57 protein-coding genes (2 of these 57 running past the window's edge) are annotated in these 57,671 nt (G+C 35.3%); 30 read left to right on the top strand and 27 right to left on the bottom strand.

The annotated features are described in order from the left end of the window. Both HH304_RS00845 and HH304_RS00840 read left to right on the top strand, forming a co-directional pair. A protein-coding gene (locus HH304_RS00845; RefSeq protein WP_169677549.1) for an ROK family protein crosses the window boundary here: on the top strand, positions 1–243 show its end. The gene continues 714 nt to the left of window position 1, outside the view; 243 of the gene's 957 nt are visible here — the last part of the coding sequence; its start codon lies off the left edge, out of view; it ends in the stop codon at positions 241–243. A 56-nt stretch (positions 244–299) separates the two neighbouring features. Next, on the top strand, positions 300–1,283 hold the full coding sequence (locus HH304_RS00840) for a M23 family metallopeptidase (RefSeq protein WP_169677548.1): 984 nt from the start codon (positions 300–302) through the stop codon (positions 1,281–1,283). 50 nt (positions 1,284–1,333) lie between these two features. Here HH304_RS00840 and HH304_RS00835 read toward each other — a convergent pair whose 3' ends face one another. After that, positions 1,334–1,837, bottom strand: a complete 504-nt coding sequence (locus HH304_RS00835; RefSeq protein ID WP_169677547.1) for a Fur family transcriptional regulator — start codon at positions 1,835–1,837, stop codon at positions 1,334–1,336. Between the two features lie 127 nt (positions 1,838–1,964). Here HH304_RS00835 and yidD point away from each other — a divergent pair, with 127 nt between their 5' ends. Next, positions 1,965–2,207, top strand: a complete 243-nt coding sequence (gene yidD / locus HH304_RS00830; protein WP_169677546.1) for a membrane protein insertion efficiency factor YidD — start codon at positions 1,965–1,967, stop codon at positions 2,205–2,207. On the opposite strand, the gene HH304_RS00825 is transcribed toward yidD, so the two are convergent. The 5 genes from HH304_RS00825 to HH304_RS00805 form a co-directional block, all read right to left on the bottom strand. After that, on the bottom strand, positions 2,208–2,648 hold the full coding sequence (locus tag HH304_RS00825) for a sterol desaturase family protein (RefSeq protein ID WP_271711454.1): 441 nt from the start codon (positions 2,646–2,648) through the stop codon (positions 2,208–2,210). A gap of 44 nt (positions 2,649–2,692) precedes the next feature. Further along, on the bottom strand, positions 2,693–3,529 hold the full coding sequence (locus tag HH304_RS00820; RefSeq protein ID WP_169677545.1) for a phytoene/squalene synthase family protein: 837 nt from the start codon (positions 3,527–3,529) through the stop codon (positions 2,693–2,695). A 5-nt stretch (positions 3,530–3,534) separates the two neighbouring features. Next, complete coding sequence (locus tag HH304_RS00815; protein ID WP_169677544.1) at positions 3,535–5,025, bottom strand: phytoene desaturase family protein; 1,491 nt, start codon at positions 5,023–5,025, stop codon at positions 3,535–3,537. Between the two features lie 45 nt (positions 5,026–5,070). Then, positions 5,071–5,580, bottom strand: a complete 510-nt coding sequence (locus HH304_RS00810) for an RNA polymerase sigma factor (RefSeq protein ID WP_169677543.1) — start codon at positions 5,578–5,580, stop codon at positions 5,071–5,073. 171 nt (positions 5,581–5,751) lie between these two features. After that, positions 5,752–6,633, bottom strand: coding sequence for a MerR family transcriptional regulator (locus HH304_RS00805; RefSeq protein ID WP_271711453.1), 882 nt, complete (start codon positions 6,631–6,633; stop codon positions 5,752–5,754). A 126-nt stretch (positions 6,634–6,759) separates the two neighbouring features. Between HH304_RS00805 and HH304_RS00800 the strand changes: the two genes are divergently transcribed. The 4 genes from HH304_RS00800 to HH304_RS00785 all read left to right on the top strand — a co-directional run bounded on the left by HH304_RS00800 (position 6,760) and on the right by HH304_RS00785 (position 12,735). Next, positions 6,760–7,068 carry a DUF4286 family protein gene (locus HH304_RS00800; protein ID WP_169677542.1) on the top strand — a complete coding sequence of 103 codons (309 nt, stop codon included), beginning with the start codon at positions 6,760–6,762 and terminating at the stop codon, positions 7,066–7,068. A 1-nt stretch (position 7,069) separates the two neighbouring features. Beyond that, positions 7,070–7,957, top strand: coding sequence for a hypothetical protein (locus HH304_RS00795; protein ID WP_169677541.1), 888 nt, complete (start codon positions 7,070–7,072; stop codon positions 7,955–7,957). 867 nt (positions 7,958–8,824) lie between these two features. After that, on the top strand, positions 8,825–12,166 hold the full coding sequence (ileS, locus tag HH304_RS00790; RefSeq protein ID WP_169677540.1) for an isoleucine--tRNA ligase: 3,342 nt from the start codon (positions 8,825–8,827) through the stop codon (positions 12,164–12,166). After that, complete coding sequence (locus tag HH304_RS00785; RefSeq protein ID WP_169677539.1) at positions 12,163–12,735, top strand: lipoprotein signal peptidase; 573 nt, start codon at positions 12,163–12,165, stop codon at positions 12,733–12,735. The genes ileS and HH304_RS00785 overlap by 4 nt, the downstream gene beginning before the upstream one ends. Positions 12,736–13,500: 765 nt before the next feature. Here the strand turns inward: HH304_RS00785 and HH304_RS00780 are convergent. Beyond that, complete coding sequence (locus HH304_RS00780) at positions 13,501–14,508, bottom strand: hypothetical protein (RefSeq protein WP_169677538.1); 1,008 nt, start codon at positions 14,506–14,508, stop codon at positions 13,501–13,503. An 18-nt stretch (positions 14,509–14,526) separates the two neighbouring features. Next, the gene (locus HH304_RS00775; protein ID WP_169677537.1) at positions 14,527–15,162 is read right to left on the bottom strand and encodes a hypothetical protein; all 636 of its coding nucleotides are present in this window, start codon (positions 15,160–15,162) and stop codon (positions 14,527–14,529) included. A gap of 176 nt (positions 15,163–15,338) precedes the next feature. On the opposite strand from HH304_RS00775, the gene HH304_RS00770 reads away from it, so the two are divergent. From HH304_RS00770 to hemB, 3 genes are all read left to right on the top strand, one after another. After that, positions 15,339–16,004, top strand: coding sequence for a transglutaminase-like domain-containing protein (locus HH304_RS00770; RefSeq protein ID WP_169677536.1), 666 nt, complete (start codon positions 15,339–15,341; stop codon positions 16,002–16,004). A 172-nt stretch (positions 16,005–16,176) separates the two neighbouring features. Next, the gene (gene rocD, locus HH304_RS00765; RefSeq protein ID WP_169677535.1) at positions 16,177–17,469 is read left to right on the top strand and encodes an ornithine--oxo-acid transaminase; all 1,293 of its coding nucleotides are present in this window, start codon (positions 16,177–16,179) and stop codon (positions 17,467–17,469) included. An 86-nt stretch (positions 17,470–17,555) separates the two neighbouring features. Further along, on the top strand, positions 17,556–18,530 hold the full coding sequence (hemB, locus tag HH304_RS00760; RefSeq protein ID WP_169677534.1) for a porphobilinogen synthase: 975 nt from the start codon (positions 17,556–17,558) through the stop codon (positions 18,528–18,530). Here hemB and HH304_RS00755 read toward each other — a convergent pair. The 3 genes from HH304_RS00755 to rimO are packed head-to-tail and all read right to left on the bottom strand — an operon-like array spanning position 18,520 to position 21,988. Beyond that, positions 18,520–19,098: a 5-formyltetrahydrofolate cyclo-ligase gene (locus HH304_RS00755; RefSeq protein WP_169677533.1), complete on the bottom strand. Its 579-nt coding sequence runs from the start codon at positions 19,096–19,098 to the stop codon at positions 18,520–18,522. The genes hemB and HH304_RS00755 overlap by 11 nt on opposite strands. Beyond that, positions 19,091–20,665 (bottom strand): bacillithiol biosynthesis cysteine-adding enzyme BshC, encoded by a 1,575-nt coding sequence (gene bshC / locus HH304_RS00750; RefSeq protein WP_169677532.1) that lies wholly within the window; start codon positions 20,663–20,665, stop codon positions 19,091–19,093. Before bshC ends, HH304_RS00755 begins: the two co-directional genes overlap by 8 nt. Positions 20,666–20,677: 12 nt before the next feature. Next, on the bottom strand, positions 20,678–21,988 hold the full coding sequence (gene rimO, locus HH304_RS00745; RefSeq protein ID WP_169677531.1) for a 30S ribosomal protein S12 methylthiotransferase RimO: 1,311 nt from the start codon (positions 21,986–21,988) through the stop codon (positions 20,678–20,680). 121 nt (positions 21,989–22,109) lie between these two features. Between rimO and HH304_RS00740 the strand changes: the two genes are divergently transcribed. Beyond that, a complete protein-coding gene (locus HH304_RS00740; protein ID WP_169677530.1) occupies positions 22,110–22,589 on the top strand; it encodes a DUF6452 family protein in 480 nt (159 codons plus the stop codon). Then, complete coding sequence (locus tag HH304_RS00735; RefSeq protein ID WP_169677529.1) at positions 22,537–23,262, top strand: DUF6048 family protein; 726 nt, start codon at positions 22,537–22,539, stop codon at positions 23,260–23,262. The genes HH304_RS00740 and HH304_RS00735 overlap by 53 nt, the downstream gene beginning before the upstream one ends. A gap of 197 nt (positions 23,263–23,459) precedes the next feature. Here HH304_RS00735 and HH304_RS00730 read toward each other — a convergent pair whose 3' ends face one another. Then, positions 23,460–24,977 carry a M28 family peptidase gene (locus tag HH304_RS00730; protein WP_169677528.1) on the bottom strand — a complete coding sequence of 506 codons (1,518 nt, stop codon included), beginning with the start codon at positions 24,975–24,977 and terminating at the stop codon, positions 23,460–23,462. A gap of 192 nt (positions 24,978–25,169) precedes the next feature. On the opposite strand from HH304_RS00730, the gene gcvP reads away from it, so the two are divergent. After that, positions 25,170–28,073 (top strand): aminomethyl-transferring glycine dehydrogenase, encoded by a 2,904-nt coding sequence (gene gcvP, locus HH304_RS00725; protein WP_169677527.1) that lies wholly within the window; start codon positions 25,170–25,172, stop codon positions 28,071–28,073. A 103-nt stretch (positions 28,074–28,176) separates the two neighbouring features. On the opposite strand, the gene HH304_RS00720 is transcribed toward gcvP, so the two are convergent. The 3 genes from HH304_RS00720 to HH304_RS00710 form a co-directional block, all read right to left on the bottom strand. After that, on the bottom strand, positions 28,177–28,728 hold the full coding sequence (locus tag HH304_RS00720; RefSeq protein ID WP_169677526.1) for a hypothetical protein: 552 nt from the start codon (positions 28,726–28,728) through the stop codon (positions 28,177–28,179). 169 nt (positions 28,729–28,897) lie between these two features. Further along, entirely contained in the window at positions 28,898–29,785 is an 888-nt protein-coding gene (gene lipA / locus HH304_RS00715; protein ID WP_169677525.1) for a lipoyl synthase, read from the bottom strand. 44 nt (positions 29,786–29,829) lie between these two features. Next, a complete protein-coding gene (locus tag HH304_RS00710) occupies positions 29,830–30,564 on the bottom strand; it encodes a hypothetical protein (protein WP_271711452.1) in 735 nt (244 codons plus the stop codon). A gap of 58 nt (positions 30,565–30,622) precedes the next feature. Between HH304_RS00710 and HH304_RS00705 the strand changes: the two genes are divergently transcribed. Beyond that, on the top strand, positions 30,623–31,030 hold the full coding sequence (locus HH304_RS00705; protein WP_169677524.1) for an OsmC family protein: 408 nt from the start codon (positions 30,623–30,625) through the stop codon (positions 31,028–31,030). On the opposite strand, the gene ytxJ is transcribed toward HH304_RS00705, so the two are convergent. The 3 genes from ytxJ to HH304_RS00690 form a co-directional block, all read right to left on the bottom strand. Beyond that, a complete protein-coding gene (gene ytxJ, locus HH304_RS00700; protein ID WP_169677523.1) occupies positions 31,027–31,377 on the bottom strand; it encodes a bacillithiol system redox-active protein YtxJ in 351 nt (116 codons plus the stop codon). The two genes, HH304_RS00705 and ytxJ, sit on opposite strands and share 4 nt — an antisense overlap. Next, on the bottom strand, positions 31,313–33,109 hold the full coding sequence (locus HH304_RS00695) for a hypothetical protein (RefSeq protein WP_169677522.1): 1,797 nt from the start codon (positions 33,107–33,109) through the stop codon (positions 31,313–31,315). The genes ytxJ and HH304_RS00695 overlap by 65 nt, the downstream gene beginning before the upstream one ends. Before the next feature lie 192 nt (positions 33,110–33,301). Then, positions 33,302–35,275, bottom strand: coding sequence for an alpha-ketoacid dehydrogenase subunit alpha/beta (locus HH304_RS00690; RefSeq protein ID WP_169677521.1), 1,974 nt, complete (start codon positions 35,273–35,275; stop codon positions 33,302–33,304). Between the two features lie 135 nt (positions 35,276–35,410). On the opposite strand from HH304_RS00690, the gene HH304_RS00685 reads away from it, so the two are divergent. The 7 genes from HH304_RS00685 to ftsY all read left to right on the top strand — a co-directional run bounded on the left by HH304_RS00685 (position 35,411) and on the right by ftsY (position 39,623). Beyond that, on the top strand, positions 35,411–36,652 hold the full coding sequence (locus HH304_RS00685; RefSeq protein ID WP_169677520.1) for a M16 family metallopeptidase: 1,242 nt from the start codon (positions 35,411–35,413) through the stop codon (positions 36,650–36,652). Beyond that, positions 36,649–37,125, top strand: coding sequence for a 2-C-methyl-D-erythritol 2,4-cyclodiphosphate synthase (gene ispF, locus HH304_RS00680; RefSeq protein WP_169677519.1), 477 nt, complete (start codon positions 36,649–36,651; stop codon positions 37,123–37,125). Before HH304_RS00685 ends, ispF begins: the two co-directional genes overlap by 4 nt. A 6-nt stretch (positions 37,126–37,131) precedes the next feature. After that, on the top strand, positions 37,132–37,812 hold the full coding sequence (mnmD, locus tag HH304_RS00675) for a tRNA (5-methylaminomethyl-2-thiouridine)(34)-methyltransferase MnmD (protein WP_169677518.1): 681 nt from the start codon (positions 37,132–37,134) through the stop codon (positions 37,810–37,812). A 113-nt stretch (positions 37,813–37,925) separates the two neighbouring features. Further along, the gene (gene rpmB / locus HH304_RS00670) at positions 37,926–38,165 is read left to right on the top strand and encodes a 50S ribosomal protein L28 (protein WP_169677517.1); all 240 of its coding nucleotides are present in this window, start codon (positions 37,926–37,928) and stop codon (positions 38,163–38,165) included. 27 nt (positions 38,166–38,192) lie between these two features. Then, positions 38,193–38,375: a 50S ribosomal protein L33 gene (rpmG, locus tag HH304_RS00665; protein WP_169677516.1), complete on the top strand. Its 183-nt coding sequence runs from the start codon at positions 38,193–38,195 to the stop codon at positions 38,373–38,375. A 2-nt stretch (positions 38,376–38,377) separates the two neighbouring features. Then, positions 38,378–38,533 carry a DUF4295 domain-containing protein gene (locus HH304_RS00660; protein ID WP_169677515.1) on the top strand — a complete coding sequence of 52 codons (156 nt, stop codon included), beginning with the start codon at positions 38,378–38,380 and terminating at the stop codon, positions 38,531–38,533. Positions 38,534–38,657: 124 nt separating this feature from the next. Beyond that, positions 38,658–39,623 carry a signal recognition particle-docking protein FtsY gene (ftsY, locus tag HH304_RS00655; RefSeq protein WP_169677514.1) on the top strand — a complete coding sequence of 322 codons (966 nt, stop codon included), beginning with the start codon at positions 38,658–38,660 and terminating at the stop codon, positions 39,621–39,623. Here ftsY and HH304_RS00650 read toward each other — a convergent pair whose 3' ends face one another. After that, complete coding sequence (locus tag HH304_RS00650; RefSeq protein WP_169677513.1) at positions 39,624–39,941, bottom strand: DUF721 domain-containing protein; 318 nt, start codon at positions 39,939–39,941, stop codon at positions 39,624–39,626. It lies immediately after the preceding gene. A 34-nt stretch (positions 39,942–39,975) separates the two neighbouring features. Beyond that, the gene (gene recF / locus HH304_RS00645; RefSeq protein WP_169677512.1) at positions 39,976–41,085 is read right to left on the bottom strand and encodes a DNA replication/repair protein RecF; all 1,110 of its coding nucleotides are present in this window, start codon (positions 41,083–41,085) and stop codon (positions 39,976–39,978) included. 115 nt (positions 41,086–41,200) lie between these two features. On the opposite strand from recF, the gene pdhA reads away from it, so the two are divergent. The 4 genes from pdhA to HH304_RS00625 all read left to right on the top strand — a co-directional run bounded on the left by pdhA (position 41,201) and on the right by HH304_RS00625 (position 44,896). Next, on the top strand, positions 41,201–42,235 hold the full coding sequence (pdhA, locus tag HH304_RS00640) for a pyruvate dehydrogenase (acetyl-transferring) E1 component subunit alpha (RefSeq protein WP_169677511.1): 1,035 nt from the start codon (positions 41,201–41,203) through the stop codon (positions 42,233–42,235). Between the two features lie 70 nt (positions 42,236–42,305). Continuing rightward, a complete protein-coding gene (locus HH304_RS00635) occupies positions 42,306–43,010 on the top strand; it encodes a tetratricopeptide repeat protein (RefSeq protein WP_169677510.1) in 705 nt (234 codons plus the stop codon). A 72-nt stretch (positions 43,011–43,082) separates the two neighbouring features. Next, the gene (gene ribH, locus HH304_RS00630) at positions 43,083–43,571 is read left to right on the top strand and encodes a 6,7-dimethyl-8-ribityllumazine synthase (RefSeq protein ID WP_169677509.1); all 489 of its coding nucleotides are present in this window, start codon (positions 43,083–43,085) and stop codon (positions 43,569–43,571) included. Next, positions 43,571–44,896, top strand: coding sequence for an aspartate kinase (locus HH304_RS00625; RefSeq protein WP_169677508.1), 1,326 nt, complete (start codon positions 43,571–43,573; stop codon positions 44,894–44,896). Before ribH ends, HH304_RS00625 begins: the two co-directional genes overlap by 1 nt. Before the next feature lie 76 nt (positions 44,897–44,972). Here the strand turns inward: HH304_RS00625 and HH304_RS00620 are convergent, their stop codons facing one another. The 3 genes from HH304_RS00620 to HH304_RS00610 form a co-directional block, all read right to left on the bottom strand. Next, entirely contained in the window at positions 44,973–46,391 is a 1,419-nt protein-coding gene (locus HH304_RS00620) for a sodium:proton antiporter (RefSeq protein ID WP_169677879.1), read from the bottom strand. 355 nt (positions 46,392–46,746) lie between these two features. Continuing rightward, positions 46,747–47,973 carry a Glu/Leu/Phe/Val dehydrogenase dimerization domain-containing protein gene (locus HH304_RS00615; protein ID WP_169677507.1) on the bottom strand — a complete coding sequence of 409 codons (1,227 nt, stop codon included), beginning with the start codon at positions 47,971–47,973 and terminating at the stop codon, positions 46,747–46,749. Between the two features lie 63 nt (positions 47,974–48,036). Then, positions 48,037–49,119 carry an anhydro-N-acetylmuramic acid kinase gene (locus HH304_RS00610; RefSeq protein WP_169677506.1) on the bottom strand — a complete coding sequence of 361 codons (1,083 nt, stop codon included), beginning with the start codon at positions 49,117–49,119 and terminating at the stop codon, positions 48,037–48,039. 143 nt (positions 49,120–49,262) lie between these two features. Between HH304_RS00610 and HH304_RS00605 the strand changes: the two genes are divergently transcribed. The 4 genes from HH304_RS00605 to HH304_RS00590 all read left to right on the top strand — a co-directional run bounded on the left by HH304_RS00605 (position 49,263) and on the right by HH304_RS00590 (position 52,705). Further along, positions 49,263–50,549, top strand: coding sequence for a hypothetical protein (locus tag HH304_RS00605; protein WP_169677505.1), 1,287 nt, complete (start codon positions 49,263–49,265; stop codon positions 50,547–50,549). A 12-nt stretch (positions 50,550–50,561) separates the two neighbouring features. Continuing rightward, the gene (locus HH304_RS00600) at positions 50,562–51,863 is read left to right on the top strand and encodes a tetratricopeptide repeat protein (RefSeq protein ID WP_169677504.1); all 1,302 of its coding nucleotides are present in this window, start codon (positions 50,562–50,564) and stop codon (positions 51,861–51,863) included. 85 nt (positions 51,864–51,948) lie between these two features. Next, the gene (gene lptC, locus HH304_RS00595) at positions 51,949–52,503 is read left to right on the top strand and encodes an LPS export ABC transporter periplasmic protein LptC (protein WP_169677503.1); all 555 of its coding nucleotides are present in this window, start codon (positions 51,949–51,951) and stop codon (positions 52,501–52,503) included. Then, complete coding sequence (locus HH304_RS00590; protein ID WP_169677502.1) at positions 52,496–52,705, top strand: hypothetical protein; 210 nt, start codon at positions 52,496–52,498, stop codon at positions 52,703–52,705. Before lptC ends, HH304_RS00590 begins: the two co-directional genes overlap by 8 nt. Here HH304_RS00590 and HH304_RS00585 read toward each other — a convergent pair. The 4 genes from HH304_RS00585 to HH304_RS00570 form a co-directional block, all read right to left on the bottom strand. Next, on the bottom strand, positions 52,702–53,358 hold the full coding sequence (locus HH304_RS00585) for a phosphatidylserine decarboxylase family protein (protein WP_169677501.1): 657 nt from the start codon (positions 53,356–53,358) through the stop codon (positions 52,702–52,704). The two genes, HH304_RS00590 and HH304_RS00585, sit on opposite strands and share 4 nt — an antisense overlap. Positions 53,359–53,456: 98 nt before the next feature. After that, entirely contained in the window at positions 53,457–54,731 is a 1,275-nt protein-coding gene (locus HH304_RS00580; RefSeq protein WP_169677500.1) for a Glu/Leu/Phe/Val family dehydrogenase, read from the bottom strand. An 82-nt stretch (positions 54,732–54,813) separates the two neighbouring features. Beyond that, positions 54,814–55,644 carry a phosphatidate cytidylyltransferase gene (locus tag HH304_RS00575; protein WP_169677499.1) on the bottom strand — a complete coding sequence of 277 codons (831 nt, stop codon included), beginning with the start codon at positions 55,642–55,644 and terminating at the stop codon, positions 54,814–54,816. Between the two features lie 87 nt (positions 55,645–55,731). Further along, the gene (locus tag HH304_RS00570; RefSeq protein ID WP_169677498.1) at positions 55,732–56,694 is read right to left on the bottom strand and encodes a CPBP family intramembrane glutamic endopeptidase; all 963 of its coding nucleotides are present in this window, start codon (positions 56,692–56,694) and stop codon (positions 55,732–55,734) included. 35 nt (positions 56,695–56,729) lie between these two features. On the opposite strand from HH304_RS00570, the gene dusB reads away from it, so the two are divergent. Continuing rightward, on the top strand, positions 56,730–57,671 hold the 5' portion of the coding sequence (dusB, locus tag HH304_RS00565; protein ID WP_169677497.1) for a tRNA dihydrouridine synthase DusB. 54 nt of this gene lie beyond the right edge of the window; only the first 942 of its 996 coding nucleotides appear in the window; its start codon is at positions 56,730–56,732; the stop codon falls past the right edge of the window.

Below are 57,671 nucleotides of genomic sequence, written 5' to 3'. Positions count from 1 at the left end.
ACCGGGTTTATTTTAGGTCGTTCATTAGCTGATTTTGTTGCATTTTCTGAGCCTGAGGTTATTTATTTAGCTGGAGGCCTGGTAAGTAGTGGTGAGTTATTATTTGAGCCAACCAGAAGAAGTTTTGAAGAACATTTGATGAATTCATACAAAGGAAAAGTCAAGATTATGCCTAGCGGATTGATGGATATGAACGCCGCAATTTTAGGTGCTGCAGCCTTGATTTGGAATGAATACGAATAATTGCTATATTACGTGCTTTTAACGGGAAATTTAATTTTTTCAACTGCAGCCAACAAATGAAAAAAATTAAGTATTACTATGATCCTGAAACTTGTAGGTATGAACAAGTAAGGGTCAGCAAAGCCGATGTAGTATATAATGCACTAGGTTTTTTGATACTTTCACTGATATCCGGAGCAATAATTTTTGCCGGTTATAGTGCGATTTTTGATTCTCCTGAGGAGATTATATTAAAAGAAAGAGTGGCCGAGCTCGAAGGTCATTATGATTTTTATCAACTTAAGTTAGATACTCTTGATAAAATCATTTCATCACTTGAGAGAAATGATGACGAGATCTATCGTACCATAATGGGGGTTGATCCAATTCCAGAAGATTTTCGTTCTGCCGGTATTGGAGGTTCCGACAGGTATTTTAAACTAAAAAAGGATGGCCTCCAGTACTCTGATGTCTATGTGAGTTTATCTAAACGCATAGATAAGATAAAGAGAAGAGCGATGGTTCAGGAAGCTTCTCATGACGAATTGTTAAAAAGTGCGCTTGATGCTGAAGAAAAGCTTCGAAGCATGCCTGCAATTCAGCCTGTAGATAAGGAAAATTATTATTTTGTTTCTGGATATGGAACAAGAATAGACCCGCACTACGGAACTCGTAGAAACCATGATGGTATTGACCTGGCAGCACCTATAGGAACCCCTGTTTATGCAACAGGTGATGGCAAGGTGGTAAAGGTTAAAACAAATGCATGGGGATATGGTAAAGAGATAATTATCGACCATGGTTTTGGGTATAAAACAAGATATGCTCACTTGAATAAATTCCTTGTAAAGGAAGGACAGAAAGTTACCAGAGGACAACAGATTGCCGAAGTGGGTAATACAGGTAAATCAACAGGGCCTCATCTTCATTATGAAGTACTAAAAGGGGTAAGTGAAGCATCGCAAAACCCTATTCACTATTTTCTTCAGGATATAACCCCTGAAGAGTACGCTGATATTTTAAAGCAAGGTGAAGTGGTTAATAAAACAATGGGATTATAATCCACGGTAATATAAATGAGAAAGCCGGTAAATTATTTTACCGGCTTTTTTTATTGTTGTTCTTCAATCTGTCTTTTCGGTTTCTTTTCAGGTTCTGCATCTTTAGCAGAGTTTAGGTGACCATAGAAATAGAGGGTATGGCTAGTCACCGTAAAATCAAAAGTGTCTTCAACTAATTTTTGAATAGCTTGAATTCTTGGGTCACAAAACTCAAATATCTGATTGGTTTTAGTACAAATTACATGATCATGCTGTCTGTATGCATGTGATTTCTCATATAATGACAGGTTTTTGCCAAACTGATGTTTTGTAACAAGATTACACTCAAGTAGAAGGTCCAATGTGTTGTAAACAGTAGCTCTACTAACCCTGTAATTTTTGTTTTTCATGTTGATATACAATGATTCAACATCAAAATGTCCTTCATTACTATATATTTCTTCCAGAATTGCGAAGCGTTCCGGTGTTTTTCGAAGTTTTTTTTCTTCAAGAAACTCAGTAAAGATGGATTTTATTTCTTCGTGTTTTTCTGGTGAAAGTTTACTTTGTCCCATATCATAATTATATAAACAAGCTATAAGCCTGAACTAATATCAAAAATTGATATTTTTATTAATTTATACAAGTCTTGCGCTCAATTGATGTAACGTTTTTAATAGATTAAGGGTTTAACCTTTACAGATGAGGTTTATTAACATATTATTTTCAAAACTTTTTATTGGTTTGACATACATATATAAGGGTATGATCTCTCCTTTTATACCTGGTGCCTGCCGGTATAGTCCAAGTTGTAGTACTTATATGATTAAGGCTGTTCAGACACATGGTCCTTGGAAAGGTGTTTGGCTAGGGTTAAAACGAATTTCCAGATGCCATCCTTGGGGAGGAAGCGGACATGATCCCGTCCCTCCTAAAGAAAATTAATTATTTTTTTACTGAAGGATCAAATTTCTTTGGGGCATACAAGAACCCAAATGCTTCGCAATTTTCTTTAGTTCTCTTTTCATGGTGTAGATAATGAGCATGGATCATTCTCTTTAAATATTTTCCCTTTGCTTTATACCTGAATTTAATTCTTTGGTGTACGAGGATATCATGAAAAAGAACATAGAATATGCCATAGCCTGTAATTCCTATTGCAAAATAAATCAATATGTGATACTCAGGAAATTCAGCACCTATCATGAACAACACGATGGCAGGAATACTAAAAACTACAGCAAAAAGATCATTTCTTTCTAAGGTGTGGTTATGGTAAGAGTGATGTGATTTATGCCAGGTCCATAAGAATCCATGCATTACATATTTATGAGTAAACCAGGCTACTCCTTCCATGAAAAGAAAGGTTCCTATAACAATAGCCATTTTAAAAATTATGTCCCACATATTAAATTGAATATTCAGGCAATTTAAATAACTCTAAGTTGATATTTAAAATATGTACTTCCTAATAATACAAGTTTCGTGAAATTTGGAATTCTAACCCTGTTTTCCAGGATCAAGTGTGGAGGACATTTTTTAATTTTATTGAATAATTTTCTGTAATATAAATAGGCAAGGTAAACCCCCGCTCTTGCTCCATCCGGAAGGTTTAAAATTCCAGTTAACGCATGGTCAAAGTCTTTTTCAATATCTTTTTCAATTTTCCATTTTTCATTTTTTGTAAATTGATTAAAATCTACCTCTGGAAAATATACCCTTCCCCTGTCTTCATAATCAGATTTTAAATCTCTTAAGAAATTAACCTTTTGGAAAGCAGATCCAAGACTCATTGCACTTGGTTTTAACTCGTTATATTGTTTATCATTTCCTTCGCAAAACACTCTTAAGCACATTAACCCTACAACTTCAGCAGAGCCATAAATATATTCATCATATGAGTCAATATTATGATTTGATGAATATATGTCCATTCTCATACTTTTTATAAAAGCTTTTATTAGGGCTTGCTCGATATTATAACTATTAACCACTAGTTGAAAACTATGCAGTACAGGATTCATACTAAACTTCTCCTCTATTGCTTTATAAGTCTCTTCTTCAAACTGAAGCAAAGTTTTTTCTTTATCAAGATGATGAAAGGTATCAACAATTTCATCTGCATACCTTACATAACCATAAATCCCGAAAATTGGATCATGAAACCGTTTGCTAAGTGTTTTAATGCCAAGGGTAAATGAGGTGCTGTAAAGTTCCGTTATTCTTTTGCTACACTCAAACGCAGATTTGTTGAAAAGTTCAATCATAATGTTTATGCTAGTTGGGTTGACAGGTTTTTGGTTATTTCTCCGGCTACAATTTCTCCTGATATCAAGCTCGGAGGAACTCCTGGGCCTGGTACAGTTAGCTGTCCAGTATACATTAAGTTATTTAATTTACCGTTTTTAATTTTAGGTTTCAAGATTGCTGTTTGATCAAGCGTATTGGCAAGACCATAAGCATTTCCCTTAAAGGCATGATAGTCAGCCATGAAGTTTTTAGCCCCGTAACTCCTTTTATATATCACGTGATCTTTAATGTTTTCACCACAATGCTTTTCCAGCCTTTGCATTACCAGATCATAATATTTGTCAGTTATTTTATCATCTTCCAATAAACCTGGAGCCATAGGGATTAGAATGAATATGTTTTCTTTTCCTTCTGGTGCTACTGATGGGTCTGTTTTAGAAGGCACACATGTGTAAAATAAAGGATCTTCAGGCCACTTTACATCCCCATAGATTGCATCTGTATGTTTATCAAAATCTGCATCAAAAAATAGATTGTGATGCTTTAATCCTGAAACTTTTTTATCTACTCCTAAATAAAATAATAAACAGCTAGGTGCAAGCTTTCTATTATCCCAATACTTTTCATTATAACGGCGATAATTTTCCGGCAGTATATTTTGTTCGAAATGATGATAGTCAGCCGAGCAAATAATATGATCAGCTTCGAAATTAATTTTATCAGTATTTACTTCCGTAATATTCTTGCCTTCAATATTTACAGAAATAACTTCTTGATCAGTAAAAATTTCAACCCCGAGTTCTTCAGCTAGTAATCCCATACCTTCAATTATCTTATGCATACCTCCCATAGGATACCAGGTACCTAGTTTCATGTCTGCATAATTCATCATACTATATAATGAAGGAGTGTTTTTAGGTAAAGCACCTAAAAACAGAATAGGAAACTCCATCAATTGAATTAACTGTTCATTTTTAAAAAACTTTCTAATATGAGTACCAATTGAGGAGAATATGTCAAGCTTCGAAGCTTTTTTAAGGAGTGAAAGATCTAAAAATTCTGTAAATGAATGTCCTGGTTTATATACGAAATCCTGCATGCCGACCAAATATTTTACTTCGGCTTGGTTCATAAACTCTTCAAGTTTAGAAGACGAACCAGGTTCAATATTGTCAAACATGGATTTTAATTCTTCCCAGTTTGCAGGAATGTCCAGTTCAGAATTTTTATAAATTACTTTATAGCTTGGATCTAATCTTATTAAATTATAATAGTCTGATGGAGATTTACCAAAAGAATTAAAAAAATGCTCAAATACATCAGGCATCCAGTACCATGAAGGGCCCATATCAAATGTAAAGCCTTTATCGATGAATTTTCTTGCTCTTCCTCCAATAGAACTATTCTTCTCTACAATAGCTGTTTTAATACCCTCTTTTGCGAGGAAACAAGCGGTCGATAACCCACTAAAACCACTACCTATGACTATTGCATCAAATTTCTTTCTTTCCATCAAGCTTTTTCCTAACAATATAATGTTTTAGTCTAAAACTGACCATTAAATGGTGCGATAAACTTTTAACATATCTTTTAATTCTTTCCTAGCTAAATGGATTCGGTTTTTGACTGTACCAATTGGAATGTTAAGATGATCAGCTATTTCAAAATATTTATATCCTTTAAAATGCATCATAAATGGAACTTTGTATTGTTCATCTAATTTTTTAATTGATGCTTGAATATCCTTCATTTTGAAATTTCCATAAGCACCATTCTCAATAGTGTGCTTAGAGCTGTTTATATAATGATCATTCTCAGTTTTATCTACAAAAGTTTTTTGTCTAACCTTTTTTTGGTAGTTAGTGATGAAGGTGTTCTTCATAATTGTGTACAACCACGCTTTGATATTAGTGCCTTCAGTGAATTTGTCTTTATTACTAAAAGCTTTAAGCACAGTTTCCTGAAGGAGGTCGTTTGCCTCATCATTGTCTCTAGTTAGTCTGTACGCATAAGGTTTTAAGAAAACTCTAAGACTATTTAATCGATATCCAAATTCTACAGCAGTCATAATGTTTAACTTTTGGTAAATTATGTTAAACAAATATACATAATGTTTAATGAAATGCAAATAAAAGATAAACATTTGTTTTAACAACAAAGAAAATATTTTTTGTTAGGCACAAAAAAAGGCCTTGAAAGGCCATTTAAAGGGGTGAGGTAAAACAGAAAGTTATATTGTTTAACTAATGATAGAGATAAAATTGTCTAATGACGGGATTATTCTAACCTCTTTTGGTAAGTCATTTTCAACATCTACCACTTGACTACCAGAAACATAAATCTCACTTTTGTTTGAAATTTTTACTAATTCCTCGATATACTTTGAAATATCATATGGAAGGTTTGATGTGGTGAAAGAGGTAAACATCACATCAGGTTTATGTTGCTCAGTAATTACTTTGAGATCTTCGAAAGGAAGATTAGCGCCCAGATAAATTACCTTGTATCCTCTTGATTTAAGAAGGTAATTCCCAAATAATAGTGTTAATTCATGGTACTCTCCTTCTGCAAGCCAAAGAAGAAATGTTTTCTTATTAGGATCAGCATAAAAGGGGCCAAGCTTATCAATTGCTGAATATACTTTTTGAGTTACCAAGTTAGAAATAAAATGTTCCTGGGCTGGGTTTATAGAACCAATTTGCCAAAGCACACCAATTTTTTGCATAAAAGGAATGAGTACTTTTAACATTGTTTGTTCAATCCCTATGCTCTGAATTGCCTTATTTAGATTTTCTTCAAACCCAATTTCATCCAGGTCAAGCATCGCAACAGTTAATGTGTTAATCTGTGAAGATGTGTTTTCTGGCTTTTTAACAAGATCTTTAATTAAATCGTTTTTTTCCTTAATACCCATTTGGGCAATTTTGGAAATTTTGTATCCATGTTGATTTAGTAAAGCAATGTTAAGAATGCTCTTTAAATCATTGTCAGTATAATATCTGATATTAGTCACAGTTCGTTGAGGGTTCAGAATATTATATCTCTGCTCCCAAATACGTAGGGTGTGTGCTTTTATTCCGCTTAATTGCTCTAAGTCTTTTATTGAATATTTAATCATCATCTTACCTGCCCGAATAAAGCAAAATATTTAAATTAATAAAAATAATTACTGTTTAATGAGTTTTAAAGTATCAACAATTAATAGCTTTAGATACTTATATTTACGTATTAACAAAATAAAAGGCAAATGGTTTTATATAGTGTCACAGTTAATATTGATAAAGATATTGAATCTGATTGGCTTTCATGGATGACAAAGGAACATATTCCTAAGGTTTTAAATACCGGAATGTTTAAAGAACATAAGCTTTTTCGTTTATTAAATGAAGAAAGCGGTGTTGAAGGAACGACATATTCGATTCAATATTTTGCCGAAGACATCACAAAAATAAATCAATACCTTGAAAATTATGCTCCGGAACTCATTAATGAGCACTATGAAAGGTATAAAGATAAGCATGTTTCATTTAGAACACTTCTAGAGCAAATCATCTGAAATGATTTTAGTGGGTGACATACTGGTCGATCCATCTAGGAAAACTATTACTGAAAATAAGAAGCCCGGGACACTGACGAAAAAGCTGTTCTACTATCTTACTGCCGGTGTTTTTTCCGAAAAGATTGAAAAAGAAACTTTTGAAGCAGTTCAAATTTTACAGCAACTCTATGCTGTTTTACAATCAGTAGAGATTGATAATATCGTCAGGCTTCAGGTAGATGGTCAGGATACTTACTTTGATAATGAAGGGCTTAAAAATGATTTAAGCTCTGCAATATCAAAATTTGAAAATCTTAGAAAACAAAGTTCTTCAGAGTTCGATACCCTGAAGATGATCCTTGAACACTCAGATAGTTTCTTTAACTATTTTATTATTATTAGTTATCAATCTATTCACGAGCAAGGCAAATTTCCTATTCGCGTTAGAGTATTTGGGCTGTTTAAAGAGTTTGAAGCTACTAATACTGAAAATGCTGAACGACTCAAGGTAAGGCTTTCTCCAATATTTAAAAATCAAGAAGGCTATAATCTGTATGTAAAAGGTAAAAAGAGTCGGTTTGATTCATTTCTTAAATCATTGAGACTAAATTTTAAGAGGAATATTGATTCTGATGAGATCATTCATGAAGAAATTGATCAATTATTAATTGGATTAAGAGATATTAAATCTGTGAAAGACATTCCTCTTAATCCGGATGTGTCATTGCCAATTTTTCATGGTTATTACGATCTTAATAAAAAAGTCTTTTATTCATATCTATGGACTGACCTTCTTATTGAAAGCGAGTTTTGGATCAATAATACCACTATTGTTTCTGCTTCAGGAGAAGTTCTAAAAAACCTGGGGCCCGATCATTATTTCCTTTCCAGGGATAACTCATTTTAGAGGGTTTGTCAAAAGTTTTGCAAGCGCCCAAATCTTAAAAATATAATATGGTTAATTGACGAATGTGCCAAAGCATTGCGCATTGGGCTTAAGTTGGCAGAATATCCAATTAATAAATTTTTAATATTTCCTTAAAATATTAAAAATCGGCATTGCCAAACTCCCAAAAACTCACTCTCAATTATGTGTTTTGTAAAAATTTATTTATTTTGTTGCTATTATTGCATAATAATAATGATTTACTGATATTTGTATCAATCAAACGGGTTAAACATTGCAAATATTGATTTACACTGTAGGGTGATGAAACTGGCAGACATACCCTCCTGTCTCGGGGGTGAAGGTTTGGGATAAACTTTTAAACAGGCTAACCACTTCGTGGAGGTTCGACTCCTCCCTCTACAGCTTAACAGATTAAAACGTATAATCTGAATTGAAAAATAATTTTTACACTGTAGGGTGATGAAACCGGCAGACATACCCTCCTGTCTCGGGGGTGAAGGTTCGGGATAAACCTTTTAAAAGGCTAACCACTTCGTGGAGGTTCGACTCCTCCCTCTACAGCAACTGCAGCTATTGCAAACCAAAACAATCATTTTATACTGTAGGGTGATGAAATTGGCAGACATGCCCTCCTGTCTCGGGGGTGAAGGCTTGGGATAAATCTTGTAAAAGACTAACCGCTTCGTGGAGGTTCGACTCCTCCCCCTACAGCAATTAAGAAAGGACGTGAGGAGCGTCCGCCTTAAATAGGTCAGCGCCGAGGAGGCGCTTTTTTTATGCACTTTTCAAAAAACACAAGAAAAACCTCCATTCTTATAATTACGTCATTAAATTTGCAACTTATCGAAAATTAAAATTATAGTAGTGAAGTATCCTGAGTATAAACAACCTGACTATGCAAAGCTAGCGGATGAAATGCTTGCTTACTGGAAGGAAAATAATGTGTTTGAAGCGTCGGTAAATAATCGTGAGGGAGCCCCGTCATTTACTTTTTATGAAGGACCACCGTCAGCTAACGGTACTCCCGGAATTCACCACGTTATGGCGCGTACTGTAAAGGACCTCTTTTGCCGTTTCAAAACCCTGAAAGGAATGCAGGTTAAAAGAAAAGGTGGATGGGATACTCACGGGTTACCAGTAGAACTACAGGTTGAGAAAGAATTAGGAATAACTAAAGAAGATATCGGAACAAAGATATCTGTTGAAGAATATAATCAGAGATGCCGTGAAGCGGTAATGAAATTCAAAGGTCAGTGGGATGACCTTACTGAAAAAATGGGTTACTGGGTAGACCTGAATGACCCTTACATTACTTTCGATAGAAAATACATGGAAACTTTATGGTATTTGCTTAAAAAGCTATACGATAAAGATTTACTATATAAAGGATATACTATTCAGCCATTTTCACCTGCTGCTGGTACCGGATTGAGCTCTCATGAGCTTAACCAGCCAGGTACTTATAAAATGGTAAAGGATACTTCGGTAACAGCCCAGTTTAAAGTTGTTCGAAATGATCAGTCTGCGTTTTTATTTGAAGGTGATGAGGAGGTTTTTTTCCTGGCCTGGACCACAACTCCATGGACATTACCAGCTAATAATTCACTAGCTGTTGGTCAAAAAATTAAATACGTAAAGGTTAAAACATTTAACCCTTATACAAATGCTCCGGTATCTTTAATTCTTGCCAAGGATAGAATGTCTTCATATTTTAATCCTAAACATGCAGACCTCAACCTTGAAGACTTCAAAGAAGGAGATAAGAAATTTCCATATAAAGTAGTTGCCGAATATTCAGGTAAAGATCTTGTAGGAGTAGATTATGAGCAACTTCTTCCGTATGTTAAGTTGGAAAAACCTGCCTTTACTGTGCTGGAGGCAGATTATGTAACAACTGAAGATGGTACTGGTATTGTTCACCTGGCAAAATCTTTTGGTGCCGATGACTATCGTGTATCTGTACAAAATGATGTTCCGGGAGTTTTTGTTCAGGACGAAGATGGCAAGGATGTACCTATAGTTGATCGACAAGGAAAATTTGTTGATGAAATTACAGACTTCGCTGGAATGTATGTTAAAAACTACACTGGTGAAGACGAGTCTGACCCTGAATATAAGTCAACCGATGTTCTGATAGCAATTAAGCTTAAAGAGGAAAATAAAGCTTTTAAAGTTGAAAAGTATGAGCACAGCTATCCACATTGCTGGAGAACAGATAAGCCTGTACTTTATTATCCAATGGATAGTTGGTTTATTAAAACAACAGCTTTAAAGGACAGATTAGTTGAACTTAATAAAACAATAAACTGGAAGCCTGCATCAACTGGAGAAGGAAGGTTTGGTAATTGGTTGGAAAATCTTGTTGATTGGAACTTGTCAAGATCAAGATACTGGGGAACACCACTTCCGATTTGGGTTTCTGAAGATAAGACTGAACAAAAGTGTATAGGTTCAATTGCCGAGTTAAGAGAGGAAGTTCAAAAATCAATTGATGCAGGGTTTATGACTGAGCAAATTTCTGAGGAGTTTGATTTGCACAGACCTTATGTTGATGATGTAGTTCTTGTTAGTTCAACTGGTCAAAAAATGTTCCGTGAACCAGATCTAATTGATGTCTGGTTTGATAGTGGTGCAATGCCTTATGCACAATGGCATTATCCATTTGAAAATAGTGAAACTTTCGAGAGTAATTTCCCTGCAGACTTTATTGCTGAAGGAGTTGACCAAACAAGAGGATGGTTTTTTACTCTTCATGCTATTGCTGGTTTATTATTTGATTCTGTAGCATATAAAAATGTTATTTCAAACGGTCTTGTTCTGGATAAAAACGGAAACAAGATGTCTAAGCGTCTGGGCAACGTAATTAATCCATTTGAAACTTTGTCTCTATATGGGCCTGATGCGACTCGTTGGTATATGATTTCTAATGCCAACCCATGGGATAACCTGAAATTTAATCTTGAAGGTGTACAGGAAGTTCAGAGAAGATTCTTTGGAACACTTCAAAATACATATTCATTCTTTGCTTTATATGCAAACCTTGACAACTATGAGTTTGCTGAAGATAAGAATGTTATTGATGCCTTGACTGAAAGCGACAGATGGATCATCAGTAAGATGAATTCATTAATAAAAGAGGTTGATCAGGCATTTAGCGATTATGAGCCTACAAAGGCAACCCGACTTATTCAGGATTTTGTAATTGATGATTTAAGTAACTGGTATGTCAGGCTTAATAGAAAACGATTCTGGAGAGGAGAGTTAAACGAAGATAAGAAGGCTGCATATTATACTCTTTATAAGTGTTTGTATAATGTGGCTAAACTTGCTTCACCTGTTGCTCCTTTTTATGCTGACAGGCTTTTCAGAGACCTGGTTTTAGCGGGTAATACTACATCTGAAATTGTAAGTGTTCATTTAAGCGACTTTCCAGAACCAGACGAGTCTTTGATTAATAGAGAGCTAGAAGAGAAAATGGATCTTGCTCAGCATATTTCTTCACTTGTTCACTCGATAAGAAAGAAGAATAAACTGAAAGTTAGACAGCCACTACAAAAAGTAATGGTTCCGGCATTAAATGAAAAAACTGCTCAATATATTAATGCTGTAGAAGATATCGTTAAGTCTGAAGTAAACGTTAAGCATGTTGAGTTGCTTGATGAAAAATCAGGAGTAATCGTTAAACAGATCAAACCTAATTTCAGGAAATTAGGAAAAGAATATGGTCCATTGATGAAGGATATCTCTAAGGCTGTTGGGCAATTTGATCAGGATGATATCAAAAAGTTTGAGCAGGAGGGTTCATATAAAATTTCTGCTGGAAATCAGGAGATTGATTTAACCCTGGAAGATGTAGAAATTACTTCTGATGATATTCCGGGATGGGCTGTAGCCAGTGAAAAAGGGGTTACCGTAGCTTTGGATATCACATTAACAGACGAACTTAAAAAAGAAGGGTTTGCAAGAGATCTTGTAAACAGAATTCAAAACCTGAGAAAAGATAAAGGACTTGAAGTCCAGGATAAGATCAACATTATTTTTGAATCATCAGACAATGATGTAAAAGAAGCTGTCGCTGCACATAAAGAATATATTTGTGCAGAAACACAGGCATTGTCACTTGTTGAATCGGGAGTAAACGGTAATGGCGAAGAACTCCAAATTGATGATTATACTATTAAAATAAATATCGAAGTAGAAAAGTGAAATTAACTAAGTTTTACCTACTCACATTACTGGTTATCCTTATTGACCAGGCTAGCAAAATGTGGGTTTATCATAACATGTATCAGGGTGAAGATATCAACGTCATTGGCGAATGGTTTAAGCTTCACTATACATTAAACCCAGGCATGGCTTTTGGGTGGAAAATGGATTTCGAATATGGAAAACTGATTCTGACAACTTTCAGGTTGCTGGCTGTTGGTGGAATTGGCTATTACATTTTTTATCTGTATAAAAAGGGAGTTCATGACGGACTATTGTATGCTATTGCTTTAATCCTTGGTGGTGCAATTGGAAATGTTGTGGATAGTACTTTTTATGGAATCTTCCTTGAAGGAAATTTAATGTATGGAGCTTTGTTTCCTTTATTCCATGGTCAGGTAATTGATATGCTGTATTTTCCATTAATTGATACCACCTTACCTCAATGGGTGCCGATATGGGGTGGAGATGACTTCCAGTTTTTTAGACCGGTATTTAATATAGCTGACTCCTGTATTTTTGTTGGAGTGGTCCTGATATTTATAAATAAGAAGAAATTCTTTGATTAATAAAAAAAGCTGTCATAAAGACAGCTTTTTTTTGGTTTTAATTTTTACTTGTTGGTGCTAAACTTAATTTTTCTAAAAAGTAAGTCTAAGATTAAAGGACATGCTCTTCAAAAGAATATTACAGTCATATGAATCTAAAATGATGTTGTTTTGATCACGCACATCTATGCCAGGCTCTCTTATTTGTTGAACGTTATAACCGAAAGATGGGGTTAATGATATTTTTTTAAATTTAATTAAATACCCCAATTCAAAAGAATACATTAGCCCTGATTCAAAGCTTTCACCAAGTTTTAGGGAATTTCCAAATTTGAAAGATGCAACAGGGGTACTACCTGAATCTTTAAGTTTGGCATTGAACTCTAAAAACAACGGTGCAGTGTTATAATATGGGGCTGCATTTGAGTTGCTGCTTCTATATCCATCCAGACCAAAGCCTAATCCGGTAGAAAAATGTCCATTTATATTATAATCAAGAATTAGTCTTAATCTTCCTGCTCACGTAAAATTTTTATAAATATGGCTTTCCGAATGGTGAATATTTCCTATTCCGCTTAAATGACCTGCCTCGATAGAAAAATTAAATATTTTGTCTGTGTCTTGTCCAATTATATCATTTGCTGAAAAACATATAAATAAAAGAAGTAATAAGGATACTCTCATAGTTTAATAAATTTGGTTGTTGATAGGTAACAAATATATCCATAATACAAACTGTCAAAGAAAATCCTGATTTAAAAAGTGTTAAGGCGAAAGCCAATTTTTCTAAATAAAATGGGGATTAGTTTCTACCGCTTTTATTGGATCTACAAATGGTTTTCCGACAAATCTTGCTGTTTTTATTGCATCAATATACATTTCTTCTTTCCCGGTATGATTAAATAACCCTTTAACAGTTCCGTCAATAAAATTGATTTGTAACTGGTACTGTTGGTGAGTATGTCCTTGGTTTGAGCTTAAAGAAAAACTGTTTAATTGAATTGACTTGATGTCGTTAATTTTTCGATTGATTAAGTTTACCCCTGACCTGAAAGTAATATGTCCTGTATTTTTGTTTATTGAAAATTTTGTTTTCCCTTTAAGTTTATAAACGACTATTAGTCCTGTTGCTATCAGAATCACAGGAGTTATCCAGCTTGTTAAGTTTACTGATTGGTTATCTGCAGAAAAGATATTATTAATAAAATAATAGATCTGTGGAGCAAAATAAAAAAACGGTAAGCATATAAAGCCAATTATCATTGCTGTTGATGTGTTGCTGCTTTTTGTGGTTAATATATTGTCTTTTGATACAACAACTCGTTTAGATATGAAATTGATATTTAATGGAGATGAATTTGCATCCATTTTTTGCTTATCATATGATAATTGAAGATCATCAATGCTATCAATTGGTAAATGAAGCCATGATTCTTCCTGTTGATTGAAACCTTTAGATAAAGAGTTTCCAAAAAGAAGGAAGGGCATTAGTACTAATAAAGCAAATGTCCCAGTTATTATACCCAGGGATTTTCTTAACCCATTTTTATGTAGTTTAATAGCATTCTGGTATGTCTGTTTTGTTTGTTTTTTTGTTTCCAATAATCTTTCCTGGCCCCCTTCTTTATCAAGTTGCTCAATATCGTTATTGATCAAATTTATTTTTGTTTGATAGTCCTGAATAATATTTTTGTGTGAATCGACACCAAAAATAGAAATGTTTGCTTTTTCAAGAATAGGTATGACAGACAAGGTAATTCCAAATAGAATTACAAAAAATAGAAATTTTTTCATGACATTATTTTTGGATGTTTAGTCGATAACGCTTTTGGTTATTTCTTTTACTCCGTCGTCGAAGGATTTTGATAAGATTGAAATCTGTGAAGAACTAAGGTTGACAAGACGCATATCACCATCATCATCTTGGTAACCAAACCCGGAAATTGTCGTGGATACAGAAAATTTATAATCAAGGGCTGAATTTTCAAGATTAGAAACCAGAAACTCAAGTTCAGCTTCTGAGGTAGTTGGGTCTTTTTTTTGCAAGTCAGAATTTGACGATACGTAACCAAAAGTTGACCCGGGTTTTACCTTGTTTAGTTTTGCTTCAAGAATGTAGTCAACATCTAAGACCTCAGAGATTCTATTTCTTGTAGATTCTTTAAGCGGAACTGTTTTCAAATCATCATATTTAATTCCAGATGCTAGTAATTGGAACTCAACCTCAGGGAGATATATCACTTCTTTAATACCCGCTTTAGTTAACTTTTCTTTTGCTGATTTATATAGTCTCACAGCTTGATACCCTTCAACTGGTAAAGTATTTATTAGTATAACATCAGATTTTGTTAAGCTTAATATTCCCGCACTTTTAGTGATTTTGGTGGTTTTACAGCCACATATGAGAAAAAATATGGTGAAAACACCAAGTCTTAAAAAACACTTCATTATAATGGTTTGGTTGATAGAATTACAATTATAATATTTTAATAAAAAATATAAAAATTAAAAATATTTCCTGCTCCGTTTATCGTAAAGGCATAATTAAAAATCAGGGTGTTATTTATGTGATAATTATTTCTTAAATTAAATGTCGCCAGTACCCAAACAACTTTAAATATAACATGGAGCAATTCCTTTCTTCTTATAGATATATTGATTCAAATCATCCTAAAATTATCAATTATGCTAATAAATTATGTTCTGGAATAAAAGATGATAAAGATAAAGCAATTGCTCTTTATTACCGCATTCGAGATGATTTCAGGTATAATCCTTTTTTGTTGAATCTGACTGATGAAGGTATATGCTCAAGTAATCTGCTGGAAAGAAATTATGGCTATTGTGTCGAAAAGGCTTCCTTGCTAGTAGCAACAGCAAGGGCTGTAGGTATTCCTGCAAGAATGGCATTTGCAAATGTAAGAAACCATATTGGCACCAGTAAGCTTGAAGAAATACTAGAAACAGATATTTATACATTTCATGGATATGCAGAATTATTTCTTGGAGAAAGATGGATAAAAGTTACTCCGGCATTTAATAAATCATTGTGTGAGTATCTAGGTGTCAAACCATTGGAATTTGATGGTATAAATGATTCATTTTTGCAGCAATTTGACAAATCTGGGAACCATATGGAATTTTTGCACTTTTACGGGACTTTCGAAGATATTCCATTTGATTTAATGTTGACAGAGTTAAGAGTTGCATATCCGCATTTAGCAAAATATTTTGTGAGGGGAATATTAGATTTCAAATCGCTCAGGGTTGAATTAGGGTACTTGAATTAAATTTTTTTTAATTGTTTGTGAGCCATTTTATTAGTTTAAATGCAATAGGCCTAGTTTCGCCTAAAAACCCCTTTTTAAGCCTTTTAACTTCTTCAGATTTTGCTTTTTTCTAACGATTGCTTATCGTTAATTTGGCTTTAGAACAAATTAACTACCATAAAATCTAATCGTAATGTTGGAGAGCATAAGATCGAGCAAAGAAGCTATTGAGCTTGAAGATAAGTATGGGGCGCATAATTATCACCCATTGCCAGTTGTACTTTCTAAAGGAGAGGGAGTATATGTCTGGGACGTTGAAGGTAAAAAATATTTTGATTTTTTGTCTTCTTATAGTGCTGTAAACCAAGGTCACTGTCATCCTAAAATTGTAGGGGCTCTGACTGACCAGGCTCAAACCCTGACTTTAACTTCTAGAGCGTTTTATAATGATGTTCTTGGTGTATTCGAGCAATATGTTACCAATTATTTTGGTTTTGACAAGGTGTTGCCGATGAATACTGGAGCCGAGGCTGTTGAAACTGCAATTAAGATTAGCAGGAAATATGCTTACGAAAAAAGAGGTATTCCGGAAAATGAAGCTAAGATTGTCGTTTGTGAAAATAACTTTCATGGGCGAACAACCACAATTATCTCTTTTTCAAATGATGAAGGTGCAAGAAAGAACTTTGGCCCTTATACCCCTGGCTTTGTAAAGATTCCTTATAATGATATAGATGCATTAGAAAGTGTTTTAAAGAATGATAAAAGCATTGCTGCATTTTTAGTTGAGCCTATTCAGGGTGAAGCAGGAGTAATGACACCAGACGATGACTTTATTGCCAGAGCAAAAGAAGTATGTTCAGCTAATGATGTTTTATTAATAGCCGACGAGATTCAGACTGGTATTGCCCGTACAGGTAGTTTGTTGGCAGTTTGTGGAAACTGTACCTGTGAGTCTAAATGTGAGCGTCAGGAAGGTTCTTATGTGCGTCCGGATATGCTTGTATTAGGAAAAGCAATATCAGGTGGAGTATATCCTGTATCAGCAGTATTGACTGATGATCATATTATGGAGGTTATTAAACCTGGTCAACATGGAAGTACATTTGGAGGTAATCCATTAGGGGCAAAAGTTGCCATGGCGGCTTTAGAAGTTGTTGATGATGAGAAATTAGCTCAGAATGCACGTAATCTTGGAGAGGTATTTAGAGAAAGAATGAATAAGTTCATTGAGAAATCTGAGTCTGTTACTTTAGTGCGTGGTAGAGGTTTGTTAAATGCAATAGTTATCAATGATACTCAGGAAAGTAGCACTGCTTGGGATATCTGTGTGGCATTAAAAGAAAATGGATTGCTTGCAAAGCCAACACATGGTAACATTATCAGGTTTGCTCCTCCATTAGTAATGACGGAGGATGAACTTCATGAATGTTGCGACATAATAGAAAAGACAATTTTAGAGTTTGAAAAAACCTGGAAGAAGTAATAAAATCCCTGACCATTGGTCAGGGATTTTTTTTATTAATGAATTCGGAAATAATGTTTTAATTTTGCTGAAAACCCTTAGATATTATGTTACAACGTCCCAGGAGAAATAGAAAGTCAGCGGCAATAAGAGCCATGGTTGAAGAAACAACATTGACGGTTAATGATTTTATATTTCCTTTGTTTTTATTGGAGGGGAATAAGAAGTCGATCCCTGTTGAAAGTATGCCAGATATTAACAGGCTAACTTTAGACAATATGTTAAAGGAGATTGAAGAATGTCTTAATCTTGGAGTTAAGGTTTTTGATATTTTTCCTGTAGTAGATGAAAAGTATAAGGATAAAACGGGGACAGCTAGCTATGATGAAAACTTTTTCTATCTAAAGGCATTAACCGAAATTAAGAAAAAGTTTCCTGAAGCTTGTATTATGACAGATGTTGCCCTGGACCCGTACTCTGTTGATGGCCATGATGGGATCGTTGATGAAAACGGTGTTATTCTTAATGATGAAACACTTGAAGTATTAGCTCAGATGGCTGTTGCCCAAGCTGAGACTGGAATAGATATTATCGGGCCTTCTGATATGATGGACGGAAGAGTGGCAGAGATTAGAGAGGCTTTAGATGAATCAGGTTTTACTGATACATCAATAATGAGTTATACCGCAAAATATGCCAGTGCTTTTTATGGACCGTTTCGTGATGCTCTGGATTCTGCACCAAAATCCGGCGATAAGAAAACTTATCAGATGAACCCGGCAAATAAACGCGAAGCATTAATTGAAGCTGAACAGGATGAGCTTGAGGGAGCAGATATGCTTATGATTAAGCCTGCAATGACTTATCTTGATGTAATTCATGTAATTCGTGAGAAAACAGAGTTGCCTGTAACTGCTTATAATGTATCTGGTGAATATGCAATGATTAAAGCAGCAGCCCAAAAAGGTTGGTTGGATAATGATAAAGTAATTCTTGAAACCCTATTAAGTATTAAAAGAGCTGGAGCTGATGCTATTCTTACCTACTTTGCTAAGGAAGCTGCTCAGTTACTTAAGAATTAAAATTATAAATATTATATGGTGTAACCAGGATATCAAGGTTCATATCAAAGCTATTAAAATATTCTAAAGGATCTAAAGGTAGGCTTAATGACAGGCCTACTTTTTTTGTTCTTGGATTAAGCTTTTTGAAAAAAATATCATAAAAACCTTTACCATAGCCTATTCTATGACCGGTTTTATCTGCGACCACCAAAGGAGTAATTACCATGTCAATTTCCGAATCACAAATTTCTATTGAATCTACAGGTTCAGGAATTCCCCAATGGTTTTGTTTCAGGGTTGTGGACTCTTCAAGCAGGTAGGTTTTCATGGTGTTATACTTGAAATCGGATACACCAGTTACAAATTTTCCAGACCAGTTTTCGCTTCTTAGTTTTTCAATTATCTGAAAAGTATTTATCTCCCTATGTTTTATAATGGGTAAAAAAGTATGTATGCAACTGTGGTCTTTCCAGTTAACCTGATTAATAAAGTTTTCGGCTATTGCTGTGCACCTCCATTCATACTCTGACTCCGTTAACCTCCTCCTTTTATCAAGAAAAATTTTCCGTAATGTTTGTTTATTCATCTTCAAATAAGATGTTAAAGCTAAAATCAAGCGGATCAAAAGCCGCTTTCAAATGCTCAATAAAGTTTGGATGATTCAAATAGAAATTTAAGAAATTATCATGACGTTCTTGTAATGAACCATTTGGAAAAAGTTTGTCAAGAAGAGATTCGAGTTGGTTTAATGTGATTTCATGACGCTTTTCTTCAGCTTTTTGAAGTCGCTTTTCAATGTTGTCAATGCTTTTCATTGTTTTTGCCATTTCCGACCCGACAAAACCCTGCAACGTATTATCAATTTCTGCAGCCTTGTTTTTTATAGATTCAAAGACTTTAGCAATATCTTTCTTTTCATCTCCCAGTGTAATCTCATTGTCTGAAAGCTGCTCAATAAAATCTTTCTTTTGCTGTTCAAATGGAATGAAAAGGTTTTTTGTATCAATATTAAGTTTATTGAATTTTTTTACATTCGACTTGCTTAGGCAAAGTGCAAAGTTTCTTGGTAATAGGATTGGGAAAAACGTATTGTAATGATCAAATACTTGTTTTAATTGTAACCAATAGGCCACTTCAGCAGGCCCGCCTATATACGCAAGGTTGGGTAAAATTGTTTCCTGATAAACTGGCCTCATGATTACATTGGGGCTGAATTTTTCAGGACGGGAATCAATTTCATCCATTAATTCTTTTTCAGACCATGAAATGTTAGTGTTTAATACTTCATAACTGCCATTTTCATTTTTTACAATTCTTTCTCTTAAAGTATCTTCAAGATAAAAGAAGTTTATTTCACGGCTGAAAACCTGTGATTTGTATCCTGCATCAGTTAGCTTATTAGTTTGATTTTCAGTAAGCTCGTTACTTTTGCAATTGACAATATCATTTTTAATTACTGGTGCAAACTCTGCCTTTAGTCTGGAGTCATCAGCATCAACAACAACAACACCATCTTTTCCAAATAAAGAATCAACAAGGGCAAGGTGGGCGTCAGCTAATGAGTTTTGATTTTTATAAAAGTCAAGGAATGAGTCTATTTCCTTCCCTACTCCATTCAGGTTTAATTCTTCTATCATGTTTTCGGTAGAAAATCTTCCGACAGGTCCTGTTTGGCCAGACTCCCATGATATTTTATTCCCGAATAAATTAAAATGATTTATTTCTTTAAAGTCATGATCTTCAGAAGCCATCCAATATACCGGAATAAAATTGTATTCCGGGTAAGCTTCTTTTAATTTTTTGGCAAGGTTTATTACCGTTACAATCTTATAAATAAAGTAAAGCGGGCCAGTAAAGATATTAAGCTGGTGACCAGTTACAATTGTAAAAGTATTATCTCTTTTAAGTAATTCGATATTGTTTTTTACTGGCTCTTGTAGATTAGTAGTAGAGTATTGGTCTATTAAAACCTCTGCAAGTGTTGCTCTGAATCCGGAGGAGAAATTACTTCTTTCTTCAATAGCTTTTTTAAAGCTTTCAAGGTTTGCAAGATAGTTGTAAAATGGTTTTAAAGCATCTTTTCCTGATAAATAATCCAAAAAAATTGGAGAGAACGTATCGATCTCTCCAAATCCAATTTTTTCTACTTTCATCTATTTATGTCTTTACAGTATAGAGCCGTACAAGTCAAATTCTGAAGCGTCATTAATAACAACGTTTGCGAAATCACCGATTCGTAAATATTGATCTTTGGCATCGACAAGTACTTCATTGTCAACTTCAGGAGAGTCATATTCTGTTCTTCCAACGAAGTAACCTCCTTCTTTTCTGTCAAATAGCACTTTAAATGTCTTGCCAATTTTTTTCTCGTTGATTTCTCTTGATATTCCTTCTTGTAAATCCATAACGATATTTGCTCTTTCTTGTTTCAATTCATCAGGCACATTATCTTCCATTGAAAAAGCATGGGTATTTTCTTCATGAGAATAAGTGAAGATTCCCAATCGTTCAAATTTCATTCTCTCGACAAAGCTAACCATTTCATTAAAGTCTGCTTCTGTTTCCCCTGGGTGACCTGCAATCAATGTAGTTCTAATTGCAATATCAGGAACTTTATTTCTGATTTCATGAATAAGCTGCTCAGTTTTTTCTCTTGTGGTCCCTCTACGCATAATTTTCAGCATATTGGTAGATCCATGCTGTAAAGGAATGTCAAGGTAATTACAGATATTGTCTCTTTCAGCCATAACATCAAGCACATCCATTGGGAAACCTGTAGGGAAGGCATAATGTAGCCTGATCCACTCAATTCCTTCAACATCTGAAAGGGCCTTCATAAGGTCTGCCAATCTTCTTTTCCCATAAAGGTCAAGACCATAATATGTGCTGTCCTGAGCAATCAGTAATAATTCTTTTGTGCCTTTTGCAGCTAGACCTTTTGCTTCTTTGACTAAGTCTTCAATTGATTTTGAAACATGCTTGCCTCTCATCAAAGGAATAGCACAGAATGAACAAGGTCTGTCACATCCCTCAGCAATTTTCATGTAGGCATAGTGACTAGGGTTGGTTAAGATTCTTTCTCCTACAAGTTCATGTTTATAATCGGCTTTAAACTTTTTAAGTAAAAGTGGAAGGTCTCTTGTTCCAAAAAAAGCATCTACTTGAGGTATTTCAAGTTCCAACTCATCTTTATATCGTTGAGACAGACAACCTGTAACGTAAACTTTATCAACAAGGCCTTGCTCTTTAGCATCAGCATATCTCAGAATAGTATCGATAGACTCTTGCTTCGCATTATCAATGAAACCACAAGTATTAATAATTACGACACCCGAATCATCATTTTTATCTTCATGTACCGCATCGATATTATTTCCTCGTAACTGGGTAAGCATCACCTCACTGTCCACAAGGTTTTTAGAACAACCTAGTGTGACAATATTTACCTTATGTTTTTTTATTCCCTTCGTTTTCAATGCTTTCTCTATTTAATTATCTGCAAAACTACTAAAATACTTGTTCCTTTTGTATAAGAATTCATTAACCTTTCGTTGGAGGATTGAATAAAACTGTATCTTTACGTTTTAAATTCCTGTTATGAAGAAAAGGTATTTTATAGTTTTAATTACTTTATTGATTCTGTCAGCCAGCTGTGACCCTGAAGTTAATTGTTATTCAGAGTACAGAGATTTTGCTGTTGCCAGCTTTAGAATAAACTTGAGCGATAGTAGTAATCTCGGTGTACGAAGATTATATGTTGAAGGTTTTCAGGATTCAATTTTGGTGGCTGATGACACAGTTACTAAGGTTTTATTGCCGTTAAATCCTTTTGCAGATTCGGGTCGGTATATTTTTGAAACTACAGATAATAATACTTACTCAATAACTTTGGAATACGACCGTATAAGCAGATTTATTTCTCCGGATTGTGGCCCAGAGGTGGTTTTCAGAAATTTGCGGACAACAGTATATAGTTTTGATGCTGTTGAAGTATTTAATAAAACATCTTTAAGAAGAACGACTAATGATCTATCTACGGCACCTGCTGATATCAGGCTTTTTGTTAATAATAATTAGTATTGTTTCTTTTACCAATGCTGTAGCACAAGATGCCGGTAATGATACACTTTCGGCAGTTGTTACTGAAAATGAAGGTAAGTGGAAGCCTGTATTATATGGATTGAGAATAGGAGCTGATTTGTATTATCCTGTTGCTCATGCAATAAATAATGATCTTGAACAATATGAAATTACAGCTGATCTTGATTTAGGTCGCTACCTGTTAGTTGTTGATTATGGAATAGCTGATTATCAGATTGACCATTTTTCAGGTTCAGTGATGAATATCAATGGTAGTTATTTTCGTGTTGGTGGAGATGTAAATTTTAATGTTAAAGACCCTAGAGAATTTGTAATGTTTGTTGGGCTTCGGTATGCACAAGCATTTTATGATTCAGAATTCAACTATATTCTTGAAGATGATATTTTTGGTACTGTAAATCAGTCAGATGTTGACAATGGTGTTACAAGCAGATGGTTTGAGTTAGATGCTGGAATAAAAGTAATGGTTCTTAAAAATATATTTTTGGGATTTACCGGCAGACTGAGGTTTCTTAACAGGGTTAAAAATGCTTCAACAAATGAAGCCTATCGGATACCTGGTTTTGGTGTAAATGATGGTTCAAGCTGGGGCTTTAATTATTATGTTTATTATAGAATTCCTTTCAGGAAATCACAATCGAATAATTGATCATCTTCATCGATAATGAAATATTGTTAATCTATAATTCAAAAATATAAGGATAGGAAATAATAGATTTATTATAGTTAATTATCTTTCTTTCCATAAGCTCAACACCCGAACATCATTCGGGTGTTATTTTTTGGAAAAAATAAAAGCCCCCTGATAATCAAGTACCAGGGGGCTTTTGTTAATATTATTTATAATTATTGATTCTGTCCTTTGTCTACTACAATTCTTGAATCTTTATTAGCTAACTCCCAAGCTGTATAAAATACCAGCTTTGCTCTATCTTGAAGTTGTTGCCACTCGATTTTATCAACCTCATCTGAAGGCTTGTGATAATCAGCATGAACACCATTAAAATAGAAGATTACAGGAATGTTGTTTTTAGCGAAATTCCAGTGGTCTGAACGGTAGTAAATTCTATCCGGATGCTCAGGGTCATTGTAAGTATAATCAAGCTTATATCCGATATACTTTTCGTTAGTTTTTTCACTAATTTCATGCAGCTCAGAAGAAAGCTTGTCACTTCCTACAAGATAAACATAGTTTTTATCTGACTCATGCTCTGGGTCTACACGCCCAACCATATCAATGTTAAGGTTTACAACAGTGCTCTCTAAAGGGTAAACAGGATGTTGAGTGTAGTAGTCAGATCCCAATAGTCCTTTTTCTTCGCCAGTAACGTTCATAAATAATATACTTCTTCTTGGTCCGTTACCGTCTTTTTGGGCCATAGCAAAAGCTTCTGCAATTTCCATTACAGATACAGTTCCTGATCCATCATCATCTGCACCATTATTAATAAGGTCACCTTCTCCTTCAGAAGCTTTTCCGATGTGGTCATAATGAGAAGTTATAATAACCAACTCGTCTTTTTTATCAGTTCCTTCTATAAAAGCTAAAACGTTAGAAGATTTAACTTCGTCAATATCCATCTTATTCTGGAAAGTAACTTCTTTAGATTTTACAGACTTAAGCTTGCTAACTTTTCCTTCTGCAGCATCAGCAGCAGCTTTTTCCATTTTCTCTACCTTTGTGCCAAGTAGTTCGGCAGCAGCGGTCTTAGAAACGAAAACAATAGTGAAATCCTTAGTGTCTTTATCTGAAGGCAATTGCATTCTTCCGTTGCTCATATAGTATTTAAACTGATTCAGATACTTGTTAAAGTCTTCATCAGAAGCACTACTTACTATGATTGCTGTTGAAGCACCTTGCTCAATAATCTGACGAGCATAAGGAATTGCACTTCGGTTGTCTTTATTCATTACAACTACTGCTTTTCCCTGGATATCCGTAGCTTTAAGTTCTTCTTCACCTCCATTACCAACAAATTCAGTTTTAACATTAAGAGGCTCGCTCATGTTTGCGTTTGAGTAAATGATGACATTTTCGTAGTTGTTCCACTTTTTGTCATCATTTGAAATAAAAGCATCACCTTGCTTTACATTTTCAAGGATCACAGGCTGTTGCCACTTACCATTATTTCCTGGTTGTAACCCAATTGATTCATAATGAGCAGAAATAAATGCAGCAGCCATTTTTTGTCCTCTGCTACCAGTTTCCCTACCTTCAAGAGCATCTGAGGCTAAAATTGTCAAGTTGTCTTTCAGGTCTTCCTGAGTAATAGTTTCCGCATATTTTTCTGCAAGATTTTCCTGCGCATCGGCACCAAATCCAGCCATGGCAAGAGAAAATGCAAGCAATGTTATTTTTTTCATAAAATTACAGTTTTATTTCAAAGCTCTAAGGTAACAAAAACACAACAATTAAGGTATAGTATTTACATGAGTGGGAGATATTTCTTTTAATAGATAACCCATTATATTTGAATAAATAAATGGCAAATTAAATTTAAAGATTACCTTTGCACCCAAATTGAAGACTTACAAGGACTTATTATTCTTATGTCAATGAACATTAACCTAAAAAAGAATGAATCTTTTGCTTCAAGACACAACTCTCCGACTCCTGAGGAGATAGGAAAAATGCTTGAAGTAATCGGTGTTGGATCAGTAGATGAGCTGATTAATCAGACAGTTCCTGAGGGAATCAGACTTCAAAAACCACTAGATCTACCCGAAGCAAAAAGTGAGTATCAGTTTTTATCGTCTTTCAGAAAAAAGCTGTCAAAGAACAAACTTTTTAAGTCATATATAGGGATGGGATATTATAATACTATCATTCCTAATGTGATATTAAGAAACATCCTGGAAAACCCGGGTTGGTATACTGCCTACACCCCTTATCAGGCTGAAATTGCTCAAGGAAGACTTGAAGCCCTAATTAATTTCCAAACCATGGTAATGGATTTAACCGGAATGGAAATTGCCAATGCTTCACTTCTTGACGAAGGAACGGCAGCCGCAGAAGCAATGACCATGTTTCATGGAGCAAGAAAGGGAGCTAAAAAGAAAGTTGCAAACAGGTTTTTCGTTGACTCAAAAGTCTTCCCTCAAACCCTTGATATTTTAAAGACAAGAGCTATTCCTTTAGGCATTGAGCTTGAAATTGGAAACTATCAGGAAGTTGATCTTTCAGCTGAAGATTTATACGGAGTTTTAGTTCAATTCCCGGATGCTGAAGGAAATGTTAGAGATTACAAAGATTTCATAACCAAGGCTAAAGAAAACGATGTTTTTGTAGCTGTAGGTGCAGATATAATGAGTTTGATCATGTTTACTCCTCCAGGAGAGCATGGTGCAGATGTAGTTTTTGGTAGTACGCAAAGATTTGGTGTGCCTATGGGCTTTGGAGGTCCTCATGCAGCATATTTTGCAACTACTGATCAATTTAAACGATTGATCCCTGGTAGAATCATAGGTGTTTCAGTTGATAAAGATGGTCATTCAGCATATAGAATGGCTCTTCAAACAAGAGAGCAGCATATCAAGCGTGAAAAAGCTACTTCAAATATTTGTACTGCTCAGGTGCTTTTGGCTGTAATTGCTGGTATGTACGCAGTTTACCATGGGCCTGAAGGACTAAAAAGAATTTCTTCGAGAATTCATGGACTTACGAAAGCCTTGTCAAGAGGATTGGCTAACCTTGGGTTCGAAAACGAAAATCAGCAGTTTTTTGATACAATTAAAGTGGCTCTTAATGATGAGGAGGAAAGAATTGCTTTAAAATCTATCGCTCTTGGTAAAGAATTAAACTTCAGATATTATGATACTCTTCATGTAGGTATTTCTCTGGATGAGACTACCAGACTTGATGATGTAAATGAGATTCTTGAAGTATTTGCTCACGTTAGAGGTAAAGAAAACATATTTGCTGAAGATACTATTGAAGTAAAATTTCCTTTGGGATTACAAAGAACTTCAGCATTCCTTCAGCACGAAGTGTTCAATAAGTTCCATGCCGAACATTCAATGTTGAGATACATGAAGAGATTAGAAAACAAAGATCTTTCTTTGGTTCATTCGATGATCTCTTTGGGTTCGTGTACTATGAAGTTGAACGCAACAGTAGAGATGATTCCTATAACCTGGCCTGAAATTGGAAATATGCATCCATTTGCTCCAAAAGATCAGACAAAAGGGTATATGGATATGATTGATGAGTTAACAAAATGGTTATCTGAAATTACTGGCTTTTACGATGTGTCACTTCAACCAAATAGTGGTGCACAAGGAGAATATGCAGGTTTGATGGTAATCAGGGCTTATCATGAAAGCCGTGGTGAAAGTCATAGAAATATCACACTTATTCCTTCTTCAGCTCATGGTACTAACCCTGCTTCTGCAGTTATGGCTGGTACAAAAGTTGTTATTGTAGACTGTGATGAAAAAGGTAATATTTCATTGGAAGATCTAAAGGAAAAGGCTGATAAATATGCTGATGACCTTTTTGGTTTGATGGTGACTTATCCATCAACACACGGTGTTTTTGAAGAGAATATCAGGGAGATCTGCAAAACTATCCATGACAAAGGTGGTCAGGTTTATATGGATGGTGCCAATATGAATGCTCAGGTAGGATTAACATCTCCTGCAATTATTGGTGCTGATGTGTGTCACCTTAACTTACATAAAACATTTTGTATTCCTCATGGTGGAGGAGGTCCAGGAATGGGTCCTATTGGTGTAGCAGAACACCTTGCACCATTTTTACCAGGTAATGCTGTTGTAGAACATGCAGGTGGTGAAAAGGCAATTACAGGTATTTCATCTGCTCCTTATGGAAGTGCTAGTATTCTGGCAATATCGTATGCATATATTTCATTAATGGGTGCAGACGGGCTAACTGAAGCTACTAAAACAGCAATTCTTAATGCTAACTATATAAAAGCAAGACTTGAAGAGCACTATCCGATTCTTTATACCGGATCAAAAGGAAGAGCTGCTCATGAAATGATTGTTGAGTGCAGACAATTTAAGAAGTTTGGTGTAGAAGTAGAAGATATTGCTAAGAGATTAATGGATTATGGTTTCCATGCTCCAACTGTATCTTTCCCTGTACCAGGAACTTTAATGATAGAGCCAACTGAAAGCGAAGGGTTAAATGAACTTAACAGGTTCTGTGATGCAATGATTGAAATCCGTAATGAAATCTCTGAGATTGAAAATGGAGTTGCGGATCAGGAAAACAATGTTTTGAAAAATGCCCCTCATACTTTGGCACAAGTAACAAATGATAATTGGGAGATGCCTTATACAAGAGATAAAGCTGCATTCCCATTAGAGTATGTTAGAGAAAGAAAATTCTGGCCTGCAGTAAGAAGGATTGATAGTGCATATGGAGACAGAAACCTTATGTGTGCTTGTATTCCTACTTCTGAGTATGCAGAAGAGTCTGAGGAAGTAGTAAACTAATGACTGAATTATTAATAGTGCTCGAAAGAGCACTATTTAAACATAAAAAAGGCTGCAAATCATTTTGCAGCCTTTTTTCATGATTATTTGGGTATAATTAAGGTTATAAGTTAATATCCGAAGTTAAGAAAAATTTTCCTTTATTCTTAATAACAAAAAACCTTAATTCAAATTCCTTTCCATTTTGAGGAATAGGAACAATAACTTCTGATACAACAATATTTTTTATTGATGCTTCACTGTCTTCAAGAACAACAATTTCATTAATTAATGCATTGTCTAAATTAATGCTGTTAATAATAAGTAGTTCAGTTAATTGAGTGAATTTCTCCCGTTGTTGTTGGAGCCTATAGTCATATTTAATCAAGAACTGACTTTTTAGTGAATCTGAACCTAAAGTTTCAGTTATTTCAATATGACGGTCGCGTGATAGTAAAAGATCAATGTATCCCGGAAAATCTTTTTGCTTTAGCGTAGATATTAGCTGTTGAGCAAGACTTTCAATATTCGGAGCCCCTGAATCTTCACTTTTGCTGATTTCTGTTCCTTGTGTTATTTCCGTTGGTGTTGCTTCAGACTCTTCACTGCCACAACTTGTCACAAACCCAACTGAAGATAAAAATCCCAACACTAAGAACAAGTATTTTTTTCTCATCAAAAAATTTTAATAAATGTTAGAAAATTAATATTTATAACCCTCTTTTAGCTAGATTTTGTAAAAATATAACAATTTTCTAAAATAGAACAGTGCCTGTAATAAATTAGATATATATAAATAAAAAAGGCAACAATTAATGTTGCCTTTATCGTAAAATCTTTATGAGTTAGATTGGGACATCTACATGTCTTTCAGCATGATATGAAGAACGAACAAGTGGTCCTGATTCAACATATTTTAGCCCTCTTTTCAATCCTTCTTCCTTGTAAAGTGCAAAAATATCAGGATGTACAAATTCTGCTACTTCAATGTGCATTTTAGTTGGTTGAAGGTACTGACCGATTGTAAGTATATCCAATCCATGCTCTGCACAATCATCCATAACTTTGAAGACATCTTCTTTAGTTTCACCTAAGCCAACCATTATACCTGACTTCGTTCTTTTTCCTGCCTCTTTGGTTTTCTGGATTTGTTCAAGGCTTCTATTATACTTAGCTTGAGGTCGAACTCTACGGTATAATCTTTCTACTGTCTCTATATTATGAGAAACAACTTCCTGACCACCTTCTATCATCCTATATAGAGCATCCCAGTTTCCTTTTGTATCTGGGATAAGCGTTTCAATCGTTGTTTCAGGAGATGCTTTTTTAGTTTCAACGACAGTTTGATACCATATTTCAGCGCCTCTGTCTTTTAATTCATCTCTGTTTACAGATGTAATAACTGCATGCTTGACCCCCATTAACTTAATAGCCTCCGCAACACGTTTCGGTTCTTCAGCATCGTATTCAGGTGGTCTACCTGTAGCAACAGCACAGAACGAACATGACCTGGTACATACATTACCAAGGATCATAAATGTTGCTGTTCCAGCTCCCCAGCACTCGCCCATGTTTGGACAATTTCCACTTTCACAAATAGTATGCAGTTTATATTTATCAACCAACTGACGGACTTTTTTATATTCATGACCAACTGGGAGTTTTACTCTCAGCCAGTTTGGTTTAGTCCTTTTTTTGGTTTGTTCTTCAGAAATTACCGGTAACTCTATCATAACTACGCAAAGGTATCAAATTTCTACAACACAAAATACTTTTTCTATCTACGTTTACCGTGTGTTAAGGTTATGTATACTTCGTTGAAAATGGCCCTGTTCTTTTGAGCGGGCATTAAATTAATTTCTTTAGGATAAGCTTCAACCATAAAGCCAACCTCGAATCCTGAAATAGAACTTTTAAAAGTGCTAAATTCAAATGACATAGCAATCTTGGCACTAAGGCCAACTGTTACATTTGATTCACCAACACCTTGAAAGAGGTGGCCCGTTCCCATAACTGCAGATCTTCTTATTGAAGCGTTATTAGGATCATAGGGTTCAGATATTGGATTGAATTGGTTGTCAGAAGCATATTTTATATAATATGGGGCGATTAATCCAATTGTAGGCCCTGCAGCTCCAATAAGATTTACCTGTACACCCTGCTGATCAGCTTTCTCGAAAAGAACGTATTCTCTTCCATATTGTAATCTGATAGCATATAAATAATTTTGTTTACCCCAGATAAATGGTTCTCCTGTAATAACAGAAGTTTCTCTTGTTTCATTAGGGTGTTTTACATTCACCATTTCAAGATTAAAGCTCTGCCAGTGTCTGTCACTGCGCTTCATACCATACTTAAATGTAAAACCACTAATCAACCCACCGGTTGTGCTTTTTTTGATTCCCCAAACATATTCCCTGGAAAAATTTCTATCTCGGTCTGATTGTGAATAAGCCGATACAGTAATAAATATCAGTATAAGAGATAAAATAGTTTGTTTAAGAGAATTCATATTGCAATTTTACAATTCGTAGAATATTATAACGAAATATAATCTTAACTGTTATTAAATGCCAACTTCAGAAGTTAAATATTTAGGAGGGCTTAGAACTATAGCCAAGCACTTACAATCTGGTAATGAAATAATAACTGATGCGCCTGTTGACAATCATGGTAAAGGAGAGGCTTTTTCACCTACTGATCTGGTATCCACTGCTTTGGCTCAGTGTATGATAACGGTCGTAGGTATTTATGCAGCTAATAATGATCTGGATATTGGTAATGTATCAGCAGAAATCACAAAATTCATGGCTGCAGACCCAAGAAGAATTTCAGAAATTAAAGTTGATTTACATTTCAAGCAACATAAACTATCTCCTGCCCAAATAGAAAAGGTTAAAAGAACAGCTTTAACATGCCCAGTAGCTCAGAGTTTAAGTGAAAGCTTAAAACAAACTATAAGCTTTGATTTTGATTAATTGGCTACCTGAGATGCCTTATTGACTAAAGTGTCATGATTGATTCCTCCGTGAGACGTATTAAAAACGCACTCTTTATTATAAATAATTAGTGCTTGAGGAGACTCATGCATAATACCAAATTCTTCTTCAATCAGGTTACTGATATTTCGGTACTTAATAAGATCGAGGAAAAAAGGCGATATCTTTTGAGTCGAATCGTCATTCCAATTTCTTTCAAGCTTTGAAAGCATCATTGAAGAAATTGAACAACGTGTACTGTGTTTAAATATTAATACAGGTTTAGTTATCGACTGATTTATCGCCTGTTTCAGGTCGTTTTCTTCTTTTATTTCTATCCAGGTCATATTCCCAAAGTACTTTTTCTCCCTTATCGTATTTCTGCTTCTTCGACTTTTTACGGATATGAGCAGGTTGAAGTTTCTTATCAAACAAAGAATACCAGAATTTTTTGACTCTATTGCCTGCCGGATTATCTGCTCCTTTATATTGCTCATTATCACCTTTAAATTTGGCAGTTGGATGAGCTCCTTTCACTGGTTTTAAAACCTTGGTTCTGCCTTCTTCTCTCTCAATTTTAGCTGTAACGTTTCTATAATGACGCTCTTTTCCTTTAGGGGTTAATCCCTTTTGACGACCTTGATATGCATTTGCTTTTTTAACGGCATCTTTTCTAGCAGCGTTTCTTTTCTTTAGCGTATTGTATTTCAGGTTACCAGTATAATTGAAGTTGGCATCATTACTTGAAGGGCCACGAGTTTTTATTACCTTTCCTTTATACTTTATGCCCTGACGGTTATCTACAAGTCTTTTTTGCTTAATGTTTCCATCATATAATAGGTAACTTTCATCAAATAGACCAACCTTACGAAGGTTAAGGTTGCCTTGATATTGTGACTCAGGACCAGCCTTTTTACGTCCTTTAGTGCGCTTTTGGAATCCAGAGTAGTTTGTATACAAATTAACCGGACGATTTTGCTGAATTGCTTTTTCATTACGTTGACCGGCAACCTCTCCTCGACTAATAGACCTAGGAGTAATTTCTCTGTCCCTAACTAATGAACTTCTTCTTGAGGTTCTTGGGTTGGCAGCTACATCTCTAACAAGGTTACTTCTTCCAACACTTCTTGGTTTGACACGGTTGTCGCGAACTAGATTACGATTACCTGAAACAGAGCGTGGTGTAACAGAAATATCTCTTACTGTACGACCTCGATTATATGATCTTGGAGTTACCGAAATATCTCTAACATTATTTCCTCTTCCGCTAATACTTCTTGGTGTAACAGAAATATCTCTTGCAGAACGGCTTCTTTGGGTAGTTCTAGGCGAAACACTTACGTCTCTTGATGTCTGAGATCTACGAGTTGTTCTAGGAGAAACTGAAACATCCCTTGCAACTTTTGATCTTCTGGTCGTTCTCGGGTTTACAGAAATATCTTGCTGACGATTATTGTTAGGTCGGATACTTCTAGGTATTACATTAAAATCTTTAGCTATTCGTGATCGTTTTGTAGTACGCGGACTAACCTGAATATCTGAGGCCCGGTTGTTTCTTCTAACAGATCTCGGTGAAACATTTATGTCTCTAGCTATCCTTGACCTTTTTGTTGTACGAGGGGTAATGTTAATATCACGTGCCCTTTTATTTCTTCCGGTTCCTTGTGGAGAAATGTTTACATCAGGGACATTAACGTTACGCTTTGGTGTTGTTTTAGCTCTAACATTACTATCATGAACAATATTACTTCTCCTTTTTGTAGTTCTTGGATTGATCTTTATATCAAGAACCCTGTTGCTCACTCTATTTGTAGTTCGTGGTTTTATTTTATATAAAAACCCGGTTTGGGAAGGTCTGTCCGTAGTTTTATTCTTCCTGTTTTGTTTTTTGACAGTTTTTGGGCCTTTTGGTTTTTTTCTGATTTTAGGGCTGCCTTTTGTTTGGTGTTGTGGAGCTGATTTGCGCTCAAGCTTTTTATTGGGCATTACATCCTGGCCAAGAATTTCCTGGGCATTACAAAACATCAGGAAGAAAACCAGAATTGATAATCTGGATATCCAACCCGCGCTTGTGGTCATTTTAATTTTTGAAGTTCTTGCTGCAGTCAAAAGTATATTCTTATTCCAAAAAAAGCCGGTTAACGACAAAATTCAATTTTCCAATTAATTTGGAAACCTCTAAAAGTCACAAATGTCATGATTTTTTCACAAAACAAAAAGACTCAAGAGCCTTTCTGTAAGGTAAACGTTAAAATAGATGAGTTTTGCATATTAATATTCCATCAATTGTTTAAGTTTTTCTTCCAGGCGACTTAAAGCCAGGAAGTTATTCTCCAGGTTTTTATTAAATGGAACTGGTGTATCAAGGCTAGCAACCCTCATAACGGGCCCATCAAGATGTTCGAAACAGTTTTCAGCAATCCATGCAGCTATTTCTCCACCAAATCCACCAGTAAGTGTATCTTCATGTAATACAAGTGCTTTGCCTGTTTTCATAACCGAGTTATTGACAGCTTCTTTATCCCATGGAAGCAGCGTACGTAGGTCAATTATTTCTGCATTAATATTTAATTTTTCAACTGTATCAATTGCCCAATGGACACCAAGACCATACGTGATAATACTCACATCAGTACCAGCCTTCGCAATTGCAGCTTTTCCTACCGGAGTATTGTAATAACCCTCTGGGACATTACCCTTTAATGATCGATATAAAAATTTGTGTTCGAAAAATAAATATGGGTTAGGGTCTTCGATAGCAGATATCAATAATCCTTTAGCGTCAATTGGGTTTGACGGATAAACTATTTTAAGCCCTGGGGTATGTGTAAACCATGCTTCATTCGACTGTGAATGAAATGGGCCTGCTCCAACTCCTGCACCAGTAGGCATTCTGACAACAACATCTGCATTTTGTTCCCATCTATAATGAATTTTGGCTAGGTTATTAACAATTTGATTAAACCCGCAAGAAACAAAGTCTGCAAACTGCATTTCTACCATGGATTTATAGCCCTTGATTGAAAGACCTAAAGCAGCTCCGATAATTGCTGATTCGCAAAGGGGAGTGTTTCTAACTCGGTCTTTGCCAAATTGGTCTACAAAACCTTCAGTAATCTTAAATACTCCACCATATTCAGCTATATCCTGACCCATAAGGACAAGGTTATCATGCTTAATCATACTTTGCTTTAAGCCATCGCTGATTGCATCAACAAACCTCATTTCAATATCTTGCCCATCAGGTTCTGATAATTGAAATTCATATGGAGCATAAACATCATTTAATTCAATGTTTTCGTCAATTTCAGGGGCAATATCGTTATATGCTTTTTTAAGGTCTGCCTCGATAGATTTCTTGATTTCGGCTCTGATATTGGCTATTTCCTTTTCAGAAAGAATGTTTTTTTCAATTAGGAATCGCTCAAAATTATTAACAGGGTCTTTCACAGCCCATTCATCCATTAATTCCTGAGGCACATATTTGGTTCCACTTGCTTCTTCATGCCCTCTCATTCTAAAAGTCATTGCCTCTATTAAAACCGGCCTTGGATTTTTGCGAATATCTGTAGCAACCTTTTTTATAGTATGATATACTTCAAGTATGTTGTTGCCATCTATTTGAATGGCCTCAATTCCATAACCTATTCCTTTATCAGTAAAACTTTTGAACTTGAATTGTTCATTATTTGGAGTTGATAGGCCATAACCATTGTTTTCAATCACAAAAATTACAGGGAGATCCCAAACTGCTGCTACATTTAAAGCCTCATGAAAGTCTCCCTCACTTGCACCACCGTCTCCACTAAAAACCAAAGTAGCATTTTTGCTTTTAGAAAGATTAGAAGATAGCGCTATACCATCAGCAATTGATAATTGTGGTCCTAAATGAGAAATCATTCCAACAATATGATGCTCATTTGTTCCAAAATGAAATGACCTATCCCTTCCCTTAGTATATCCGCTCATAGTTCCTTGAAACTGACTAAATAGTCGGTCAAAAGGTACTTCTCGAGTAGTAAAAACACCAAGGTTACGGTGCATAGGGAGAATGTATTCGTTTTCATTAAGTGCCATAGTGCTTCCTACAGCTATTGCTTCCTGGCCAATTCCTGAAAACCATTTTGATATTTTTCCTTGCCTCAATAAGACAAGCATTTTTTCTTCTATAATTCTAGGTTTGACAAGCTTGTTATAAATTGAAACAAGTTGATCGTTTGTCAGGTTTTTCTTCTGGTATTTCATGGGTTTGTTATTTCGGAAACAAATCTATACAATCGATACAATAAAAAAAGCAAGGATGCATATATTTGATATAATCCTGAATAACTGCCAAGTCATATTTTTATTTTATTAGTTTTGCTGAGTAAACATTGAGATATGGTAAACTTTTCATCATTTACACTTGATAATGGACTTAAAGTGTTTGTTCATGAGGATCATACAACTCCTTTAGCTGCATTTAATTTGTTGTATAATGTTGGGTCCAGGGATGAAGATGAAAATAAAACCGGATTTGCTCATTTGTTTGAGCATTTAATGTTTGGAGGCTCTAAAAATATTCCATCATTTGATGAGCCCCTTCAAAAGGTTGGAGGAGAAAACAATGCCTTTACCTCACCGGATATTACGAATTATTATATTACTCTTCCGGCTATTAATCTTGAAACAGCTTTTTGGCTAGAATCAGACCGGATGTTGGCACTATCTTTTGATCAGCAAGTGCTTGATGTTCAGAAAAAGGTAGTAATCGAAGAGTTTAAGCAAAGATATTTAAACCAGCCTTATGGTGAGGCCTGGTTAAAATTGAGGCCACTTGCATATAAATCGCATCCTTACCGATGGGCAACTATTGGAAAAGATATTTCACATATTGAGGATGCTACCATGGATGATGTTAAATCATTCTTTTATAAATTTTATCGTCCAAACAATGCTGTTTTAGTTGTTGCCGGACCTGTTAAAACAGAAACCGTTAAACAGTTGGCAGAAAAATGGTTTGGTCCCATTCCTGCAGGAGACCAATATGAAAGAAACTTGCCTGTTGAGGATAAACAAAAGGAAAGAAGGATAGATATTATCGAGTCGGATGTTCCTTCTGATGCTATTTATAAGGTATATCATATCCCGGGTAGATTAGACAAAAGGTATCATGATGCAGATTTAATTAGCGATGTGTTGGGGAGAGGGAAGTCATCAAGATTGTATGAAAGTCTGGTTAAAGAAAAGAAATTCTTCTTCGATTTAAATGCTTATGTTACTGGGTCAATTGACCCAGGTCTCCTTGTAGTTGCAGGGAAAACATCAGAAGGTGTTTCTTTGGATGAAGCTGAAAAAGCAATTGACGAAGTTGTTAGTGACCTAGCTGAAAATGGTGTTGGTGAAAGTGAACTGGAAAAAGTAAAGAATAAAGCTGAGGCTTCATTAGTTTTTGGTGAAGTTGAGTTGCTAAACCGTGCAATGTCAATTGCTATGGGGGCCAATTTAGGTAATCCGAACTTGATCAATGAGGAGTCAGAAATGATCCAGAAAGTTACTACTGATAGCTTTAATGAAATGTCAAGAGCGGTTTTAAAAGATTCAAATTCTTCAACCTTATTATATAAAAAGAAGGATAAATGAAAATAAGAGTAGGATACGGATACGATGTCCATCGTTTAGAAGAAGGGTATGATTTTATTCTTGGAGGGATAAAAATACCACATACCAAAGGAGCAGTTGGTCATTCTGACGCTGATGTATTAATACACGTTATTTGTGATGCATTATTAGGTGCGGCAAATCTTCGTGACATAGGTTATCATTTTGCTGACACAGACCCAAAGTTTAAAGGAATTGATTCCAAGATTCTATTAAAGGATGTTATGACATTGATTTCCGAAAAAGGGTATTCAATTGGGAATATTGATGCAACAATCTGTCTTCAAAAACCAAAGGTTAATCCTCATATACCAGAAATGAAAAAGGTTTTGGCAAAGGTTATGAATATTGGGGAGGAAGATATCTCTATAAAAGCAACTACTACTGAAAAGTTAGGGTTTGTTGGAGAAGAGCAGGGAGTCAGTGCACATGCTGTTGTTTTAATTCAAAAGTAGCAAGTAATGGGCAACATTAAATTGATTAAAACCGAAGATGGGTCGCACTCACTATATAATGAAGAGTTAAACGAGACTTATCATAGTCAACATGGAGCCTACAACGAGTCTAATCATGTATTCATAAAGAACGGGCTTAAACACTTTTATTTTGAGCACTTTCCACAAAGTATTAGTATTCTGGAAATTGGTTTTGGTACTGGCCTGAATGCATTGTTAACTTTGAAGGAACTTACAATGCTTCCAAATGTTAATATAAAATATACTACCCTGGAGCCTTTTCCTTTATCAGATGAAATAGTTAATGGATTAAACTATGGAAGTCTTGATATGCTGGCAAGTTATAAAAGCCAGTTTGAAAAGATTCATCAGGCAGAATGGGGAAAAATGGTTTCTATTACGGAACGGTTCAGTATTAAGAAAATGAAAATGAAGCTTCAGGACTTTGAAAGTGCTGAAAGTTATGATATTGTTTATTTTGATGCCTTTGCTCCTAATAAACAAAGCGAGATGTGGGAATACCCAGTTCTTGAAAAGGTTTCCTTAATGATGGGTGCTCCATCATATTTGGTTACTTACTGTGCAAAGGGACAATTTAAAAGAGATTTAGCTTCCTTAAATATGGAGGTGGAAACACTTGCCGGTCCTCCTGGAAAGAAGGAAATGGTAAGAGGAACTAAAATTTAATAAATATAATCGGGTGATTTTTAATATTTTTGCAAACAAGTTTTGGTTTTAAAAATAATCTTGCGATATTTGCAGTCCGATTTTGAAAAGTATATCTAAGAAAGTAGATAAAGATGGCTAGAGTTTGTCAAATAACCGGAAAAAGACCTAGAGTAGGTAACAACGTTTCGCATGCTAACAACAAGACGAAACGTAAGTTCTACCCAAACCTTCAGAAAAAGCGTTTTTATATCGCTGAGGAGGATAAGTGGGTAACGTTAAAAGTATCAGCATCAGTATTGAGAACGATAAACAAAAAAGGTTTGTCGGCTGTTCTTAAAGATGCCAGAGCAAAAGGAAACTTAGTAATCTGAAAAGCGAAAGCATAAAAGAGTAAAGAAATGGCTAAGAAAGGAAACAGAGTTCAGGTAATTCTTGAGTGCACAGAGCACAAGGAGTCTGGTATGCCTGGAACTTCAAGACACATTACTGTTAAAAACAGGAAAAATACACCTGAGAGATTGGAGCTTAAAAAGTATAATCCAATCCTTAAAAAGTATACTGTTCACAAAGAAATTAAATAACAATGGCTAAGAAAGTAGTTGCAACGCTTAAGAAAGAAGGCGCAAATAAACAATTCGCCAGAGTGATCAAGGCTGTGAAGTCTGAGAAATCAGGAGCATACTCTTATAGAGAAGAGATGGTTCCGGTTGATATGGTAAAAGAAACTTTGGCCAAGTAATCAGATATTGTCCGGTTAAGAAACTAAGTCCCTTGGTTAAGGGGCTTTTTTTTATTTCGGGCAGCGGTGATTTGATTCAAATTTTGTATTATTATCGAGTTTTCGGTATTTATTCAAAAGCACCATGGGAATATTTAATTTTAAATCCGGTAAAAGCAAAGAAGAAAAGGAAAAGCTTGACAAAGGTCTTGAAAAGACCAAGGAGAGTTTTTTCAAAAAGTTAGGTAAAGCTGTTGCTGGAAAGTCAAAAGTCGATGATGAAGTATTAGATGAACTTGAAGAGATTCTAATTACTTCTGATGTTGGTGTTGATACTATGGTGAAAATAATCGAGCGTATCGAAGAACGTGTCGCTCGAGATAAATATTTAAATGCTGCAGAGCTCGATGTAATCTTAAAAGAAGAGGTTGCCGGATTACTAGCAGAAAATAATTACGATGACCTACAAGGGTTTACTGTTCCTCAGGATAAAAAGCCTTATGTAATTATGGTCGTTGGTGTGAATGGTGTCGGAAAGACAACTACTATCGGAAAACTTGCTTCTCGATTTAAAGCTTCTGGTAATAAAGTGTTATTAGGTGCTGCAGATACGTTTCGTGCTGCTGCAGTTGATCAACTTATTATGTGGAGTCAGAGAGTAGGTGTGGATGTAGTTAGTCATGGAATGAATACCGACCCTGCATCAGTAGCTTTTGACACCGTAAAGAAAGGTGTTGAAGGAAATTACGATGTAGTAATCGTTGATACGGCAGGTCGATTACACACAAAAGTTAACTTAATGAATGAGCTCTCTAAAATTAAGAGAGTAATGCAAAAATTTATTGAGGTAGCACCGCACGAAGTTTTGCTTGTTCTTGATGGCTCCACAGGTCAAAATGCATTTATTCAAGCAAAAGAATTTACAAAAGCTACAGAAGTAACATCACTTGCCATTACCAAGCTCGACGGTACTGCAAAAGGTGGTGTTGTTATTGGAATATCCGATCAATTTAAAATTCCTGTAAAATATATTGGGGTTGGTGAAAAGGTAGAAGACCTTCAAGTGTTTAACAGAATGGAATTTGTTGATTCTTTCTTCAAGAAAGACTAATCATAAGAAAACAATATCCTCAATTATTATTTCTCCGAATTTTTGGTGAAACAAGGACATGATTTTTGACCTTGACATTGAAAGTTCTCTTTTTAATGGTGCTGATGTAAGCTGAACAAATAGTTTTTTATCCTTTATAAAAACCTTGTTTGTTCTTTTTTCAATCATTGGGCCCATTAATTCCGGCCAGGCTTTGATCAATTCAGTTTCTTTATATTTCGTTTCCAGCTTAAATTCTTTAAGCATAGCCTCGATACTATCCTTTAAAGTGGATATATCTGCCTTTCTTTCACTATTTTTCTTATTATATCGAGCCACACTTTGTTAATTTAGATTGTAAAGATACCTGAACTCAGGATTTCATTTCAGTAATTTCACCTGAATTTACAATAAATAATCTGGATGATTCTTTAATGTTTTCCATTAGTTTGGCAGATCTTTCTGGTCTTGCATCAGATATAAATACCTGCCCATAATTATCACTAGCCAGTAATTCAATTAGTCCTTTGATTCGTTCATCATCAAGTTTGTCATAAATGTCATCAAGTAGTAAAATTGGATTGTACCCTTTCTTTTCTTTAATGATTTTGTATTGAGCCAATTTCAATGCTATCAAAAATGATTTTTGCTGCCCTTGAGATCCCAGCTTTTTTAAAGGTTTTTCGTTCATATAAAAGACAAGCTCATCTTTGTGAATTCCCATCAAAGTTCGTCCTACAATAACCTCTTTTTGAAACTGTTTATAAAATAACGACTCAAAGTCTTCTTTATCATAGTCAGACCGATATCGGATTGAAATATTCTCTTTATTATTAGTTAAGATAGCGTATTGCTCTTCAATTACTGGGTAAAGTGTAGTTATTAGTTCCTTTCTTTTCGAATATATCTCTTTACCTGTTTTAAGAAGTTCAATCGTGTAGGGTTCAATAAGGTGAGGGTCAGAAAACCCAGACTCATCAAACTGCTTTAAGATCGCATTACGCTGTTTGAGAATTTTCCGATACTTCAATATGTTAGTGAGGTAGTTTCTGTCAATTTGAGATAATAACCCATCAATGAATTTTCGTCTTTCCTCACTGCCTTCCCTGATGAGTGTCATGTCATATGGCGATACCATTACAGCAGGATATTCTCCGATATGATCGCTAAGCTTTTCGTATTTTGAAGAATTTTCCGAGAATGTCTTTTTCGGACCTTTTTCTATACCACCGGAAACTTCATTAATTTTATCTTCAAATTGGAAGGTTCCCTTAACCAAATTGAATGATTGTCCATGGTTTATAAGATCGCTATCATTATTTAAAAAAGCGCTCTTGGTGAAGCATAGAAAGTAAATTGCATCAAGCAGATTAGTTTTACCTTCGCCATTAGAACCATAAATACCATTAAACCCCGGGCCAAAAGATACCCTGGCTTGTTCGTAATTTTTAAAATTAAAAAGGCTGATCTCCTTTAAAATCATAATAATATTTGATGCAATATGTATTGTTGAACTGCTAAAACACACATTATTATTATTGAAAAATGCAGTTAAAGTGTATATTTGCAACCCAATATTAAGCAATAAATCACAGATTATGGCTACATCAAAAACAAAGGCGAATAAAAGCAAAGCTGCTTCAAAGGCCAACTTCAGTAAGGAGCAATACCTGGAGTGGTTTGAGAGTATGTTATTCATGAGGCGGTTTGAAGAAATGGCAGGCCGATTGTATGGTCAACAAAAGATCAGAGGATTTTGCCATTTATATATCGGTCAGGAGGCTTGTGTAGCTGGTTCAGTTTCTGCACTGAAAAGAGGAGATAAATATATAACTGCTTATAGAGATCACGCTCACCCAATTGCCTTAGGTTCAGACCCAAAAGCTATTATGGCTGAGTTATATGGAAAGAAAACCGGAATAGTTAAAGGAAAAGGTGGATCAATGCACATGTTTGATGTAGAAAATCATTTCTATGGCGGGCATGGTATTGTTGGAGGCCAAATTCCTTTAGGCGCTGGTCTTGCATTTGCTGAGCAATATAAAGGTACTGATCTTTTGAGTATCACCTACATGGGTGACGGAGCTGTAAGACAAGGTGCATTTCACGAAGCACTTAATATGGCGATGACAATGAAGTTACCGGCAATCTTCGTTATTGAAAATAATGGATATGCCATGGGGACTTCAGTTAAAAGAACCTCAAACGTAACAGAACTGTATCAATTAGGTGAAGCATATAGTATGCCTTCTAAAGCCGTTGATGCAATGTCTGTCGAGGAAGTTCATTATGCTGTTGCTGAAGCTGCAGAAAGAGCTAGAAAAGGCGATGGACCAACACTTTTAGAATTCAGGACTTATCGATATAAAGGACACTCAATGAGTGACCCGGCAAAATACAGAACTAAAGAAGAGGTTCAGGAATATAAAGACAGAGATCCAATCGAGCAGGTTAGGAAGGTAATCCTTGATAACAAATTTGCTTCAGAAGAAGATCTTAAAGAAATAGAAAATAAAATAAAAGCTCAGGTAAAAGAGTGTGTAGATTTCTCAGAAAATTCTGATTGGCCAGACCCATCAGAGGCTTTCGATGATGTTTACGTACAACCTGATTACCCTTTTATTGAAGATTAATTAAAAAAAACAAAATACTTATTTGTGGAAAAGTAATTTCCACTAACTTTGGAGTTCAATTTTTTATAGAATGGCTAAGAATAAACAACATAAGCACGACGAAGGAACAGAGCTGTTGGAAAACCCTGAAGCAATACAGGAGAGCTTATCATCAGCAGAGAAGTTTTTAAGAAACAATTCAACTCTTGTATTTGGAGCAGCTGCAGCATTAGTTTTAATAGTAGCTGGAATTGTAGGTTATAACTACTACACTGGAAACCAAAATGACAAAGCTCAGGAAGAGATGTTTCAGGCTCAATATTGGTTTGAAAATGATAGTCTTTCATTAGCATTAGAAGGAACAACAGTTAATTCAGGATTTCTTGATATTATAGATGATTATTCAGGTACTGATGCAGCTAACCTGGCTAATTATTATGCTGGTGCAATCTATTTAAAGCAAGGTGAATATGATAAAGCAATTGATCATCTTGAAGCATATTCAAATGATGATTTATTGTCTCCTGCATTTTCAAAAAGCCTTTTAGGTGATGCATATCTTGAAAAGGGTAACTATTCAGAAGCAGCAGCATTGTTTGAAGCAGCAGCTAACTCTGATGATAATGTTATGTCTCCTGATTATTTAATGCAGGCTGCTATGGCATACGAAATGGCTGGTAACACAAGTAAAGCTGCTGAAATTTATTCAGCAATCGTTGCTGATTACCCTAAATACAAAAAGATTACGGAAGCTCGAAAACACAAGGCTCGTTTAGATGCCATGGCCTCCAATTAAACTGTAAATAATTATTATAAATTATAACAAGGGGATGAGGCGTAAGGCTCATCCCCTTTTTCATTTGAAATTATGGCAACATCATTAAAAAGTTTAAGTGATTATTCATCAAAGAACCTTTCTGGTGCACAAGATAAGGTGTATGCAATAGTTGTTTCGGAGTGGAACGACACAATAACAGAAGCTCTTTATGAAGGGGCGTATGAAACGCTGATTCAAAACGGGGTGAAAAAGGAAAACATAGTCAAACGATATGTTCCGGGAAGTTATGAGTTGACGCTTGGTGCACAATGGATGGCTGAAATTGAGGATGTTGATGCGGTAATTTGTTTAGGGTGTGTGATTCAAGGTGAAACAAGGCACTTTGATTTCATATGTGATGCAGTAGCGAATGGAATTACTAATGTAGGGTTGAAATACAATAAGCCTGTAATTTTTGGAGTGTTAACTCCTGATAATATGAAACAAGCTCTTGATAGAGCAGGTGGAAAACATGGTAATAAGGGTGATGAAGCTGCTATTACTGCAATGAAAATGTTAGGTCTAAAAGAATCATTATAATGAAAATTTTAAAATTTGGAGGTACATCAGTCGGAAGTCCTGAGAGAATGAATCAGGTGGCTTCGATAATTTCATCAGATGATGAACCTAAAGTAGTAGTTCTATCTGCTGTTTCAGGTACAACAAATAGTTTAGTTCAATTAGGAGAGTATTTAAAGTCAGGCGATAAAAACTCTGCTCGCACCTTAGTTGATGAACTTAAAGCTAAGTATGATGCTTTTGTTGATGAATTATTACAATCTGATGAATTAAAAGCTAAAGGTAAATCAATTATAGATGAGCACTTTACTCTCTTATCTTCAGCTATTAACCTTTCGTTTAATGAAGGTTTAAGTAAAGAGCTTTTAGCACAGGGTGAGCTTATAAGTACAAAATTATTTGTTGAGCTTCTTAACCAAAAAGGACTTTCCGGACAATGGCTAAATGCTCTGGATTTCATGAGAATTAATGAGGACGATGAGCCAGACATACCTCACATTGCTCAAAATTTCCCTATTAAGGATTTTACCATTCCTGGAGGCTTATATATAACTCAGGGATTCATTTGTAAAAATGAAAAAGGCGAAGTTGATAACCTTAAAAGAGGAGGAAGTGATTACAGTGCATCTTTGATAGGTGCTGCTCTTGAGGCCAGTGAGGTTCAAATTTGGACTGATATTGATGGGATGCACAACAATGACCCAAGAGTGGTTAAAAAAACTGTTTCTATATCTGAGCTATCTTTTAACGAAGCTGCAGAGTTGGCATATTTTGGTGCTAAAATTCTTCATCCTGCATCTATTCTTCCTGCACAAAAATACGATGTGCCAGTTAGATTACTAAACACAATGCAGCCTGAAGCCCGAGGTACAATCATTACAAGTAAGGAGCAAGATACAGGGATAAAAGCTGTAGCTGCAAAAGATGGGATTACTGCGATTAAGATAAAGTCAACAAGAATGCTTCTTGCATATGGTTTCTTAAGAAAGATTTTTGAAGTCTTTGAGAAATATAAGACGCCTGTTGATATGATTACTACTAGTGAGGTGGCGGTCTCTTTAACAATTGATGATGATACAAATCTTAGTAAAATAAAAGAGGAGCTTGAACCTTTTGGAACAATTGAGATCGATACTAACCAATCAATTATTTGTCTTGTTGGAGATTTTGTGAGTGATCGTCCAGGTATTGTAAAGCAAGTTTTTGATAGTTTAACAGAAATTCCTGTAAGAATGATTAGTTACGGAGGTAGTCGTCATAATATTTCTGTACTAATTAACTCACAATATAAAGTTAATGCTCTTCAATGTCTGAATAGAGATGTGTTTCAACTTGAGGAAGTATAAAAATAAATAATTTCCAAAAGAGAAAGCCTGTTCAGTCTGAACAGGCTTTTTATTTATTATGAAACAAAGGTTCTAATTATTTTGCGAACAAGAAAAAGATCAACCATGTTAGGATGATAGTCGGTAATAAAAATGGGATCGAAAAACGGATGATGTATCCGAAAAATGATGGCATTTTTAAACCTACTTGTTCTGCTATTGATTTAACCATGAAGTTTGGTCCGTTACCTATATATGTCATGGCACCAAAGAATACTGCTGCAACAGAAATCGCTTTTAAGTATAATTGTGAATGCGGGTAGGTATCTCCTGTTGCATATTCTACCACTTCACTAATAGAGTTAATGTCTGCACCTTGAGAGGCCATTGAAGCTGCAAGGAAATTTAAATAGGTAGGCGCATTGTCAAGAAATCCAGACAGGGCACCAGTTCCCCAGTATAATGTATTTTGAGAGATTAGTGCTGCTCCTTCCGGAGATTTGGCAAATTCACTTACCAGCTCCAATGCTGGCATCATAGTGCCGAAAATCCCGATAAATATGAAGGCTACTTCTCGTATAGGTTCGAAACTAAAGTCGTTATTTTTAATTGCTTCTTTATCTGCAAATCTAAATGACATATATGCGACTGAAAGCATGATTAATTCTCTGATAAATGAAAACCTTTGACCATGGTAATCAATTGCCGGCACCCAGTCAAATACATTTGGATCAATAAAAACAGATACTATGACAACTGCCAGCCAGCCAAAGTTTTTTACACCGGTTATTTTGATTTTATTGGTAAACTCAGTTTGTAACTCATCCTCATCTAAGATATCCTTATTGTTTTTATCGAAGAAATAAAAGATCAAAGTCAAAACAAGGATGCCAAATAACCAAGGGAAGAAGTTATGAATAACAGTCCATTGGAAGGGAACACCTTTCAGAAACCCAAGGAATAATGGTGGGTCACCAATTGGAGTTAAAGATCCTCCTACATTGGAAACTACAAAGATAAAAAATATGATATGGTATGCCTTGATTCTATGTTTATTAAGCCTCATGAAAGGTCTTATCAGAAGCATTGAAGCTCCAGTTGTTCCAATTAGGTTTGCAATGACTGCTCCACAGATTAATAAAATAGAGTTTGCCATCGGTGACGATTTTTTATCAATATCTATGTGGATTCCTCCTGAAGCTATGTATAGAGAGGCTAAAAGTGCAATAAATTGAAAATATTCAAAGAACGCATGTACCGGGCCATGCTGGTTGTGTAAACCAAATAAATAATATAGTACAACAATCGATGCAAGAATTACAGCAATTTTAGGATAATTTTTGTGCCAAAAATGCTCATAGAATAATGGGCCGGTTGCTATCATTAGTAGCAAAATAATAAATGGCATTACGGACCATCCAGGAGGTGTTTGACCATGTTCGGAAGCTTCAGAATTATGCTCTCCTTCACCATTGTCAGAATGACCTGCCTGCTGTTCATGTTGGTCCTGATTCATAACCTCTAGACTGTTCGAAGCTACAGATTCAATGGATGTTGCAGTCTTTTCATTTTTACTTTCATTAGCTGAAAGTTGATTGAAAAGGGGTATAAAAAATAAAAATAGGAATAAAATAACTCTCGTCGAAATGCGATTATTGTCTTGATCCATTAACTTAAATTCAATTGGCCATTGTTACTAAAGAAAAAAGTCCTAAAGAAGGACTGCAATTATCTAGTGTGCTTAAATTTACAAAATGAATCATAGAGTTTACATACATTATCAGTATAATGCTTTGTATTTGTAATTCTTTCTTGGAAAAATGAAATAAAAAACCGGCACAGAGGCCGGTTTCAAAATAAGATGATAAAAATTATACAAGTTTCTTTAGAGCAACTTCAAATGCTGCTTCTGAAATCCCTGTTTTTTCTTTATGCGTTTTATATATTTCTTCCATTGCAATCTTGATAGTATTTGAGGTGTCTTCAAATATTGCTTCGTCTGTCATAGTTGCTTCATCACTCATCAAATAAGCAAAAACTCTCGCCATTCCACAGTTAGCAATGAAATCAGGAATTAAGGCAATATGGCTATCTGCATATTCCATTGTTGGCCCAAAGAAGATTTCATTATCCTTAAATGGAACATTAGCTCCAGATGAAATAACTTCTAATTTAGTATTAACCATTTTTTCAACTTGCTCCTGGCTAATTAATCTAGATGCAGCTGCAGGAATGAATATTTCAGCTCCAAGATCCCATACTTTTTCATTGATTTCGTCATAAGGGATCATATTATCTGCATTTAGCTTATTACCATCTCTTGAAATGAAAAGTTTTTTTACTTCTTCAAGATCAAAACCCGTTTCGCTCATTAATCCGCCTTCACGATCGATGATTCCCACAATTTTAACACCCATTTTTGCAAGGAACAAAGCTGCTGCACCAGCAACGTTACCCCAGCCTTGGATTACAGCTCTTTTTTCACCAATATTTCCTCCCCAAAGATCATAGTAATGCTTTACTGATTCAGCAACACCAAATCCTGTGATCATATCAGCTACTGTATATTTATAATCTCCGGTAATTGTGAAGTTGATATCTTCAAGAACTTTTGAAACTCCTTGTCTTAATTGACCAAGCTTTTTGATTTTTTCTGGCTCTGTTGGGTTAAAGTGGCCATTAACAATACCTTCTTGTGGATGCCATAAACCATAACCTTCAGTAATTGGAATTACTTCATGTATTTCATCAACATTTAGATCCCCGCCAGTTCCGTAATAATTCTTTAATAAAGGAAAAACTGCTTTGTACCATCTTTTAAGCACGTCATTTTTTCTTGGGTCTTTTGGGTCAAAATTAATTCCTGACTTGGCTCCACCAATATTTGGTCCTGAAACAGTGAATTTAATCTCCATTGTTTTTGCTAAAGACTCAACTTCTCTTTTATCAAGTCCCGGTCGCATTCTGGTTCCACCACCTGCTGCTCCCCCTCGAAGTGAGTTGATTACTACCCATCCTTCAGCCTCAGTTTCTGAGTCTTTCCATTCAAAAACAATTTCCGGGGTTTTGTTTTCAAATTGCTTTAATAAATCTTTCATTGAGTTAAGTTGTTTTTAAGTTGGCGCAATTTACAAAATAAAATATTTTAAAAAATTGTCATCTCATTTTGATTTTCTGGCAATCAATCCCGACACACTGTTTTCTTTCGCTCCAGTTACAGAAGCCAACACATTTACTTCATTTCTAATCCGTAAAACGCCCAGAAAGGCGAAAATTAAGGCTTCTTTAAAAGATATAAGTTTGTCATCGGGTATGATTATTTCACCATTATAATAATCACTGAGTGTTGATATTAAATACTTATTGTATGCCCCGCCTCCAGTTATTAAGCAATGATTATTAGGCGGTAAAGCCTTTGATATTTCATTTGCCGCATGGGTAGTATAGGTGTTGATGATGTCAAATAATTTATGCGTGGGTAAAAAATTATTTATGATTGGAAATATATTTTCGTTTACCCATTCTATTCCTAGTGATTTTGGAGGTCTGGATTTGTAAAAAGGTATTTTATTTAATTTTTCATATAATTCAGGAATTAAATTTCCTTTTGAGGCCATTATTCCATCTTCATCATATTCCTTGTTGTCTTTACTTGATAAATAATTTAATACAACATTTAAGGCACATATATCATACGCTATAATATCATGCTTTGTCGATTTTACCGATAGGTTTGCAAAGCCACCTAAATTGATGCAGCATTTATATTCAGGGAAAAGTAATTGATCTCCAATAGGAACTAAAGGAGCTCCTTGACCTTTAAGGCTTACATCTTTACTCCTAAAATCAAATACTGTGTCTACCCCTGTGATTTTTGCAATGCAATTTCCATTTCCTATTTGGATAGTATAACCTAGCTCAGGTTTATGATGGACAGTATGTCCGTGAGAGCCGATAATTTGTGGTTTAATTTGATGCTTTTCACAAAAATCACTTATTAATGTTCCCAAAAAGTTTCCGTATTCAAAATCCAGAGTAAGTAAATCTGACCAAGAAAGAGATATTGCTGAAGATAGTTTTTCTTTCCAGTTTAAATTATAAGGTATTGTTTCTGATTTTAATATTTCAAATTCCCACCTTCCTGATTGTATCATAAATTTTGATAGGCACAAATCAACGCCATCAAGCGAGGTTCCGGACATCACCCCTAATGAATAATAAAGAGAGGAAGAAGTTTTATGCATGGTTAAAGGAATGTTAATTTTTTATAAAACTATTGTAATAGATTCGAATCAGGCAAAATAGAATGTAATTTTTTTTTGATACTCGGATAAAAGAGGACATCTTTGTAGGCTCTTAACCTAAAATCTAAAGAGATAAGGTTTACATGAAGTTAGTTTTTAACAAGTATATTTTGCTATTGGCCTTTATATTAGTAGGCCTTCCATCGCTAAATGCGCAAGTTTTAAATTCTCCATACACATCATATGGTGTTGGAGAGGTGATGGATAATTCACTCAGTCATAATCAGTCAATGGGAGGAGTAGGTATTGGCCTACCAAGCTTTGTTCATTTGAATAATGTCAATCCGGCCTGGTTACCATTCAATAAGCTATCAACATTTGAAGCTGCTATTTCTGGAGAAAGAAGGACGATTGAATCTTCTTTAGGAAGCACTTCACCAATAAATGGGTCAGTGAGATACCTTACGTTTGGTGTGCCGTTAAAATTAAATTACTGGAATTTGTCCGTAGGCTTAAGTCCATACAGTGTTGTTAATTATGATTTTCTAGCTACAGGTGATGTGCCAAATGAAGAGGGAATCAATTTAAACAGATTGTCTGATGGAGAAGGTGGTATAGGAAAAGTATTTATTGCTCAGGGGTTTCAATATAAAAATGTATACCTGGGAATAAGATTTAATTATTTTTTTGGTGCTACATCCAGAACCTCAGGTCAGTATGTTGGAGATAGTGATACTTTGATTTCAAGGTATGTTATTAAGATTGCAGACCGAAGGAATGTGTCAGATTTCAATTTTGATTTTGGGGTTGGCTATGATCTGGAATTAGATAAAAATACCTTTTTGAATTTCGGAGCTGTATACACACCAGAAACAAAAGTTAAAACCAAATATTTATCTACATTCAGAAGGGAAACATTAACAGGGACCACAGTTGATGCGGATACAATTTTGGATACTAAGGGTACTCAAATATTGCCACAACAAGTTGGTTTTGGTGTTGGTTTGCGAAAACTTAAGGCAGGATATAATCATTGGTCAGTTGGTTTTGATGCTACATTTGACAAGTGGAGTGCCTATAATCGTAATGATGGACAGGATATTTTAAGAAATAGTAGTAAATTTGCTATAGGAGGTGCTTTTACTCCAGATGCTACAAACATTGAAAGCTATCTAAAGCGAATTACCTATCGCTTGGGAGGGTTTTATAAGAAAACTCCATATAACCTTAATAATCAAGGTCTTGATGAGTTTGGCATGAATCTTGGATTCCATTTACCAGTTAAGAATGCTTCAGTTATTAATTTGGTTCTTGGATACGGGAGTCGAGGTAGTTTAAGTGATAACGTATTAAAAGAACAATATTTTTCAATAACAATTGGAGCAACCTTCAATGGTAAACGGTGGGAAAAAGCACCGTGGTATAATTAAACTGTATGCATTATGAAGAAGAATGTTTTATTGTTGGTTTTGGCCCTTGTTAGTACAGTAACTTTCGCACAAGTTGACTGTAATGAATGGAACTGGCCAGAAGACAAATCGAAAGCGCAAGAGAAAAACGCACTTTATTCAGATTATTTAAGGGCAGATGATTACAAAAATGCTAAAGCCCCATTATTTTGGTTACTAAAAAACGTACCTAGTTTACATTACTCTATTTATGCCAATGGAGTAAAGTTGTACGATAATTTAGTTAGTAACCCTGATGATCCATCAAAAGTTGATGTTTACAAAGATTCAGTAATGTTATTGTATGACAAACGTGCTGAGCTTTGTGGAAAAACTGAGGATATCTTGAATAGAAAAATGTATGATGCTTACAATTATTATAAAAACGATAAGGATAAGTATGAATTTTTATTCAAAGGATATCAGGATCTTTATGGTTTTGCTGGAAATGATATCTACAATGCGAACTTAACATTTTACATGGATGCTACTAGAAGATATTATCTAACAAATAAAGATAATATGTCTCCTGAAGATGTAATCGCTGTTTATGATAATATTCAAAGTGTAATAGATGCAAAGAAGGCAGCAGGTGAAGATATGTCTAAACCTGAAGAATATGTATTCAAATTATTCGTAGCTACAATTGATATTGACTGCGATATGATTGAAAACACTTTTGGACCAAAGTTTGAGCAAAATCCTAATGATATTGGGTTAGCTGAAAACATATTCAAGCTTGGATTTAAATTTGAGTGCTTAAATTCAGATTTAGTATCAAGAGCAGCACAAACAATCATGACAAATAATCCTCAGCCAGGTCTTGCAATGTTTATTGCAGCTAAGTGTTTGCAGAATGATGATTATGCTTGTGCTGAAGAAAATTATCAGCGTGCACTTGAAATGAGTGACGATAACCTGAAAAAAGGTGAAGTTTATTTAAAGCTTGCAAAAATGAATGCAAGAAAAGGTAATAAGTCAGCTGCTAGAAATTATGCAACTCAGGCAGTATCTGCAGACCCTAGCCTTTCTTCTGAAGCTTATACTTTCATTGGTGACCTTTACTATGGTAGCTATGAAAATTGTAAAGAAGGTAAGTCAAGAGTTTATGATAGATTGGTATTCTTAGCAGCATACGAAATGTATCAGAAAGCAGGAAACTCGGGAGGAATGTCTAAAGCTAAAGAACAATTCCCATCTAAAGAAGAGTTGTTCGTAGAGGGTAAGAAGGTTGGAGATTCTATGCAGTTAGGCTGCTGGGTTGGAAAGTCAGTTACTCTTAGAACTAGAGACTAATTATACTAAAATATATACAAAGCGGCTTGAGTTAATCACAAGCCGCTTTTTTTATTTTTATTATCTTTAGGCTACAATTAGATTTATGAATAGATACTTGGTTAAATATTTTTCTGCTGCACTTGTTGTAATATTTATTTCAGCATGTGGCGATATGGAAGAAAAAAGTAATAAGCTTAAAGAGCAACAATATACGGGTCCTCAAGCTGAAATTGATAGTATGTATACTGTCTATTCAGATTCAGGTAAAATCCTTTTTACAATTCGGGCAAGTAAGCAAGTTGATCATTTTAATGGAGACAGAGATTTTCCGGGCCCATTGTTTATTGAGTTTTATGAGGATGAAGGGGATAAAGGGATTCTAGCATCTACCCTATCAGCAAATGAAGGAAAATATGTCAAGGAGGAAAACCTTTATACTGTAACGGGTAATGTAATTGTTACGAATTTGGAAGAGAATGAAACTTTGCGAACAGAAGAATTAAATTGGTTGCCAGGGAGTGATTCAATTTATACACATCGTGCAGTTGTGATTCGTACTCCAACTGAAGTACTTCATGGAGAAGGGCTTTCCAGTAACCAAAGTTTTACAAAATACAGAATATTGCGACCAATTGGAGAATTTGAAGTAAATGAGTAAAGTAAATAAAGATACAGAGTCAAATAAAAAAGGCAAAAGTAATGTTACTCTTGCCTCTATTTTATTTTTTCTTGCTATTGGCTTTTTTTTAATTGGCCTTTTTGAAGTCTTTACTAATGGGTTCGTTGGTAGTTATTGGCTGTTTATGATCTCTTTTGGATTGATTTTATGGAGCCGATACCAACGAAAAAACGAAAATTAAACTTCAGCAATAATTGTTCGCCCTCCTTTTGTCTTTTGACCTATGTTGACTTTGATGTCTGCGTCAAGAGGGAGATAAATGTCTACTCTTGATCCAAACTTAATAAACCCGAATTCATCTCCCTGGTTTACCTTATCGCCTTCTTTAACATACCATTTGATACGTCTGGCCATTGCTCCTGCAACTTGTCTAAACACTACTTCAAGACCAGATTCCATTTTAATAGCAATAGTTGTTCTCTCATTTTCAAGGCTTGACTTTGGATGCCAAGCAACAAGATATTTTCCAGGGTGATATTTGAAATAACTAACGATACCTGATACAGGGTTTCTATTAACGTGCACATTTACTGGTGACATAAATATTGAAACCTGCTTTCTTTTATCTTTTAGATATTCTTGTTCAACCGTATCCTCAATCACAACAACTTTTCCATCAGCCGGAGCTATTACATGCTTTGAGTTAATATCAATTGGAAATTTAGGGCTTCGGAAAAACTGCAGGACTAATAGAAATATTATAACAGATGCAGTGATTGATAATGGTAATGCATAGTCGGACTGACCTGCAAAATAATAAACCAATAAATTGATTCCTGTTAAAATTAATAGCATCGCTATTAATAACACACGTCCTTCTTTGTGAATGGTCATTTGATGTTGTTTAAAATCTGGTACAAAAATAGTCGAATAGTTTTAAGCAAAAAAAAAGTGCGGGTAAAACCGCACTTTAATGTAATATTTTTTTTGTATTAGAATCCTCCGCGATACTTATAAGTCTTGGCGACCTTATCGATAGCAAGTATATAAGCAGCAATTCTTAAAGGAACATTATATTCTTTCGAAGTTTTGTAAACTCTGTCAAAAGCATCTTTCATGATCCTATCTGAGCGTCTGTTTACCCTTTCGGCAGTCCATTTGTAACCTAATCGGTTTTGAACCCACTCAAAATAAGAAACAGTTACACCACCTGCGTTAGCAAGAATATCTGGAGCAACCATAATTCCTTTTTCGTTGATGATAGCATCAGCTTTTGCAGATGTTGGGCCATTAGCTCCTTCAACAATAAGCTTTGCTTTTATCTTTTCAACATTGTTTACTGTGATAACATCTTCTTTTGCTGCCGGTACTAAAACATCAACATCAAGAACTAAAATATCATCACCAGGTATTTGGTCAGCATTTTTATATCCTTCTAATGTGCCGTTATTCATGTTACGGTACTCAATACATTCGTCGATATCAAGACCATTTTTGTTTACGTAAGCACCTGAAAGGTCACTTACCGCAACAACCTTTACACCTCGTTCAGCAAGTAATTTAGCAGCCCATGAACCTACGTTTCCAAAACCTTGAATAGCACAAGTAGCCTGAGAAGGTATTAATCCAATTTTACCCATGGCAGCAAGCGCCGAAACCATAACTCCACGACCCGTAGCTTCAGTTCTTCCTAAAGAACCTCCTAAAACTAGAGGTTTTCCAGTTACAACTGCATTAACGGTCATACCCTGAATTTTAGAGTATTCATCCATTAGCCAAGCCATTTCTCTAGGTCCTGTCCCCATATCAGGAGCAGGAATATCTCTGTCAGGTCCAAAAATCTCTGCCATTTGAGCAGTAAATGCTCTGGTAAGACGCTCGATCTCACCTGCAGACATTGATCTTGGATCACATTTGATACCACCCTTGGCTCCACCATAAGGAATATCTACAACAGCACATTTCCAGGTCATCCAGGCTGCAAGAGCTTTGACTTCATCAATGTTGACATCCATATCATACCTAATACCACCTTTTGAAGGTCCCAGAATGTTTGAATGAACCACTCGGTGTCCTTCAAACACTTTGATTGAACCATCATCCATGGTGATAGGCAATGAAACCGTTACCTGTTTGGCCGGAGATTTCAGTACGTTGTATACTTCTTCGTCCAGTCCTAATGCATCAGCCGCAATATTAAATCGCGACATCATCGACTCGAAAGGATTTTCCTTGTCCTTAATCGGAGCCGGTTCGATGTATCCCATAGGAAAAAAAATTTGTGTTTTGCAATCGTTTTAAATGACTATGCGACAAAATTAATCTTTTTTTTAGATTTCCTAATGTCTTTTAAATTATTCTTAAAAAAGCGACAAGAAAAGGGGCTGAAAGTAACAATCCGTCAAACCTGTCTAGAAATCCTCCATGACCCGGAATTGTACTGCCCGAGTCTTTAATTTCCATGCTTCTTTTTAATAATGATTCGATTAGGTCGCCATAAGTACCGGCAATAACCACAATCGCAGACATAACTAACCACTCCCAGTGTCTGAGGTCCGTGAAATATTCTCCCAACACAAACGCTAATGCAAGGGTAGTTAGTGTGCCTCCTATGCTTCCTTCCCAGGATTTCTTAGGTGAGACACGTTCAAATAATTTTGTTTTTCCAAATTTGGTTCCAGCAAAATAGGCTCCTGAATCATTAGCCCAATGCATTAATAGAATACCAAGTATAATTTGCCAGCTATATTCCCCGTCCCTGATAACCCCAAGGTTTAACAGCGCAAACGGTAAGCTCACATATAATATGCCCAGAAAGGTAAATGCAATATTTGTGAAAGGTTTTTTCTCTCCTTTTTTATAGAGTTTAATAAAGAATGCCATACTTCCAAAAGGACCAACCAAAAAGAAAATGGTTGAAGGAACTACCTTCATCGAAACAAGAAAACTTGCCGTGAATAAAAATAAACCTATAGCTGTGCCAAAAGATTTTAAAGGAATATAGCCATCAAGTCCGACTAGTTTGTAAAACTCAAGCATGCTAAACATGCATATAAAAAAGAATACGATAAAGAATGTGTATGGAGAGTAAATAATCGCCCCGATCAGACCAATACCTCCAATCAAAGCAACAATAATTCTTTGTGTGAGGTTGCTGTATTTACTTAAAATTTGGGTCATCTTTTAAAATTAAAATTATAATCGGTGGCCTGATCGATAGTTTAGTATTAATTCCGCCAAAATACATATCGCAGTATGACTCTGCAATCAAATGTCAGTTTTTGTAAGATAAAACCTTTCTCTGAAATATTTTAATAGGGCGATTAATACGATTAGTGCAATAACAACCGCATACCATGGAGCCGATTCTGCTTCAGCTATATTTGCTTCAGTTAATTCTTCCTGATGAAGGTAAACCATTATTAATGTAAAACCATTATTTACTAAATGTGCTACGACCGGAACCCACAGTGTACCACTCCATAAATATAAATATCCAAATAAAAGCCCTAACAGAAACCTCGGAAAGAAACCATAAAACTGTAAGTGTATTGCTGAAAATATGAATGCTGCCAGAAATATCCCTACATGTGGGTTTTTGAAAAATCCGGCAAGCTGGTTTTGCATTAAGCCCCTGAAAACTATTTCTTCTCCTATTGCTGCTAATACAGCTATAACAAGAAATCCAAGTATAAACTCTCCTATCGAATCAAAAGTGGTCAATAATTCGGTCATGTCGGCCAGCTCATTTTCTTTGTTTTTGGCCCAGGTTTCAAATCCTTCAAGAAAACCAGGAAAAGTAATGTTTTGATTCCATTCGATAATTACTGAATCTACAATCATAAAGACAATTACAATTACTCCTGAAACCAAAAGAGCTAACGGAAGGTTTATCTCTGTTCGCCAATAGTCTCTAAGTCGTTTTTTTTCGAAAAGTCTGATGAAAATCCATGGAGCCACAACGAATGCTCCTAATGCCGCACCAGCTTGAATAAGCATTAAAATTGTTTTTGGGGTATTGCTTAGGTCGCCACTTAGTATTCCTTCAATTAATGATTGAGAGTCAACACCGGCAAATGAAGCGTAAATTCCTGCCATTATTATGCCTATTATGGGGCCAATTAATAGCATACCACCTATGACAAAACACAATAATGTGAAGAAGTCAAAAAAGTATTTCAAAGGAGAAATAACCTTATTATCAATATTTTCGTTTTCCAGATAATTCATAATCGCGTAAATTTACGGCAAAAATTGAAAATACCTTGATAAAGATAGGATCATTGGAATTAGAGGGGTTTCCATTATTGTTAGCCCCAATGGAGGATGTTAGCGACCCGCCGTTTCGTGCAGTTTGTAAAGAAAATGGTGCAGATATCATGTATACAGAGTTTATTTCTTCGGAAGGACTTATTCGTGATGCCGCTAAGAGTGTGGAGAAATTGGATATCTATGATTATGAACGCCCAATTGGGATTCAGATATTTGGGGATAAGATTGAATCAATGAGGGAAGCAGCAGCAATTGCTGAAGAGGCTAATCCTGATATTATTGATATTAATTATGGGTGTCCTGTAAAAAAAGTTGCTTGTAAAGGAGCCGGCGCCGGAATTCTTCTGGATATTCCAAAGATGCAGAAGATGACAGAAGAGATAGTTAAAAGGGTTGATAAACCGGTAACTGTTAAAACACGACTTGGATGGGATGAAAGTACAATCAAGATTGTTGAGGTTGCTAAAAGGCTTCAGGATGTTGGTGTTCAAGCTCTTTCGATTCATGGTCGTACAAGAAAACAAATGTATAAAGGTGTCGCAGACTGGACACATATTGCCGAAGTAAAAAATCATCCGGATATTCATATTCCTATTTTTGGAAATGGAGATATAGACTCACCGCAAAAAGCACTTGAATATAAGAATAAGTATGGTGTTGATGGAATAATGATTGGTCGGGCAGCAATAGGTTATCCCTGGATCTTTAATGAAATAAAACATTATATGAAAACAGGTGAGTTATTGCCTCCTCCAACTTTGGAACAAAGAGTTGACATCACAAAAAAACATTTGCAGTTTTCTCTGGAATGGAAAGGTGAAAAAAAGGGCCTTTTTGAAATGAGAAGACATTACACTAATTATTTCAGGGGAATTCCCAATTTTAAACCATTCAGACAGACACTAGTTGAGTCTGATGATCCGCAAGAAGTACTT

Source organism: Marinigracilibium pacificum, from assembly GCF_012926615.1.
Taxonomy (GTDB): domain Bacteria; phylum Bacteroidota; class Bacteroidia; order Cytophagales; family Cyclobacteriaceae; genus Mangrovivirga; species Mangrovivirga pacifica.
This window is presented reverse-complemented; position numbering and strand designations above follow the sequence as displayed.

Coding starts and splice junctions, on each gene's coding strand:
- HH304_RS00840 (WP_169677548.1), top strand. CDS start 300: ATGAAAAAAATTAAGTATTACTATGATCCTGAAACTTGTAGGTATGAA.
- HH304_RS00835 (WP_169677547.1), bottom strand. CDS start 1,837: ATGGGACAAAGTAAACTTTCACCAGAAAAACACGAAGAAATAAAATCC.
- yidD (WP_169677546.1), top strand. CDS start 1,965: ATGAGGTTTATTAACATATTATTTTCAAAACTTTTTATTGGTTTGACA.
- HH304_RS00825 (WP_271711454.1), bottom strand. CDS start 2,648: ATGGCTATTGTTATAGGAACCTTTCTTTTCATGGAAGGAGTAGCCTGG.
- HH304_RS00820 (WP_169677545.1), bottom strand. CDS start 3,529: ATGATTGAACTTTTCAACAAATCTGCGTTTGAGTGTAGCAAAAGAATA.
- HH304_RS00815 (WP_169677544.1), bottom strand. CDS start 5,025: ATGGAAAGAAAGAAATTTGATGCAATAGTCATAGGTAGTGGTTTTAGT.
- HH304_RS00810 (WP_169677543.1), bottom strand. CDS start 5,580: ATGACTGCTGTAGAATTTGGATATCGATTAAATAGTCTTAGAGTTTTC.
- HH304_RS00805 (WP_271711453.1), bottom strand. CDS start 6,633: ATGATGATTAAATATTCAATAAAAGACTTAGAGCAATTAAGCGGAATA.
- HH304_RS00800 (WP_169677542.1), top strand. CDS start 6,760: ATGGTTTTATATAGTGTCACAGTTAATATTGATAAAGATATTGAATCT.
- HH304_RS00795 (WP_169677541.1), top strand. CDS start 7,070: ATGATTTTAGTGGGTGACATACTGGTCGATCCATCTAGGAAAACTATT.
- HH304_RS00780 (WP_169677538.1), bottom strand. CDS start 14,508: ATGAAAAAATTTCTATTTTTTGTAATTCTATTTGGAATTACCTTGTCT.
- HH304_RS00775 (WP_169677537.1), bottom strand. CDS start 15,162: ATGAAGTGTTTTTTAAGACTTGGTGTTTTCACCATATTTTTTCTCATA.
- HH304_RS00770 (WP_169677536.1), top strand. CDS start 15,339: ATGGAGCAATTCCTTTCTTCTTATAGATATATTGATTCAAATCATCCT.
- rocD (WP_169677535.1), top strand. CDS start 16,177: ATGTTGGAGAGCATAAGATCGAGCAAAGAAGCTATTGAGCTTGAAGAT.
- hemB (WP_169677534.1), top strand. CDS start 17,556: ATGTTACAACGTCCCAGGAGAAATAGAAAGTCAGCGGCAATAAGAGCC.
- HH304_RS00755 (WP_169677533.1), bottom strand. CDS start 19,098: ATGAATAAACAAACATTACGGAAAATTTTTCTTGATAAAAGGAGGAGG.
- bshC (WP_169677532.1), bottom strand. CDS start 20,665: ATGAAAGTAGAAAAAATTGGATTTGGAGAGATCGATACGTTCTCTCCA.
- HH304_RS00740 (WP_169677530.1), top strand. CDS start 22,110: ATGAAGAAAAGGTATTTTATAGTTTTAATTACTTTATTGATTCTGTCA.
- HH304_RS00735 (WP_169677529.1), top strand. CDS start 22,537: ATGATCTATCTACGGCACCTGCTGATATCAGGCTTTTTGTTAATAATA.
- HH304_RS00730 (WP_169677528.1), bottom strand. CDS start 24,977: ATGAAAAAAATAACATTGCTTGCATTTTCTCTTGCCATGGCTGGATTT.
- gcvP (WP_169677527.1), top strand. CDS start 25,170: ATGAACATTAACCTAAAAAAGAATGAATCTTTTGCTTCAAGACACAAC.
- HH304_RS00720 (WP_169677526.1), bottom strand. CDS start 28,728: ATGAGAAAAAAATACTTGTTCTTAGTGTTGGGATTTTTATCTTCAGTT.
- lipA (WP_169677525.1), bottom strand. CDS start 29,785: ATGATAGAGTTACCGGTAATTTCTGAAGAACAAACCAAAAAAAGGACT.
- HH304_RS00710 (WP_271711452.1), bottom strand. CDS start 30,564: ATGAATTCTCTTAAACAAACTATTTTATCTCTTATACTGATATTTATT.
- HH304_RS00705 (WP_169677524.1), top strand. CDS start 30,623: ATGCCAACTTCAGAAGTTAAATATTTAGGAGGGCTTAGAACTATAGCC.
- ytxJ (WP_169677523.1), bottom strand. CDS start 31,377: ATGACCTGGATAGAAATAAAAGAAGAAAACGACCTGAAACAGGCGATA.
- HH304_RS00695 (WP_169677522.1), bottom strand. CDS start 33,109: ATGACCACAAGCGCGGGTTGGATATCCAGATTATCAATTCTGGTTTTC.
- HH304_RS00690 (WP_169677521.1), bottom strand. CDS start 35,275: ATGAAATACCAGAAGAAAAACCTGACAAACGATCAACTTGTTTCAATT.
- HH304_RS00685 (WP_169677520.1), top strand. CDS start 35,411: ATGGTAAACTTTTCATCATTTACACTTGATAATGGACTTAAAGTGTTT.
- ispF (WP_169677519.1), top strand. CDS start 36,649: ATGAAAATAAGAGTAGGATACGGATACGATGTCCATCGTTTAGAAGAA.
- mnmD (WP_169677518.1), top strand. CDS start 37,132: ATGGGCAACATTAAATTGATTAAAACCGAAGATGGGTCGCACTCACTA.
- rpmB (WP_169677517.1), top strand. CDS start 37,926: ATGGCTAGAGTTTGTCAAATAACCGGAAAAAGACCTAGAGTAGGTAAC.
- rpmG (WP_169677516.1), top strand. CDS start 38,193: ATGGCTAAGAAAGGAAACAGAGTTCAGGTAATTCTTGAGTGCACAGAG.
- HH304_RS00660 (WP_169677515.1), top strand. CDS start 38,378: ATGGCTAAGAAAGTAGTTGCAACGCTTAAGAAAGAAGGCGCAAATAAA.
- ftsY (WP_169677514.1), top strand. CDS start 38,658: ATGGGAATATTTAATTTTAAATCCGGTAAAAGCAAAGAAGAAAAGGAA.
- recF (WP_169677512.1), bottom strand. CDS start 41,085: ATGATTTTAAAGGAGATCAGCCTTTTTAATTTTAAAAATTACGAACAA.
- pdhA (WP_169677511.1), top strand. CDS start 41,201: ATGGCTACATCAAAAACAAAGGCGAATAAAAGCAAAGCTGCTTCAAAG.
- HH304_RS00635 (WP_169677510.1), top strand. CDS start 42,306: ATGGCTAAGAATAAACAACATAAGCACGACGAAGGAACAGAGCTGTTG.
- ribH (WP_169677509.1), top strand. CDS start 43,083: ATGGCAACATCATTAAAAAGTTTAAGTGATTATTCATCAAAGAACCTT.
- HH304_RS00625 (WP_169677508.1), top strand. CDS start 43,571: ATGAAAATTTTAAAATTTGGAGGTACATCAGTCGGAAGTCCTGAGAGA.
- HH304_RS00620 (WP_169677879.1), bottom strand. CDS start 46,391: ATGAATCAGGACCAACATGAACAGCAGGCAGGTCATTCTGACAATGGT.
- HH304_RS00615 (WP_169677507.1), bottom strand. CDS start 47,973: ATGAAAGATTTATTAAAGCAATTTGAAAACAAAACCCCGGAAATTGTT.
- HH304_RS00610 (WP_169677506.1), bottom strand. CDS start 49,119: ATGCATAAAACTTCTTCCTCTCTTTATTATTCATTAGGGGTGATGTCC.
- HH304_RS00605 (WP_169677505.1), top strand. CDS start 49,263: ATGAAGTTAGTTTTTAACAAGTATATTTTGCTATTGGCCTTTATATTA.
- HH304_RS00600 (WP_169677504.1), top strand. CDS start 50,562: ATGAAGAAGAATGTTTTATTGTTGGTTTTGGCCCTTGTTAGTACAGTA.
- lptC (WP_169677503.1), top strand. CDS start 51,949: ATGAATAGATACTTGGTTAAATATTTTTCTGCTGCACTTGTTGTAATA.
- HH304_RS00590 (WP_169677502.1), top strand. CDS start 52,496: ATGAGTAAAGTAAATAAAGATACAGAGTCAAATAAAAAAGGCAAAAGT.
- HH304_RS00585 (WP_169677501.1), bottom strand. CDS start 53,358: ATGACCATTCACAAAGAAGGACGTGTGTTATTAATAGCGATGCTATTA.
- HH304_RS00580 (WP_169677500.1), bottom strand. CDS start 54,731: ATGGGATACATCGAACCGGCTCCGATTAAGGACAAGGAAAATCCTTTC.
- HH304_RS00575 (WP_169677499.1), bottom strand. CDS start 55,644: ATGACCCAAATTTTAAGTAAATACAGCAACCTCACACAAAGAATTATT.
- HH304_RS00570 (WP_169677498.1), bottom strand. CDS start 56,694: ATGAATTATCTGGAAAACGAAAATATTGATAATAAGGTTATTTCTCCT.